Origin of the sequence: Amphritea sp., from assembly GCF_050300915.1 — a bacterium.
Taxonomy (GTDB): Bacteria; Pseudomonadota; Gammaproteobacteria; order Pseudomonadales; family Balneatricaceae; genus Amphritea.
Genome location: NZ_JBNKYN010000025.1, coordinates 1 through 55,703, shown reverse-complemented (window position 1 = coordinate 55,703; position 55,703 = coordinate 1). Strand labels below are relative to the sequence as shown.

Sequence of the window (55,703 nt, the reverse complement as noted above, 5' to 3'; positions counted from 1 at the left end):
GGCGGTTGATCATCTGGGGGCTGATGGCCTCTATCTGCACCTGAATCCGTTGCAGGAGGCAGTGCAGCCTGAGGGCGACACTAACTTTTCTGGCCTGCAGGAAAAAATTGCTAAGGTAGCCGCGGGTTTACAGCAGCCGGTGTTGCTGAAAGAGGTGGGGGCGGGGTTGTCACCACAGGATATTGAGGCAGGCATCGCCGCCGGTATCAAGTGGTTTGATCTGGCCGGTTGTGGCGGAACTTCATGGAGCCGCATTGAGCATCACCGCAGTGAAAACAGTGGCGATGATCTGGGCCTCTGCTTCCAGGATTGGGGTATTCCAACGCCGCAAGCGCTTAAACTGGCGCAACCGTATCAAAATAGTGCCGGTTTCATCGCCAGTGGCGGTCTCAGGGATGGGATTGATATGGTTAAATCTGTTATACTCGGCGCCTCGCTCTGCGGCATGGCCGCACCGTTCCTGAAACCGGCAATGGATTCCGCCGATTCAGTGGTCAGGGTAATAGAGCAACGCCGGCGTGAATTCACCACAGCTATGTTTCTGTTGGGAATGCCGGATGTGAACAGTTTATTTATGAATCGGGCTCTCATTCTGGGCGAGCGTTGAGGATTTTAAGTACGTATGTCCGTCGGTATTGATGAAATCAGCTTTTACACCTCCAACTATTATCTGGATCTGAAAAACCTGGCTAAAGTCCAGGAAATAGATGCTGACAAATATTATCAGGGTATCGGGCAGGAAAAGATGGGAATGCCCGCCCCGGATGAAGATGTGGTGACGATGGCGGCAAACGCGGCCCTGCCTCTGATTGAGCGGGTTGGCACCGATGCTATCAGCACCGTCATGTTTGCCACCGAGACCGGTATCGATCAGTCGAAGTCTGCGGGTGTTTATGTCCACCGTTTACTGGGCCTGACATCACGCTGTCGTGTAGTAGAGCTGAAGCAGGCTTGTTACAGTGCCACCGCCGCGATTCAGATGGCCTGTGCGCTGGTGGCCCGGCAGCCGGAAAAGAAAGTGTTGGTGATTGCCTCTGATGTGGCCCGTTATGATCTGGGTACCTCCGGTGAAGCTACGCAAGGCTGTGGCGCAGTTGCCATGCTGATCACGGCTAACCCTCGTTTGGTGGAACTCGCCCCTGAAGTCGGTAATCACACCGAAGATGTGATGGATTTCTGGCGCCCGAATTACCGTTCAACCGCACTGGTGGATGGTAAATACTCCACTAAAATCTATCTGCAATCGCTGAAACATGCCTGGGAACACTTCTGTGAAGTCAGTTCGCTGGCGTTCACCGATTTCCAACATTTCTGTTATCACCTGCCTTTCACCCGTATGGCACAGAAAGCGCATAAGCATCTGGCACGTATCAATCACAGTGGCCTGACGCCTGAACTACTGGATCTTCAGGTTGAGGATACGCTGCTGTATAACCGAATCATCGGTAACAGCTATACGGCATCAATGTATATCGGTCTGGCCTCGCTGCTGGAAAACTGTAAGCATAACCTGGCCGGTAAGCGTATCGGTTTTTTCAGTTATGGTTCTGGTTCAGTGGCTGAGTTTTTCTCCGGTAAAATCGTTGCCGGTTATGAAAAATGCCTGCACGGTGAGAAACATAAGCTGATGCTGGATGCCCGCAGTGAAGTCACGTACGAAGAGTATCTGGCGCTGTATAACGATACCGATCCGGTTGATGGCGGCGTGCACACTAAGTCCGAAGGCACCACCGGCCGATTCCGTCTGGCGGGGATCTCCCATCATAAGCGTGAATATATCGCCTGCTAAGGGCGCTTCAGTTAAAGGCTCTGTTTCATGAAGGCGTGTGCCCCCGGTAAGCTGATTCTCAGTGGAGAACACTCGGCAGTCTATGGGGCACCGGCCATCGCTCTGGCGGTTAACCGCTATATCCATTGTCACGGTTTGCCCGCTGCGGTTAACGGTTTGCGTCTAAGCCTGCCTGAAGCGGGCTGGCAGACGCAGATCAGCTGGCCTGAGCTGCGCCAACTCACTGCACGACTGAATCAGCGTTTCACTCAATTTGAACAGGGCCAGCTGAGTGCCGGGGAGATTCTCGAAGCACCCCATCAGCTTGCTTTGTATGCCCTCAGTCAGTGTCTGCAGGAGACCGATCCTGATAGCGGTTTAACCCTGGAGATCCGTTCGCAGCTACCCCTCGGCTCCGGGATGGGGTCGTCTGCGGCACTGGGCGCTGCGGTGACCGTTCTGGGCCAGACTCTTTTTGCGCAACCCTTGAATACGGCTGAACTGTTTCAGCGGGTACGCTTCTGCGAGCGTCTCTGTCATGGGCGTGGCGGACTGATTGATGCTGCTACCGTGAGTTATGGGGGGATGGTGCAGGTGCAGGACGGGCAGATAGCGCAGCTGCCGGTACAGTTGGGCAGTGGCTGGTTCTATATTCATACCGGCGCGCCAGCCGTGGGCACCGGCGACTGCGTTGACTATGTCCGCAGTCGTTTTGCGGCAACGGATATATGGCAGTCATTTACCAAGGTGACTCAACAACTGAGCAGCGTTATTGCTACGGGGGCTGATCCCCGCGAGCTGATCAGCGAAAATCATCGTTTGTTAACCCGGATCGGTGTGGTGCCAGACGTGGTACAGCGCTTTATCGCTGCGCTGGAACAACTTGGTGGGGCGGCCAAGGTGAGCGGTGCCGGTTCGGTGTCCGGTGATTCCGCCGGAGCCCTGATCGCTTATGCCCCCGCTATTGATCTGCACGCACTTTGTCAGCAATACGGCTATAGTTTTATGCGGATTGAAGAGGATAGTAAGGGAGCCCGTCTTGAAGATTAAGGTAACCGCCCCGGGCAGTCTGATGCTGATGGGCGAACACGCGGTGTTGTTTGGTCAGCGGGCACTGGCCTGCGCAGTGGATAAGCGCATCACCGTGACACTGACTCCGCGGCAAGACCGGAGCGTCATTATCGATTCTGAACTGGCACAGTACAGTGCCAGCCTGGATAGCCTTAAACCGGAGCCAGCGCTGAGTTTTGTGCTGACCGCCATCGAGCGTCAGGTGGCGAAGCTACCGGGTGGCTTTGAGCTGCTGATCCGCTCAGAGTTTTCCCATACCGTCGGTTTAGGCTCCTCGGCTGCGGTGACAGCGGCGGTGGTGACCGCATTACAGGCCTATTCAGGTAATGAGTGTAGCCCACAGGCTCTGTTCAGTGAATCGCTGGCGGTGGTGCATCAGGTGCAGGATGGCCGGGGTTCCGGTACTGATCTGGTGGCCGCTGTTTATGGTGGCGTGGTGGGGTATACGGTGGCAACGGTTGATGTTGCGCCACAGATTCGGGCGCTGCAGGGTATCCCCACGATCAGCCTGTTCTATGTTGGCTATAAGATGAAAACCCCGGACGTGTTGCAGCGGGTTGAGGGGTTTGCTGCTCAGGCTCCCGAGCTCTATGCTGAGCTCTATCGGCTGATGGGGCAGACCACCGAGCAGGCAGAGCGGGCCGTGGATAATTCGGACTGGCCGCAGTTTGGCCGCCTGATGAATATCTATCAGGGGCTGATGGATGCCCTGGGGGTAAATAACCGTGATCTGGCTGAGATTATCTATACGCTGCGCAGTTCACCGGACGTGCTGGGGGCGAAGATATCCGGTTCCGGTCTGGGCGACTGTGTGCTGGCCCTGGGTAACCCATCTGACTTTCAACTGTCTTATGAACAGATTCCGGTCACAGTATCTGCGGAGGGTGTAACCATTGAGTATATCTAAAGTCATCACTAAACAGCGAGTGATTGAGCACTATCTGCCAGCGGCTGTTCTACCGGTTGTCGACAGCACCGATACCCTGTTTGCCCCGAGTAATATCGCCCTGTGTAAATACTGGGGCAAGCGCGATGCCGAACTGAATCTGCCGATTAACAGCAGTTTGTCGATCTCGCTGGCGCATCTCGGCAGCCGGACAAAAATCTCCGTCAGCGATAGCGATGAGGTCTGGCTTAACGGCAGCCAGGTCGCAGCGGATGACAAGTTCGCCGCTAAAGTGATCGCCTTTGTTGATCTTTTCCGCCGTGGTGCAGACCACTGCATCAAAGTGGAAACCGAGAACAATATTCCCACCGCCGCGGGACTGGCCTCGTCGGCCTCAGGCTTTGCCGCACTGATGCTGGCGGTGGACCGGTTTTATGGTCTCAATCTCGAACCGCAGGTGCTGTCAGCCTTCGCCCGTATGGGTAGTGGCAGTGCCAGCCGTTCACTCTACGATGGCTTTGTCGAGTGGCAGATGGGCATTCGCGAAGATGGTATGGATAGTGTTGCACTGCCATTAGATTGTCGCTGGGATGACCTCAGAATCGGTCTGGTGAAGGTGAGCACCGCCGAGAAAGCGGTGGACTCCCGTTCCGGGATGAACCGCACCGTGGAGACTGCGCATCTGTATCAGAGCTGGCCCTTGCAGGCGGCCACCGATCTGGAGCGTCTGCACCGGGCGATCAGCGAGAAGAACTTTACCCAACTGGGCGAAACGGCGGAACAGAACGCCCTGTCGATGCACGCGACCATGATCGCCTCCTGGCCGCCGCTGCTGTACTGGCAACCGGATTCTGTCGCCGCCATGCAGACTATCTGGCAAGCGCGGGCTGACGGGGTCGAGGTGTATTTCACTATGGATGCCGGGCCGAACATCAAGCTATTGTTTACCGCCGATGCTGAAGCCGCGGTAAAGCAGCGTTTCCCGGACCTGGAAGTGGTTGCTCCATTTGCCTGAGCTTCCGGCGTTGAATAAGCCAGTGGATCAGTCGAGCGGCTTTATTCTCACCCGGCAGCAGTTTGATACCCCGGAAGGGATTAGTTTTCAGTTCTGGCTGAAATCCGGTGACCATGCTTTTCCGGTGACGGTGCCGGGTCAGGAAGGCGTGTTTTTTGTCCTTGAAGAGGATATTCCCCGGATTGAATCACTGCTGGAAACTCAGCTTACGAATTCCACCGCATCCAGCCCCGGGTGGCGCTTACAATCGCTCCCCCTTAAGGATCTGCAGCAACGTCCGGTGTATGGTCTCTACAGCCGCTCACTGGCGGTCTACCGGCAACTGACAGATCTGCTGCAAACCTACGCAATTCCGATGATCGAAGAGGATATTCGCCCGGTTGACCGGTTTCTGATGGAACGCTTTATTCAGGACAGTGCCCGGGTTCGCCGGAGTGAGCAGACAGTGAAGCTGCAACCGGCCGATCTTGAGCCACAACTGCGGATGCTCTCGGTGGATATCGAAACGACCATGCGTGCGGACCGGATCTTCTCCATCGGTCTCTACGCCGATCAGCTCAGCAAAGTGCTGATTGTTGGCGATGGCCCGAATGAACCCTGGCTGGAATATGTCAATGATGAGCGGGCACTGTTGCAGGCGTTTATCCGTGAGGTTGAACGTTATGACCCGGATATCTTTATCGGCTGGAATGTGGTTGGTTTCGATTTTCGGGTGCTGCAGGAACGGGCCAGGCGGCTGCAGGTGCAGCTTAATCTGGGGCGTGATGGCAGCCGTATTCAGGTGATTGAGTCGGCCAATGGCAAGTGGTTTTGCCGCATCGCCGGGCGGGTGGTGCTGGATGGTATCGATACCCTCAAAGGGGCGACCTGGCAGTTCGAAAGTTTCTCCCTGGAGTATGTCTCTAATCAGTTGCTGGAACGGGGCAAATTGCTCGGCCATCAGCAGGATGAGGGGATTAACCGGGGGGAGGAGATTCAGCAGGTCTACCGTGAAGACCCCCGCCGCCTGGCAGAATACAATTTGGAAGACTGCAAGCTGGTATGGGATATCTTTGAACATGCTCAGCTGCTGCACTATCTGATCGAGCGTAGTCGTCTGACCGGGTTGCCGCTGGATAAAGTCGGTGGTTCAGCCGCCTCGTTTGATAACCAGTATCTGCCCCGTTTGCATCGTAAAGGTTATGTGGCGCCGGTGTATGCCTCCGGGGAGTCGCAGATGGGGGCGCCCGGCGGCTATGTGATGGAATCCCGGCCGGGTTTGTATAATCAGGTGCTGGTGCTCGATTTCAAGAGTCTGTACCCCAGTATTATCCGCACCTTTATGGTTGACCCCTATGCGCTGGCGGAGGGCACCGGCACGGAATGTCCCCCGGAGGACCTGGTACCGGGTTTTAATCATGCGATATTCACCCGCAAAGAGGCGATTCTGCCGGAGATTATCGAACGTCTGTGGCAGGCGCGGGACCGGGCTAAAGCGGAACAAAATGCGCCGCTGTCCCAGGCGATTAAGATCATTATGAACAGCTTTTATGGGGTGCTCGGCTCTAATGTTTGTCGCTTCTTTGATCAGCGTCTGGCGGGTTCAATCACTCTGCGTGGCCATGAGATTCTCACCCGCACCCAGGCAAAGATTGAGCAGCAGTTTGGTTACAAGGTGATCTACGGCGATACCGATTCGGTGTTTGTCTGGCTGGGGGATGAGTTCCCGGTGGATAAAGCGCCGCAAGAGGGACGCAGGCTGGAACAGTTTCTCAATCAATGGTGGCAGGACGAGGTGCAGCAGCGTTTTGGTTTGCCCTGCCATCTGGAACTGGAATATGAAACCCACTACCGCCGTTTTCTGATGCCGACCATGCGCCACTCAGAAAAGGGCACCAAGAAGCGTTATGCCGGTATCCGTCACTTTGCGGATGGCAGCGAAGAACTGATTTTTAAAGGGCTGGAATCGGTCCGTTCCGACTGGACGCCACTGGCCCGCAGAGTTCAGCGGGAACTGTATCGGCTGATCTTCAGTGATGCCCCCTACACCGACTATCTGAAACAGACCGTTAATGATCTGAAAGCGGGTTTACTGGATAACGAGCTGGTCTATCGTAAGCGGTTGCGCCGGCCGTTAGATGAGTACCAGAAGAACCGTCCACCCCATGTGCAGGCGGCGCAGAAAGCCTACGATGAATTAAAGAAAAACAACCGTCAGGGCAATATCGCCTCCGGCATGCATATCGAATATCTGATTACTGTAAATGGCCCTGAGCCGGTGTCTTTTTCCACCTCGCCAATCGACTATCAACACTATCTCGACCGTCAGCTGGTGCCCATTGCCGACGGCATTCTGATGTTTCTCGATGACAGTCTTGATGGCATCTCGGCACCCCAGATCAGTCTGTTCTGATTGCGGCTATTTGTCGCTAACATCCTATAAGTAGCGGTGATATCTACAAGTTTCACCCTTAGTGTTTCATTAAAACTTCACTGTGATCTGCCGCTCAATCTCCGATAATAGCGACCGTTGAGATTCTTCAGAGAGTGCTCTGATGTCGCAGGAGTGAGTATGAGTCAGATAGAAAAAACCGTGCAGCCCTGGCTGTTAACCCCCGGACCGATCAACACCAGCCTGAGTGTTAAGCAGGCGATGCTGCATGACTGGGGCTCCTGGGACGGTGACTTTCGCGCGCTGACCAAAGCGGTTTGTGATCAGCTGGTGAGTTTTGTTGATGATCAGGATGCTTTTGTCTGCGTACCGGTGCAGGGCAGTGGCACCTTCGCTGTTGAGGCCACCCTGGGCACGCTGATCCCAAAACAGGGTAAAGCGCTGGTGCTGATTAACGGTGCTTATGGTCAGCGGATGACAAAAATTCTCGACTATATCGGCCGGGATTACGTCACCCTGGATAAGGGTGATTATGAGCCACCCCGTAGGGCAGAGGTTGCCGCCATACTGGAACAGGATAAAGGCATAACCCATGTATTGCTGGTTCATTGTGAAACCAGTTCGGGCATTCTCAACCCTGTGGCTGAGATCGCTGAAGTGGTTGCGCAGCACGGCCGGGGGCTGATTATCGACTCGATGAGTGCTTTTGGTGCTATTGATATCCATAGCAGCCGGGTTTGCTTTGATGCCATTATCTCCTCCGCGAATAAGTGTTTTGAAGGGGTGCCGGGGTTTGGTTTTGCGCTGATCCGTAAAACGGTGCTGCAGCACTGCGCCACCCATGCGCACTCCCTGAGTATGGATCTGTATGACCAGTGGCAGTACCTGGAGAACACCGGCCAGTGGCGCTTTACGCCACCGACGCACGTGGTGGCCGCCTTTATTCAGGCGCTGAAAGAGCATCAGCAGGAGGGTGGCGTTGCCGGTCGTTTTGCCCGCTATCAGCGTAATCAGCAACGGCTGGTGGCGGGGATGCGCCAGCTTGGATTTAAAACCCTGCTGGCGGATGAATGGTTATCCCCCATCATCGTCACCTTCTTTGCACCAGGGCATGCAAATTTCAGCTTTCAGCGTTTCTACGATCTGCTAAAAGCGCGGAACTACATTATCTATCCGGGCAAACTGACCCAGGCCGACAGTTTCCGGCTGGGCTGCATAGGCCAGCTGTTTGATGAGCAGATCGACGGTCTGCTGGAGGCAATGTCTGCGGTGCTTGATGAGATGCAGATAGCCGATGGCAATCCAAACCCTTAACTTGATGTTGGCGGGTCGAAATGACTGCCGGGAGAGAACAATGCACCGTTACGAAGGTCAATATAGCGGAACAGACGCAAGGTCTTTACAAGCGATTATTATGGACTGGGCAGGCACTACCGTCGATTTTGGTTCGATGGCACCGATTCGTGCGTTTCAGGGGCTGTTTGCCAGTCAGGGCGTGCCCATCTCTGAAGAGGAAGCCCGGGGGCCGATGGGCACCGAGAAGCGCGAGCATATCCGCCAGCTGTGTAACCATCCGCGCATCCGCGCAGCCTGGCTTGAGGCGAAGGGCGAGATACCGACGCAAGCCGATATTGACCGTATGTATAACGAGTTTGTGCCTCTGCAGATCGCCGCCATTGCCGAAACCGCAGTGCTGATTCCCGGGCTGACGGAGGTTGTCGCCTGGGCAAAAGCAAACGACGTGATGATCGGGGCCAATACCGGCTATGCCGATATTATGATCGAAGGCCTGCTGGCGCGTGCCGCTGCACAGGGCTATACCCCCCAGTCAAATGTCTGTGCGACACAGGTGCCTAAAGGCCGTCCCTATCCCTATATGGCGATGATGAATGCGATTGAACTGGGGGTGGAAAAACTTGCCGCCTGCGTCAAGATTGACGACACCCTTACCGGTATCGATGAAGGGCTGAACGCTGGTATGTGGACGGTAGGCGTAGCGATCAGCGGTAACGAAGTGGGTATGAGTCTGGCGCAGTGGAGTGCACTCACTGAAGATCAGCAGGATGTGCTGCGTACTAAAGCCTATGATCGTTTCAACCGTGCCGGTGCTCACTATGTGATCGACAGCATCGCCGATCTGATTCCGGTATTGGAAGAGATCGAAATGCGTCTGGCAGCGGGAGAGAAGCCCTGAAATCAGACACCTGTTAGAGGTTAATGGCAAGATAAAATGAGCGCTTATCAGGCGCTCTTTTTCGTTGAGTTCAGGGAGGTTTACCGAGCCACTAAAACAGCTCTAAACGTTTCGCCATCTCCTGCCAGCGTTTAATTCTGTGTTCACTTTTACCTGATCGGCGGGCGACGGCATCGACCAAGATGTTGGCGCTGAGAACCAGGCCCCAGGTGGATTCCAGAAACAGTCCCGATTTTGATTTCGAGTGGATTACATGGGCATTGTACTCGCTGGCCCAGTGGCAAAATTCATCACTGATAATCACAACCTGCATCCCTTTTTCTACTGCGATTTCGCATAGCAGTCGTCCTTCCGGCGCGTAAGGGACAACATCGAGGATAACCAGCGTGTCATAACCGGAATGGAGTCTGGGTTTCTCCTCCAGCCACTCGCCCAGCATACTGTCATGGGGGGACAGGTACTGGACACGGTCTCTGGCAAGAGATAATCGCCGGCTAAAGTCCTCAGCGGCACCACGGATAGATTGAAAGCCCGAGACATAAACCCGTGTGGCCGCACTGACACAGCGCACCAGACTTTCCCAGTTTGCCGTTTCAAACTGCTCATAGAGGCGCATCATCGCCTTCAGCTCAAGTTTCAGGTTGTCCTGATAGAAGGTATTAGCAGAGAGTCGCTCACTATCGGCAGCCTCCATTGGAATAAACTCTTTTTGCAGTTCTGCTTTCAGAGCCGAGATCCCCTGATAACCCGCACGTTTCAGAAAACGGCTGACGGTGATCTGGCTAACCGCCGCTTTTTCAGCAATGGATGCTCCGGTTTCGTAACTGATCTGATCGAGATTCAGCAAAATAAACTGCGCCACCCGCGCTTCAGATTTGGTTACATTAGGGATCAGCTCCTGAATTCTCTGGGCGGTTGAGGTCGCAATATGTTCTGGATTTGATGAAAACGTATTCTTCATTGTTATGCCAACCGTGTGAATGTTAACTATGCCTTCAGTTGGTGCGTTTTATCTGAGAGGCCACCAGGATAGTGCATTTTTCTGATCAATTTGTGAGCTGTTGTATCGATAAAAATAGTTAATTTAATGAAACTAAAGGAGTTTTCATTATGTTATAAATATAACACATTCTGATATTGAAAGAATAATACCACAAACTAGAATGAAATGACGGTGCTGATACAGGCCAGATCACTCATCTATTGACTCAGCTTAAAGGTAAGATAATGAACAACTCACTTTCTGTAACAGGTAGTCGAAGTGTCAGAAAAGCACTTGCCATTACCGGTATCGCACTCGCATCCGCTAGCTTTTCAAATGGGGTTTTGGCTGAAGAAACCCTCAATCTTTACAACTGGGGTGAATATATAAACCCTGAAGTGCTGACCCGCTTTACCGAAGAAACCGGGATTAAGGTAACTCTGGATACATACTCCTCCAACGAGGAACTGCTGGCGAAACTTCAGGCTGGGGCGACCGGCTATGACATTATCTTTCCGTCGGTGCATATGCAGGACATCATGGCGCAGCTGAACCTGTTAGAAAAAACAGATATTAACCAGTCGCCGGGTTTTAAAAATATCGATACCAGCTTTCTTACCGCAGAATCCGATCCCAACGGTGAGTATTGCCTGCCCTATGCATGGGGAAGTGTCGGTATTCTGTACAACAAAAAGCAGGTCCCTGAACTGACCTCCTGGGCTGACTTTTTTGCCCTGCCTGCCCAGGGTAATAATATCGCTATGCTTGAGGATATGCGCGAAGTTATCAGTGTCGGCCTGATCACTCACGGTAAAAGCGTTAACACCACCTCAAAGGATGACCTGAAAATTGCTCAGGACTACATCATCAGGCAAAAAGATAATATCTCTGCATTTACCTATGACAGCATCCCCATGGTCCAGTCCGGCGATATTGCTGCCGCGCAATGGTATGTGGGCGCGATGCTCTACGTATTTGAAAACCCGGATGATCTGGCGTTTGTTATTCCGAAAGAGGGCGCCACTATGTATCAGGAAAACATGTGTGTGCTGAAGACTGCACCGAACAAATCCAATGCAAAGAAGTTTCTTGAGTTCTTCACTCAGCCAGAAATCGCCGCTTTAAACACCAAGCAGCAAACTAACGGTACGATGAATAAAGCAGCGATCAAACTGCTGCCGGATTATCTGCGTAACAGCCCAAGTATTAACCCTCCGGCAGACGTGAAAGCCAAATTGCAGATGTTTAAAGAGCTGGGTAAAGGCATCAAGCTGTATGACCGCGTATGGACTAAGATTCGTACCTCCTGATCAAGGCGTCTCAGGCGGGTATCCCGCCACTTTAATTTTTCGAGGTTAGCGATGAATACCCAGGTCCAGATATCAGAATACGTAAAAATACACCGCGCACATCGGCAGTTTATTACGCCGGAAGGTGATGCGATACGAGCCTTGGATGGCATTGATCTGTCGATTGCGCAGAGTGAATTTATTACGCTTTTGGGGCCGTCCGGTTGCGGTAAAACCACACTCCTTAATATTGTTGCGGGTTTTGAAGAGCTGGATAGCGGCGATATTATGCTGGATGGTGAATCTATCATTCATAAGCCGCCGCATAAACGTCCGGTGAATACCGTCTTTCAGTCATATGCACTCTTTCCCCATATGACCGTGGGTGACAATGTGGGTTACGGTTTAGATATTGCCGGGGTTAATAAACGCGAGCGTAACCGCCGGGTTGCCGAAGCGCTGGAGATGGTTGGCTTAGCGGGTATTGAAAAACGCACCCCAATGCAGCTGTCGGGTGGTCAGCAACAACGGGTGGCACTGGCGCGGGCTATTATCAACCGGCCAAAGCTGTTATTGCTGGATGAACCCCTCTCTGCGCTGGATAAAAACCTGCGCCTGAAGATGCAGATAGAGCTGAAAAATCTTCAGGCGGAGCTGGGCATCTGCTTTATCTTTGTTACTCATGATCAGGAAGAAGCCCTGACCATGTCTGACCGGATTGTGGTCCTCAACGGTGGCAAGATCGAACAGGTGGGCACGCCTGATGAAGTGTACCACCGGCCCAAGACCCACTTTGTAACCACCTTTATCGGGGAGAGCAATGTCTTCAGTGGTCAGGTGATCAGTACAAGTGCTGCGGGTATACAGGTCGACTGTAACGGCTTTTCCCTGATCACTACCGACCGCTCCCTGACGGTAGGGGAATCTGTTGATCTGCTACTGCGCCCGGAACACCTGTCACTTACGCCCCCCGCCGATTCCGCTGACTATGCCTCATTCACGCTGGAACTGGATCAGATCGTCTTTGTCGGCACCGATTATCAGCTGCATGGCAAACTGCCTAACGGCATGGGGGTGTCAGCACTGGTCCGACGTACCAGCACACCGTTGGCAAAAGGTTCTGTCGTTAAACTGTATTTTCAACATGATGCCCTGCACACCATCCCTTCCAGCCGGAGGCATGTATGAGTGTGTTTAAACTAAGCCGAAAACAGCTGACGCTGTTTGCCCTGCTGTCACCGACGACGCTGTTTCTGCTGACATTTTTCATTGGGCCACTGCTGATCATGCTGATCTACAGTTTTCTGGAGCCCGGATTGTATGGTGGCGTAGAGTGGAACTTCTATCACTGGAACTATGGCCGGGTATTTGGCTGGGCCGATGGTTTTTATGAGGAGTTTGATGCGGTTTATCTGGAGATTCTGCTGCGTTCGATAGGGCTGGCTCTGGTGACGGTGATCTGTACCTTAGTTGTTTGCTATCCGGTGGCGTTCTGGGTGTCAACGCTTTCTTATAAGAAGAAAAATATCTGTATCTTTCTGATTACCCTGCCTTTCTTCGCCAGTATGGTGGTGCGGCTGTATGCCTGGGTGTTGATTCTGCGCAACTCCGGGTTTGCCAATCAGTTTCTTGAGACGCTGGGGCTGATATCAGAACCGCTGAACCTGATGTTTTCTGGCACCGCCGTGATCATCGGTATGGTATATGTGTTTATCCCCTTTATGTTTCTGCCAATCTACTCCAGCGTCGAAAAACTCGATAGAAATCTGCTGCAGGCGTCGCAGGACCTGGGAGCCTCACCGTTAACCACATTCCGCAAGATTATTCTGCCGATCACTCTGCCAGGGGTGGTTGCCGGATGTATTCTGGTGTTTATCCCAAGCCTGGGGAATTTTATTGTCCCAGATCTTCTGGGAGGCGCGAAAGTGCTGATGATCGGCAATATGGTGGAACAGCAGTTCCTCTATGCCCGCAACTGGCCGTTTGGTGCGACCCTCTCCATGGTGATCATACTTTTGATGCTGATTATTCTGTCCATCTATCTGTATAAATCCACCAGAAATCAGGCAGCGTTATAGGAGCATCTGATGAAGAAACAAACGGTTTTAGGGCGCCTGTTATCAACGTACAGTATCTTCTTTTTTATCTTTCTGTATGCCCCGGTCGCGCTGATTGTGATCTACTCGTTCAATTCAAACCCGATCAATATCATGATCTGGGATGGTTTTACCCTGGATTGGTATCGCAGTATTTTCGGTATGACCAATACGCTGTCAGAGTCTGCTATCTATGTGGAGTCTACCGATCAACTGCTCAGTTCGCTGAAAAACAGTCTGATTGTTGCCACTAGTGCCACCCTGGTGGCGACCCTGTTGGGCACCAGTGCAGCCATGGCGCTGGCACGGTTTCGCTTCAGACTGCAATCTTTCTATCGCATGTTACTGTTTGTGCCCATGGTGATGCCCGATATTGTGCTGGGTATTGCTCTGCTGATCTTCTTTGTCGGCGCCGGATTTACCCTGGGCAATGGCACTATCATCATCGGTCACTGCACTTTTTTAACCAGCTATGTCTTTATCGTGGTGAGCTCTCGTCTGGCAGGGATGAATCCTATCACCGAAGCCGCATCGGCTGATCTGGGAGCCAATGAGTGGCAGACATTTCGTCGCGTGACGCTGCCGCTGATTCTGCCCGGTGTAATCGGTGGGGCGTTGCTGAGTTTTATTATCTCGATGGATGATCTGGTGATTACCTACTTTATCAGCGGCGTTGATTCGACCACTTTGCCGGTGTTTATTCTGGGTATGATCCGGCGGGGTATTAAGCCGGAGATCAACGCCATTGCCACCTTAATGCTGATGTTCTCAGTCATTATTGCGTCGGCAGGAATCTACTTCAAATCTAAAAATGCCACACACTAAGGATTAGCAGGTTGTGATGATGACCAAACTACGAGCACGCGCTCTGGAATTGCCGTTTCCTGGCAGGACCGGGCCAAACAATGCCATCACCGATGTTCCTGGTGTATTAGTTGGCTATAAAACCCTGATTAACAATGATCCGGTATCTCCCGCCTGCACTGGCGTGACCGCTATTCTTCCCCGTGGACGGACCACCACTCCACAACCGGTCTGGGCAGGAATGTATGCACTCAATGGTAATGGCGAGATGACCGGCACACACTGGATTCAGGATGGTGGTTATTTTACCGGTCCGATAATGATTACTAACTCCCACGGCATAGGGATTACCCATCATGCGGCGGTTAAGTGGACCATTAAACAGTACGGTGAAGCCTGGAAGAATAATCACCTCTGGGCAATGCCGGTGGTTGCCGAAACCTTTGATGGTATTCTTAATGACATCAATGCCCTGCATGTCACCGAACAGGATGCCCTGGATGCCCTGGATGATGCCAAAGAGGGGGTGATCGCCGAAGGTAATGTCGGAGGTGGGGCCGGCATGATAGCCTATGATTTCAAAGGAGGCACCGGTACCTCATCGCGTATTGTTGAAGTTGATGGCTGTGGCTATACGGTTGCGGCACTGGTGCAGGCCAACCATGGAATTCGCCCCTGGTTGAATGTACTGGGGGCACCGGTAGGTAAGCTAATGACCGGCGATCGTATCCATGCAGTGCATGAGCAGGGGTCGATTATTGTCATACTGGCGACCGATGCGCCGATGCTGCCTCACCAGTTAAAACGGCTGGCCAAGCGGGCAGCGATCGGTATTGGTCGTAATGGCTCGCCGGGTGGTAATAATTCCGGAGATATCTTTCTCGCCTTCAGCACTGCTAATGTTAAAGATCTGCCTCAGTTGTCGGGGGCGATGGGTAGCATGGAGTGCCTTAACGATGAGGTGTTTGACGACTTTTATATGGCGGCCGTTGAAGTGGTTGAGGAGTCGGTCATCAATGCTATGGTGGCTGCAGAGGATACGCCAACGTTTAAAAAACCGGCCAATAAAATCTGCAAAGCGATTGATGCTGACAAGCTGGCCGCCATTGTTAAAAGTTTTCATGAAAGCAGCCAGCAGTGGAGTTCCTGAACAACGTCAGACAGGGGACTGAGCGTTATGTGAGCACAGCATTTTCGACCTTGTATACGCCTGCCATAACAGTGCTATTGGCAGTAACACTTCCCCGAGAAAAGTATATTGGGCAATCAGGTAACGGTCAGTGGCAAACGCGAAGAATGTGACCGTGTCGAGGCAGTAACCGATACCTGCAATAATCAGTAACAGGCCGATGATTTTTGGCAGGAAGCCGCAGCGGTATACCAGATAACCCATCGGCATTAACCACAGCCCCCAGAACAGATGGGCGATCATGATACCCTGCCGGTGTAGCTCCAGCAGGAACAGGGTGAGAGCATTCAGTTGCTGTGGGTTGAATACTCCGCGGAGCAGGTCGGATTCAGGTAGCAGCAGTGCGGTGATATGGCTCAGCTCATTGAACAGCGCAATGGGGATGGTGACCAGCGTGAATAGCACCATAAACCGGGCAGCGATCACGCCATAAGGACGCAGCAGATAATAGAGTGCGATCACCAGAAACAGCTGGGTAAGCTGAATCGCGAAAGCACAGAGAATACTCAGGCGTACTGTGGTTGCGTGAACTGCAAGACTGGCCAGGGTTGCGCTGCTATCGTCCGCAACTTCAATCCACTGGGGTATATAGAGTATGCCAAATACTCCCATCGGAATCAGCAGCAGATAGAGACAGCCTGCCAGACGTGCCAGTCGAATTTCATTGATAGTTTTCAAACCGTTGATCCTTTTCAGAACAGATATAAACCTCAAATAGTTTACTTAGTTATTTATGCAGGCTAAATTGGCAAAAAATGCCTGCTATGTATGCATATTTGTATGGATATTTGTATGGATAGCAGAGGGGGTCGTGTGGACTGGAAAGCGGTGAATTTTGACTGGAACAGGGCGCGGGCATTTCTGGTGACGGTAGAGGAGGGGTCTCTGTCTGCTGGTGCGCGGGCGCTGGGCCTGACTCAGCCAACGCTGGGGCGACAGGTGGCAGCGCTTGAGTCTGAGCTGGGCGTCACCCTGTTTGAACGGGTGGGGCAGGGGCTGAAACTGACGGAGGCCGGACAGGGGCTGGTAGCCCATGTGCAGGCGATGGGTGAGGCCGCCAGTCGCTTATCACTGGCCGCATCAGGACAGTCGCAAACCCTGGAGGGAACCGTGACCGTCGCCGTGAGTGAACTTGAAGCGGTATTTATGTTACCGCCGGTAATTGAACGTATTCGCACTGAGCTGCCCGGCATCACACTGGATCTGCAGGTGTCCCATGAGGTGGCTAATCTGAAACAGCGGGAGGCGGATATTGCCCTGCGTAGCTTTCGTCCTACGCAGCCCGATCTGATCGTGCGCAAACTGCGGCAAGACCCGATCTGGCTGTATGGTACAGCGAAATACCTGGCTCCCTATCAGGGCGTTACCTCTGCCCAGCTGTTAAATACTATTCAGATCATCGGCTTTGAACAAAATAACCGGTTGCAGGAATTGCTCAACAGCGGTAGCCATGGCTGGTCGTTATCCGCAGAGAACATCAGGGTTGTAACCCTTTCTCAATTGATGCAATGGGAGCTGGTTAAACGCCACCTGGGGTTAGGGCTGTTTCCTCAGCCTGTCGGCGACCAGGAACCCACGTTTGTGCGTGCATTTGAGTCGTTCGGCCCGCCGATGGTTTTGCCCCTGTGGCTGGTGTGTCACCGGGAGCTGCATACCAGTCTGCGCGTCAGAAAGGTGTTTGACCTGTTAGCCGGGATGCTGTCCGACTAACCTGTTTGAGACTTATCTCCGTGTGTTCAGTCTGGCTAAACACACTTTCCGGCTTTATTGATCTGTACCGTATAGATCACCGCGAAAAAGAGGGGCTTCTTCTGTGGGATAAAAAGCGTACTGAATTTCCCCTAAGGGCATGTAATGACAGTGTATTTTGCAATCGCACAAAATTATTTTTTCGGCATATCTTCTTTTAATTTAATTATTTAATAGAAAATTAATAGTATATCTTCAGATAATTGTTGCACTGCAACATAGCAGGCTGTACCATCACTTCATCAACTAAATTTCCAGATGGGTACACATCATGTTTAAGACTATTCCTGCTGCTGACTTCTCCGCTTTTGGCGCTCCAGTGCAGAAGCTGATCGAACTGAACACCGCAACCTTCACGAAAGCATTTGAAGCTCAGAAAGCTGCTCTTGAGAAACAGATTGCTCAGGCTCAGGCTGATTTCAAAGTTTTCTCTTCAATCAAAGACGTTGAAGCTTTTACTGCTTTTGTAACGACTAAATCAGAAGAAGCTAAAGCTAAGATTGAAGCACTGCAGACCGAAGCTCAGGTTGCTGCAGAAAGCACTAAAGCATATTTTGCTGAAGTTCAGTCTATCCTGACTGCTGCTAAAGAATCTGTGACTGCTGCGCCTGCTCCAGTTGCGAAAGCGCCTGCTAAAGACGCTGCATAATTTAAGTCGTATTCTAAAAAGCCCCCATCAGCAATGATGGGGGCTTTTTTGTGCCTGAATTATACCAGGACAGACTCAGAGAGATGGCATGTGTGCGTATGTACACAGCAGAAATGGCCATCAGCATTGCCGGAAGTACTCCATTAAGTCTGCTCCGTTCACGTATCCCCAGCGTCTCGGTTTTGACTGGATATCGGGTCGCTTTGGGACAAGCCTGTTGCCGATAGCGCAAGTACCATGGTGCAGCAGGGGTTACCTCCTTTTAAGTAATTGAATCACAGGATTTATGTCATAAAATGGTGCGCTCAGGCTTTCTTATCAGATCGCGACAATCTGTAGCGACTTTGGACAGGACTTTATGAATCAGGCAACCGTACAACTGTTAACCGATTATTATGCCGCCTTTAACCGTCAGGATATGGCTGCGTTTTTAGCCTTGCTCACCGATGATGTTATTCATGACATCAATCAGGGTGACCGGGAAGTGGGTAAAGCGGCTTTTTCACAGTTTATGCAGCGCATGAACGCCCATTACAAAGAGGAGATCGTTGATATCTCTATCACCACCAACGAAGCGGGTGACCGTGCGGCCGTCGAGTTCACCGTATTAGGCGAATACCTGTCGACTGATGAGGGACTGCCTGAAGCAAACGGACAGCGATACAATCTGCCTGCCGGTGCTTTCTTTGATATCCGCGCAGGGCAGGTTGCCAGGGTGACCAACTACTACAATCTGCAAGACTGGATTGCTCAGGTGGCGGGCTGATCAGCGATGCTGAGGTTTAAACGACTCTCTGGTGAAGGATTAACGCACTATATTCCTGAACTGGCGCAACTGCGCATCCGGGTTTTTCGTGACTGGCCCTATCTCTATGACGGTGATCTGGCCTACGAAGAGCGTTACCTGCAAACCTATATTCAGGCACCTGACAGTGTCATCGTGTTAGCCTTCGATGGTGACCGCGTTGTTGGTGCCTCCACCGGTATCCCGTTGCAGCATGAAACACAGGAAGTGAAGCAGCCCTTTATTGATGCTGGTTTTGATCTCGACAGGGTGTTTTATTGTGGTGAATCGGTGCTGCTCCCCGCTTATCGGGGGCAGGGGGCGGGGGTTGAGTTTTTTCAGCAGCGGGAGGCTCATGCCCGTGCAGTTGGCGGCTTTGACTTGTGCTGTTTTTGTGGCGTGCAGCGTCCCGATGACCATCCGGCCCGGCCCGCTGATTATCAGCCCCTTGATAGCTTCTGGCGTAAACGGGGTTACCGTAAACAGCCGGAGCTGAGCACCACATTCAGCTGGAAAGAGTTAGGCGAACCTTATGAATCGCCCAAGCCGATGACCTTCTGGATGAAACGGTTGTAAATCAGGTAAAGCACTTAGTCAGATGGTCTGGCCGATATGGGTGCAGTTAGATTTGGAAGCAGTGGATGAAAAACGTCAAAGTAGCGGTCTCTCAGTATGACATCGGTTTTTTTACCCAATGGGCAGATTATGGCGACAAGTTAACCCGCTGGGTAAAAACCGCCGCCGATAACCGGGCGAAACTGCTGCTGTTTCCGGAATATGGCAGCATGGAGCTACCATCGTTGCTGGGGAATACTGTCTATAAAGACCTTCATGGTCAGCTGGACGCGATGCAGCCTCTCTATTCGCAATGGCAGGCGTTACATATCGAGCTGGCACGGCAGTTTGATCTGATGATCTTAGCGGCCTCTTTCCCGCTGCAGCAACCGGATGGCTCGTTTCGCAACCGCGCTAACCTCTATGGCCCGGATGGCCTGATCGGTTATCAGGACAAACTGATCATGACCCGCTTCGAAAATGAACAGTGGCGGGTGGCGGCAGGCAGAAAAATCAACGTGATAGAGTCTGATATCGGCAAACTCGGTATCAATATCTGTTACGACTCAGAGTTCCCTATGATTGCCCGGCAGCAGGTTGAAGCCGGGGCTAATCTGATACTGGTGCCCAGTTGTACTGATACTGAAGCCGGTTTCCACCGGGTACGGATCGGCTGTCAGGCCCGCGCTCTGGAGAATCAGTGTTATGTGCTGCAATCCCCCACCTTTGGCCGGGCGGATTGGTCAGAGGCGGTCGACGTCAACACCGGCCGGGCCAGCATCTACACTCCGGTCGATTATGGTTTTCCCGATAACGGCATCCTGGTTGAAGGCTCGCCAGACCGGGCCGAGTGGGTCTATGCCGAGCTGGATCTGGAGTCAATTGCCCGGGTGCGGGCAGAGGGACAGGTGTTTAACTACCGGGACTGGGACAAACAGCAGGGGTTGATATCGAAATGAGCCAACAGACGTTTAACTGAGCGGGCGGGTTTACACTCAGAGCTGTCGGGCTTAGAGATAGCCCGGGTCAGTCCGCTTAAGCACCGTTTTTCTTGATTGAAAACAACTTATTAGCGTGAAAAAAAGCAGGCTATGAAGCTGACTGGTTTTATACTGTGAGAATGTCATAGAATGGTCATTCTCTCAGTTAGGCTGCGTTGGTGTATCTGTGAACAAGCCTCTTCGTTATTCCCGCATTGAATGGCGGCGGCGTGCTGCAATCATTGCGTTTGCTATTTTTGCCTTTGTCAGTTACATCGTGCTGATCTCCCTCAGCCTGTACCATGCCAGAGAGCGGGAGTTAGAAACGGTGCTGACTCAGCAGACGAGTCTGGCGAAGGTGTTAGTGAGTCAGGCTGATGCTACCCTCAAAAAGATCGATACAGTTCTGCTCTCCGTGCAGCAAAAACTCTCCGAAACGCCAGCAGACCTTCGCCCAGCCCCCTCCGTTATGAATCAGATACTGGCGTCTCACCTTGCGCTGATTGGTGAATCACAGAGTCTTCGTGTGGCGGATGCTCAGGGACGGTTTATCTACGATGCTAGTGGTGTTCTCCATTCCGCGACTATCAGTGATCGGGAATATTTTTTACATAATCGTGACGACCCTAACGGCGAATTGGTCATCTCTGAACCGTTGTTTGCCCGCATCACCCATAACTGGGTGGTCACTGTCAGTCGGCGTATCAATGATGACAGGGGGGAGTTTGCAGGGCTGATCCAGGCAGCTGTACGAGCCGAATTTTTCGAGAACTTTTATGCGTCTCTCAATCTGGGAAAACCGTACAGTGTGACTCTGGTTGATGAAAAGTTGCGCATGCTGGCGCGTTTCCCCGCGACACAGGAACAGTTGGGTAAACCTATCATGAGTCCACTGTTGCGTGATTTTATCGCCAGTGGTGCCAGCGATACCCAGTACACGACCATCTCTGTAGTGGATAATGTGGAACGCAGTTATATGGTGCGTAAGGTCGGCCCCTATCCGCTCTACCTGATTATCGGCCACACTAAGAGCGATCAGCTGTCAGCATGGTACCAGCAGCTAGGCTGGAGTATTGTCGGCATCGTCGTCCTGGGCGGTGTACTGTTAGGCTGGATTGTAGTCTGGCTGCGTAGTTACGACTCGGCACTGGCGCTGGCGGGACGCATGACCTCGGCTTACGAAATAACACTGCAACGCATGCGACATCTTGCCGGGCATGATCCACTGACGGACTTACCAAACCGGGCTCTTCTGGAAGAACGGATGGCGGCGGCACTGGCTGAGACAAAGGGCCGCCGGGCGGATCTGGTGCTGATGTTTATTGATCTGGACCACTTCAAGGATATTAATGACACCCTCGGTCATGGAGTGGGTGACAAGCTGTTGGTACAGGTGGCAGAACGTTTGCGGCAAAGTCTGACGGATCAGGACACTATCAGCCGTCAGGGAGGTGACGAATTTGCCGTTCTGTTGCGGGGGTATGCCAGCCTGACCCGGGTGGCAGAAGTGGCGCAACGACTGATCGATGAGCTTGATCCTCCCTTTGTGGTCAATGAGCACGAACTACGGGTTACGGCGAGTATCGGTATCAGTGTCTATCCACAGGATGGTCCCGATATTGTTACGCTGCTGAAGAACGCGGACACCGCCATGTATCAGGCCAAAGCAGAAGGGGGACGAGGCTTTCATTTCTTCACTGAGGAGATGAATGCCCGGGTGCTTAACCGCGTTACCCTGGATAAAAATCTGCACTCTGCGCTGTTGAATCAGGAGTTTATTTTACACTATCAGCCGCAGGTTGACGGAGCCAGCGGACAGATCACCGGCGTCGAAGCCTTAATCCGCTGGCACCATCCGCAACAGGGGGAGATATCCCCGGCCCAGTTTATCCCGGCGGCGGAAGAAAGCGGTATCATTAACGGCATTGGCGACTGGGTTTTAAACCAGGCCTGTCTTCAGGCACGGCGCTGGCTTGATCTCGGCATGCCTGAGCTGACCATGGCGGTGAATATTTCAGCGGTGCAGCTGCGCCAGCCCGATTTTGTTGCGAAGGTGATGGCCGCGCTTTGCCGACATGGCCTGCCAGCCGAATATCTGGAACTGGAAATAACAGAAAGCGCGCTGATCCGGGATACTCAGCGAATTGTCCGTATCCTTAATGAGTTGCGTAAACAGGGGGTGCGACTCTCGGTGGATGATTTTGGCACGGGTTACTCCAGTCTGGCTTACCTGAAAAATCTGCCCTTCGATAAGATCAAGATCGATCAGTCCTTTATTCGGGGGATTCCTGAGAGAGAGGACGATACCGCAATCACTGAAGTGATTATTGGTATTGCTAAAAGCCTGAAAATGGAACTGATTGCAGAGGGAGTGGAAACCAAAGAGCAGTATGATTTTCTGTTACAGCACCATTGCCAGCAGATGCAGGGCTACTTTTTTGGCAAACCGGTGCCTGCGGCAGAGATTGAGCAGCGTTTGCTACAGAGTGTCGAAGCAAACCCCGGCCAATAACCGCAGATTAACGAGGTTTATGCCGTTTCTGTGAAGGGCGGCACCTTCCGGTATCGGTCAGATAGGTAATGAACAAAATAGCTGCGGCTTTTCCCAAGAAACCGTTTTTATGGTATTTCTGCAGTTATGACTTTATCCCGTGAATTTTATCGCCATGGCCCCGTTGTCCGACAGGGGCAACCCGTTACCTTCCTTGATGTCAGAAAACGCTTTGATTTCAGAACCATCGGCATTGGTCGCTGGGTGACGCAGCCGGAACAGGAAAGGGCCGCCGGACTGTTTTATGATGCACTGGTGGATCTGATGAGCATCTTAAACAGTCCCGAGACGCTGATATCCCTGCGCGGAACCCTGTCTTTGCAGTATGGGATCGGTGGGCGTCCCGGTGTCGCGGCGCATTATCAGCCATCCATCCGGTGCTTCTCGCTGGCTAAAAATGCCGGGCCTGGCAGTATTGCCCATGAGTGGTTTCATGCGCTGGACCACTACCTCGGCGGTATGGCGTTTGCTGATGCCCCGACAGGGATGTTTGCGTCAACAGCCTGGCTGGCAGATGCGACGCCGGTGGTTCATCCCTTGAATGATGATTTGTACGCCTGCTTCAAAGCCATAATGTTAGATGAGAATGGTGAGTCTCCCAGTGAGCTGTTTGAGGCATCCGTTAAGATCGACAGGGAGATGAATCAGGTTTACTACAGCCAGGTTGAAGAACTGTGCGCCCGGTCTTTTGAAGCCTTTGTTCAGGATGCGGCTATTTCGAATAATTTTCTGGTCTCCGGGACGAAAGCCACAGCTGAAGCCCGGCACGGCCTTTATCCGCAAGGCGAGCAGCGACAGCGAATCAACGCTGCGTTTCAGCGTTACTTTCATCGCCTGGGGGCGGCATTGAATCGGGAGATACGCAGCAATGCTGACTAAGGAGCAGGGAAGCGTATTAGAGTTTTCGCTGAGCACAGATGTTGGTCATAGCAGCGACTGAATGATCTCAAATATCACCACAGAGGGCACAGAGGGCACAGAGAACACAGAGGAGGCTGAGGTGATTTATCGGAACCTCTTTATTTCTCAGTTGATAAAGATCACTAACCCTAAAACAATAACTGCGGTGATAGCCCACATTTTAAGAATGCGTGGGCTTTTAATAAGACTCACTATATCGTCTGAATTTCCTCCCCTGAGACCATACAGAATTTCTAAATACTGAGGGTTAATAACGTCAGATAAAAATGCACGATCACTCAATATCAAATGAAGCCCTTTTTCATGATGATCAACTAAACTGGATTGGACAGCATAGATTGTATTACCCGCAGCATCTTGACCAAGAGCGTTGACGACAGACTCTAGCCCTCTCATTCTGAGAAGAAGATTCATCTCTTCAATAAATTTTTTATCTTTCGATTCTACGATATTAAACATTGGAGTAAGTATAACCTTGATTTAGCCTCCCCTTACCACATCACAAGATACATTTGGTATGTCGTCATAAAGGGCGTAATAACCTGCTAGCAAAATAAGCACTCATTATCCAGCCTGAGCAAACATGATAAAACCTATAGCGTCGGGCAGGGTCACTTGCTGCAAAAAATCTGTCGCTTTTTCTCACTCTTCTTTACTTCCGCTAGGTGGGTTTGAGGCACGAATCCCAATAGCAGTAATCGGGATGTGCCTCAAACATCAACCTCTCTTTATCTTTTAGTCCATATTTTCTTTTAGAACTTAAAGTTAAGCGCCAGGCTCAGGCGTGTATCTTCACTATCATCGTTGGCGACCATCTGCACAACGCGGCCACTCAATGAGGTTTGTTCTGAAATCTGGCCATTGATGCCCAGCGTAATCTGACCATAACTGTCATCCTCGCTGACAGATGGCAGACTAAAGCGGTTGTTGGGCATACTGGTCAGCGCAACTGAGACCGGGTCTGGATCGTTACCGAAACTCTGTGTCCAGACTGCCGCAGCGAAAGGTTGCCAGCGCCCTTGTGTCGACTGCAATTGCCAGCCCAGACTGCCGGTGAATTGATTACGGGTCTGGCTGTCATATTTCATCGCCGTGGCGCTGCCGGTTGAGCTCTCTTCGGTGAATCCAGACAGATCCTGCAGTTGGTAGCCCAGTCGCGCAATGGGGCCATGACTCAGGGAGTCACTGCTAAACAGGTAGTTTACGCCCAGTTGCATACTGATCTGGGTTCCCTCGGTGCTGCCTTTAACGGTGCGTGTCGCTGGTCCAAGATCAACCTTACGACGGGTGTCGTAGTCACCTTTGGTGACGACAATACTGGTCTGCCACTGCCATTGGGAACGTTGCCAGCCACTGTACAGACTGAAGGATCGGGCTTGGGTCTCGACAGAGCCACCCGACAGGTCAACATCGTCACGGCTGACATGAAAACCAAAGCCGAAACTGTGATCGGCATTACGCTGGGTAATACCTGCCCCGACAGAGGCCCGGCTGCCCTCAAGTTCGGCGTTGCCCGTACCGCCCTCTCCGATAACCCACAGATCGGTACTGTCTTCTGCTTGCAGAAAAGATTGTGCCAGCCGCCCATCAATTGAATCAACCAGGGCAAGCTGTTGGTAGTGAACAGCACGCCCCAGACCTTCGGCAAAGGCCGGCGCGGTGAGAACACTCTGCACGTAATCACTGATAATCTGGTGGCCGCCACTGGTTGGATGCACACCATCCGCATAGAGGAATGTCTGGTCAGTTCCGCTAGCATACCCTCCCGCACCTTCAACACAGAGCAGTGATGACGTTGTTCCACACGCAGGCGTAGTAACATTGGTAAAACCATACATTGCGGGTTGTGCTGAAACCTCCTTAAGCAGTGTAAACATGTCGACCGGTATCACCTCGACACCACTCGCCTGCAGAGTAGCCAGTAAAACACTGTTATAACCCGCAGACAGAGCGGTCAGGCTGGCGGCACCGGCTGTCCCCTGAGACGCGCCAAAGGGGGTTGCGCCGATATCGGGCAGGGTTGGCACCAGCAGATAACGTGCCCCCGCCGCTTTCAGTGCGGCTAGTGCCTGTACCTGCTCGCCGGTGGTGGTCGTGATATAACTGGTGATGTCAGCCGGAAGCACGCCGCCGCCAGCGATCCAGAAGATATCATTGGCTCCACCCCAGAGTGTGTACAGGGCATTGGGATCAGCAACACCGCCATTAGCGCTCAGGTAATTTTGTACCTGGGTTGCAATTGGTGTTGCGCCACTGGCAGGCGCCGCTCCAATACCGGGGCTGCCGCTAATGCGGGCACCGCCCTCCGCATAGTTAGTGCCGCCCTGGTTGGCAGGGCTCAGCGTTACCCCATACTGACCGGCGAGCAGTTCAGACCAGACGGGGCCTGGGTTGGTGGTGAATTTAGCGGCCCCGCTATACGTCGGGTCGACCACCTGCAGAAGCGGTAGAAATGAGCCGGAGTCGGTGAGGCTATCGCCAAAATAATAGGTATTACTGAAATCCGCCGCCTGAATCTGAGACGCCATTAGCACTGTTATCAGGGAGGAAAGAACTGTTTTGTGAGTCATTTTGCATTCCATGCTTATTATTCTCTATGAGTAAGAACAGGATATCTGAACTTAAGCAAAACCACCTGCCATCGCAATGGCAAAAAACGCAAGAATGTGTGGCAAATCAAGTCACGTGCGAATGTTTGTCGTCAGATTCTGCTTCACCTCTGCATTATAAGGAATTAACATGATCATCAGCGTCGCTGACTTAGTAACTTACTGAGTAGTGGTGCTTAGTCGGCAATCGTTGCCGGTTATAACTTTGTGATTAAAATTCTCAGGGCGGGGTGTAATTCCCCACCGGTGGTAGACAGGGTGCTGCGTACAGACAGTCACCAGGTAAGCCCACGAGCGCTCGATTCGTCGAGGTCAGCAGATCTGGTCCAATGCCAGAGCCGACGGTGATAGTCCGGATGAGAGAGAATGAATAAACACATCAGATACCGGGTGGGCGTAATCACGTCTGCCCATTTTTGTTTGGTGTTGCTTTTAATCCCTCAAAAACAGCCCTGATTCTGGTTAAATTTTAGGAGCTAAACCATGAATCAGTTTTCTTTACTTACCGAATTCGGTAACCCTGTTCTGCGTGTTGAACGCGCCCTTGAAGCCCTTCGACATGGTCAGGGCGTGCTGCTTTTAGACGATGAAGACCGCGAGAATGAAGGGGATATCATTTATGCCGCAGAAAGTCTTACCTCCTCGCAGATGGCGCTGATGATCCGTGAAGGCAGTGGAATTGTCTGCCTGTGCCTGACGGATGCTCAGGCCGATCAACTGGAGTTGCCTCCGATGGTGACTGTCAACAATAGTCAGAATCAGACCGCTTTTACGGTGTCAATTGAAGCGCGGCAAGGGGTCACCACCGGCGTCTCGGCTCAGGACCGGGTGACCACCATCCAAACCGCTATTTGTGCCGACGCCAAACCCAGCGATCTTGCCCGTCCAGGGCATATCTTTCCCCTGCGTGCGCGTCCGGGGGGCGTTTTAACCCGCCGCGGTCATACTGAAGGCACGGTAGACCTGATGCAGATGGCAGGGTTAGCCCCGGCGGGGGTTCTCTGCGAACTGACCAACCCCGATGGTAGTATGGCCAAAACCCCTGAGATCGTTGCTTTTGCCCACCTTCATCAGATGCCGGTGCTGACCATCGAAGATATTGTCCAGTATCACCAGCAATACCAACAACAGCTGGCCTGACAGGCACCTGAATGGCAGAGGGTCTCCTCTGCCTGTTTCCTGCCCATCTCACCGGCATGACGCACCACTTTCAAAGGGTATTCCTGCCCGGATAGGGTTATCTTACTGCCTTTGACAGTTCCCTTGTTTGCGGTTTTTTACCCTCTGTATCCGGGTTGTCATCGATTCGGGATAATCTGGATTTGAGTCATAGACAGCGCAGCTGTAAGACGACTATGTTTATCAGTGAACAGTGGTTGCGGCGCAGGATGGAACGGAAGCCGGTTGTCAGTAGTCATACAGATTAGCTGAGGCTCCCCATGGGCTGCCAACATGCTGATACCCGCCGTCGGTCAGGTAGATAAATATCGGGCAGTGCGATGATCGTAATGCCTTGAGGATAGGGGCCGTTCAGATGCTGGATGGCCAGAAGAACAGGAGTTCAACATGTCATTGACATTAACAACAACGCCAGATCTGAAACCAGACAACGAAGCAGTTGCCGCGTCATCGCAAGCGCCGCAGGCAGAACCCTCTTTTATCGGTCCACATCATAAGTTGCCATCGTTTTCTGAGACGACCGATGATGTGCCGGAGATCGACCGCATCCTGCATGCGGTGCTGGGGAAGGTGTACGGAGTATCGCCGGTCGCTCTGGGTTTAACCTATATGGACTGGATCAGCCATCTGGCCCTCTCTCCCGGTAAACAGGCTTTGCTGGCTCAAAGTGCGGCCGAGAAGATGAAGTTTCTTGCCCGTTTTGCCGTATGTCAGGCTCTGGGGCCGGAGCTGGCAGAGAACCCATCGGAGAGCTGTGTTGAGCCATTGCCTCAGGACCAGCGCTTTGATGATGAGGCGTGGCAGCAGTGGCCTTATAATTTTTACCAGCAGGCGTTCCTGCAAGCCGAGCGCTGGTGGGATGAAGCCACTGCTGTTCGCGGGATGACACAGCACCACGCCGCCATCCGTCCGTTTATCGCCCGGCAGCTGCTGGATATGTGGTCACCACTCAACTTCCCTCTGACCAATCCGCGCATTCAGCAAGCGACGCAGGAGCAGGGGGGGCTTAATTTTTATCAGGGGGCCCGTAACTTTATCGAGGACTGGCAGCGTTCAGTCGAGAAAAAGCCTGCTGTTGGCATGGAAGCGTTTGAGGTCGGTCGCAATATCGCGGTGACGCCGGGCAAGGTAGTGTATCAGAACCACCTGATCGAGCTGATTCAGTATGCCCCGGCAACGGCGGATGTGTACGCTGAGCCGGTGCTGATTGTCCCCGCCTGGATTATGAAATATTACATCCTTGATCTTTCTCCGGAAAACTCGCTGGTGAAGTATCTGGTGGATCAGGGGCATACGGTATTTATGATCTCCTGGCGAAATCCCGGGGCTGAAGACCGTGAACTGGGCAATGGGGATTACCGTGAGCAGGGGATTATGGACTCGCTTGCGGCGATCAATGCCATCGTGCCGCAACAGAAGGTTCATGCTGTCGGTTACTGTCTTGGCGGCACACTGCTGTCCATCGCTGCCGCAGCAATGGCGCGGGAGGGCGATGACCGGCTGAAAAGCATCACCCTGTTTGCCGCCCAGGTCGACTTTGAGGAAGCGGGCGAGTTGCTGATGTTTATCGACGAAGATCAGCTTGCGTGGCTGGAAGACAGTATGTGGGACAAGGGCTATCTCGACCGCCATCAGATGGTCGGCGCGTTTCAGCTGCTGCGTTCCCGTGATCTGATCTGGTCGCGGATGATCGAGAACTATCTGCTCGGTAAGCGTACGCCACCGAACGATATGATGGCCTGGAACGCCGATGCCACCCGCATGCCTTATAAGATGCACAGCGAATATCTGCGCGATCTGTTTCTCAACAATGATCTGGCAGAGGGGCACTATATTGTCGACGGACGGCCCATTGCCCTCACCGATATCCGGGTGCCGGTGTTTGCTGTGGGGACGCAGCGAGACCATGTGGCTCCCTGGCGCTCGGTGTACAAAATCAAGCTGCTCACCGACACCGATGTCACCTTCCTGCTGACCAGTGGTGGTCATAATGCCGGTATTGTCAGTGAACCGGGGCATCCGCACCGCCATTATCAGATCGAAACCATGAAAAGCACGGATCAGTATGTTTCGCCTCAAGAGTGGAGCGAACGCACTCCCTCCCAGGAGGGATCATGGTGGCCGCAATGGCAGACCTGGCTGAGACAGCACTCCGAAGGCGAGATCAAACCGCCGCAAACCGGTGCACCGGATAAGGGTTATCCTGTGCTGCGTGATGCGCCGGGTGAATATGTCCTGATGCAGTAATCGCTCAGGCTTTATCTTAGCGGCTGATGGGGTCACTCAGACGCCGCTACCTTGCTTCTGCTGCCAGATAGCGAGTTTGCTTTTTCTGCCTACGACTGCCTTTCAGTAAGGGCGCTCAATGGCTTCTTTCAACGTAACTCATCATTCAGATGTATAACTAAAACTTTGCCTTACAACTGTTTCTATAGGGTTGTAATAAAAATATCTTTTATCTGTCCTCTGGGATTCACAATTCGTCCGTAAGCTTCTGACCCATGATATGCAATTCGGGTCTGGTTGAAGATATGTCGAACAAAGTGATACTGGTGGTGCTGGATGGTCTTGCCTATGAGACCGCGCAGCAGTGTATGGGATTTATTCAGGGGCTGGTGGAACTAAGCCAGACGACAGGACGAAAGGCGACGCTGTATAAACTGCAGTCTGAATTGCCGTCGATGTCACGGCCACTGTATGAAGCGATTCTCACCGGTGTCGCACCCGCCGAGAGCGGTATTGTTCACAACCATATTGTCCGCAACTCTGATCAGCAAAGTGTCTTTAGTCTGGCCCGTGGTGCCGGACTAACCACCGCAGCGGCGGCCTATCACTGGTTTAGTGAGCTGTATAACCGCTGCCCCTACGATGCGGTGCGTGACCGTTTTACCGATGATCCTGAACTGCTGATTCAGCACGGTATCTTCTACCATCAGGATCAATACCCGGATAGCCACCTCTATCTGGACGCTGAATGGCTGCGTCGTCAGCATGATCCCGATTTTCTCCTGGTACATCCGATGAATATCGACGATGCCGGTCACCGGGCCGGGTTAGATAGTGCTCACTATCGCAATACCGCCCGCCATTCTGATACTTATCTCTCTGAGCACCTGGTGCAGTGGATCGACGCGGGTTATCAGATTCTGATCACCGCCGATCACGGCATGAATATCGACAAAAGCCATGGCGGTACCCTGGCTGAGGAGCGTGACGTCCCCCTCTATGTGATCGGTGATGGCTTCTCCCATGATGCGGATGCCGCTCCCCGGCAGCTTGAACTGTGCGGCACGGTGTGTGAGCTGCTGGGAATTGAAGGCCATCAGAAGCCGGTGGCGGCTGCGCTGCTGAACAAAGAGCTTAATCAAGAGCTTAATCAAGAGCTTAATCAAGGGCTTAATCAAGGGCTGAACCGATGACCCTGGCGATCTTTGATCTGGATGAAACCCTGCTCGCCGGTGACAGCTGCACTCTGTTCTGCCAGTTTCTGGTGGATGAGGGGATCGCTGCGGCCGATTTTCTGCAACAGGATGCGCTGATGATGCAGCGCTATCATGCGCAGACGCTGGTATTGGCTGACTATATCCGTTTTCTGCTGGAGCCGGTGATGCATCTCTCCGTTGATGAGATTGATGCCTTGATGCCCGCGTTTGTGGCGCGTTATATCACCCCGCGAATCTATCCCGAAGCCCGGCAGTTGCTGGCCGATTATCAACAGCAGGGGCTGCGGCCGCTGATTATCTCTGCCACCTCCGAGTTTATTGTCAGGGCAGTGGCGGTGCAGCTGGGGGTCAGTGATCTGCTGGCGATTCAGCTGCACACCGAGAATAACGTTTATACCGGTGATGTCCGTGGTGTGCCGACTTTCCGCGAAGGCAAGGTGACCCGCCTGCATAGCTGGCTGGCGGAGCAGCAGGAGAGCCTCGACGGCGCGCTGTTTTACAGTGATTCCATTAATGATTTGCCGTTGCTGGAACAGGTTGCATTCCCGGTGGCCGCTAATCCCGATCAACCGCTGCTGGCGATTGCCAGTCAGCGCAACTGGCCAGTGCTGCAATGGAGTGCTCCGAAATGGACAGCTCCGAAATGGACAGCTCCGACATGGACCGCTCCGAAATCGACTGCCTCAGAGTTAAACCGATCTACCCCAACCCACGATCAACCCTTATCACGACAGGAGCAAAACCATGTCTAAACTTTTCATCGCAGGTGCTATGGCACTGATGGCGGGTAACGCACTGGCTGCATGCCCGGCGGTTACCGGACCCGACGCGGGTGGTGCCTATCCACATCTGTTTGAAAAAGCGGAATTTGAAAGCCAGCAGGGCTGCACCCTGAACTTCAGTGAAAACCCGGCGATCAGTCAACTCAATAGTCGCATAGCCGGTAACCCTGAACTGTTACCCCTGGCCCAGCGCCTGCCGCAGGAGCCATTAGTGATTGCCCCTTACCAGAGCATCGGTGTGTATGGCGGTGTGCTGGATGGCATCTCTAAAGCGACTGAGTCCGGCACCTCTGATCTGTTGTCTGTGCGCCATGTAAACCTGGTACGTTTCAGCGATGACCTGGCAACTGTCGTGCCTAACGTGGCGAAATCCTGGGAATGGAACCCTGACTTCACCGTACTGAAAGTGAACCTGCGCAAAGGCCATAAGTGGTCTGATGGTGTGCCGTTTACCGCCGCCGATATTGTCTTCTGGTACAACAACATGCTGATGGACAGTCATGTTATTGAGAAGCCAAAAGATCGCTTCCTGTCGGCTGGTAAGCCGGTGAAAGTTGAAGCCCTGGATGACACCACCGTGCAGTTCACCATGAATGAACCGGCGCCGGGTTATCTGGATAATTTTGCCCAGGACTATGCCCAGCCATTCCTGCCCAAGCATCTGTTGGAAAAATTCCACCCAACCTTTAACAAAGATGCCGATAAACTGGCGCAGTCACTGGGCTTCGACGACGGCTATGCGCTGGTTAACTTCTATTACGGTCAGTCTGACTGGAAAGATATCCCGACGCCGCTGCTGAGAGATAAAGCCGCCACTGAACGTCTGGTGAAAGCCGGCTACACCGCCGTTATGCCGACCCTTGAGTCGCATCTGGTGGTTGAAGATACCCTGGAAAAACGTCACCTGGTGGCTAACCCTTACTTCTTCCAGGTGGATACGGCGGGTAACCAACTGCCCTATATCAATGAGATTAACGAAGTCTTTATCGGCGATGAAGATATTCAGACCGCGAAGCTGATCTCCGGTGATGTCGACTATAAAGCCCAGGCGGTTAACCTGCCGCAGGCACCGGTGCTGCTGGAAAACAAAGAGCAGGGCAAATATACCGTGGCGCTGCGTCCGACCATCGCGCAGACCACCATCGCTTTCAACCTGACCGATAAAGATATCGAGAAGCGGGCGGTGTTTAACGACGTTAACTTCCGCCGGGCGATGTCGGTTGCCATGAACCGTAATCAGATCAATGAGATCGCCTATTTCGGACTGGGTACACCCACCCAGTACACCGGGTTTGACGCTGATACCACGCCGTTTATCACTGATAAACAGAAAAACAGCTGGATTCAGTTCGACCCGAAACTGGCCGGTGAACTGCTGGACAAAGCCGGTGTTGTGGATAAAGACGGTGATGGCCTGCGGGATCTGCCATCCGGTAAGAAATTTGAGCTGAACATCCAGTACGCCACTCAGGGTACCCCCACTGAAGTGGTTGAGATCGTGGCAAAAAGCTGGAGCGATGTGGGGGTGAAAACCACCATTAAGGAAGTGACCTCAGATGAGTACCGTAACTCTCAGACAGCCAACGACCTGAGTGTGCTGAGCTGGGTGATGGGCCGTCCGCTGGCCAATATCGCCAGCAACACCGAGACCCTGGTGCCGCCGTATGGCAGCTTCTTCGATCTGCGTACCGGTATGCTGTGGTCGCAGTATCTCGACACTAACGGTGCTGAAGGTGTTGCCCCGCCTGCGACTGTCGCTGAGATGAAGAAACTGGCGGATCGCTTCGTGACTCTGCAAGCGGGTACGGAAGAGTCTAACAAAGTGGGCAGCCAGATCGCTGACCGGGTGGTGGATGACCTGTTTATCATCGGTACGGTAAAAGCGGTTTCTCCCGTCTATTACAGCGATGCGCTGAAAAACTTTGAAGTGCCAAAGACCTCCTCGTATGAGTTCTATCGCATGTATCCCTACCTGCCAACTCAGTGGTATCTGGGCAAATAACCCTTAACTGCCTGTAAAAGGGAGAGGCCGTGTCTCTCCCTTTTAGTCGTTTATCGGTTAAACGCAGTTTATTCACCCAATCCTCAGCACTGGGAATTGGGTGAGTAAGCTGAAGCAAAACTCTGTCGAGAAATGTGTGTTTAAAAAGCGCTTATTGTTGAGGCCATCATGGTGATTATTCAATTTTTATCTGCTACCTGGCTGCTGTGGATTCTCCTCAGCGTCGGCGGGCTGCTGTGGTGGAGTGGCCGCGACAGTCAGTATTTTAATTATGTGTTCAATCGTTATCTGCTGGCGCTGGCCACCCTGCTGTTGGTAAGCGGCATCGTATTCTCGCTGATGGAGGTGTTGCCAGGGGACTGTGCCGAGAAGTATATCGCCTATAAAAACACCCAGGGCGAGACCATCACTCAGGCGGATATTCAGGCAGAACGGGTGCGTATGGGGCTGGATAAGTCACTGCCGGAACGCTGGGGCCGCTGGGTCACCAACCTGACCCTGCGCGGCGATCTGGGCTTTAGTTGTGCCAAGCGTCAGTCGGTGAATCTGGCACTGGGCGACCGTTTCTGGATGAGCTTTATGTTCTGTATTGCCGGGCTGGTATTCGCTTATCTGATCGCAGTGCCGTTTGGCATCCTGTCCGCGTTCACCATTAATAAATCCTGGACGGATAAAAACCCACAACACAGCAAAGCCGAACAGCTGCTCGGCACGGCGATTCTCAGCCTGCAAAAAGTGCTGGATCTGCTGTTGCGAATTATCAGTTATCTGGGCCTGGCGCTGCCTAACTTTCTGTTGGCGCTGACGATTATTCTGCTTTATGTGTTTGCTGGCGAGCCGATGCCTACCGGGCTGTTTTCCGACCAGTGGGCCAATGTGCCCTGGTTTGGCGCTGATGGTTTTAGCACCGGCAAACTGTATGACTTTCTCGGTCATATCTGGTTGCCGATCTTCGTTATCGGCTGGTCGGCCACTGCGTTGCAGCTGCAAACGGTGCGTGCGCTGGTGGTGGATGAGTCCAATAAGCTCTATGTCGATGCGGCCCGCGCCCGGGGCGTAGACGGGGTTGCTCTCTGGGCGGGTTATCCGGTGCGTCACTCCATCAGCCCACTGTTTAACTCCATCGGTTTTGACTTTCAGCGGGTGTTTAATGATCTGCCGATTGTAGCGGTGGTGATCGGCCTGACCGATTCGGCGGCCTTGCTGATCGAGGCGCTGTCTATGACCAACGATCAGGAACTGGCGGCCGGTATTCTGTTTCTGGTGGCGCTGGTGGTGATCAGTATGAACTTTATAACCGATGTGGTGTTGGCGGCAATCGATCCACGTGTACGTAAGAGTGTATTGGGGAACTGATGATGACTGCACTATTAGCCCGCTTCCGGCGTAAACAGAAGCCAGAAAATGATGAGTCTTACTACACCGCCGGACAATTGGCGCTGATTAAGGCGCGCTTTAAACGCAAAACCTCCGGGGTGGTAGCGGCCTGGATATTGGGTACGCTGGTGCTGATGGGGTTTTTTGCCGGATTCTTTTCCCCGGTTGATCCGACTATTCGCGGTGCCGATGCTGAGTACCGGCGCGGAGTGCCACAGCTGATCTACTTCTGGGATGATAACGGTTTCTCGCTGCGACCGTTCACCTACACCTATACCAAAGCGAAAAGCAAAATAGATCTGAAGGCGCTGGCCGGTGGCAGCCTGGATGCACTGGATGCGTTTACCTCCAGCGGTGCGCTGAACTCCTCCAGCCAGAACCAGTTTGAGGTGGATAAGCAGCAGCGCCGCTATATTCAGTTCTTTGTTAAAGGCTGGGAGTACAGTCTGATCGATCTGAGCGTGGGCGGTCTGAATCTGGACCTGCGCTGGGACCGGCATCTGTTCGGCGTTGAGCAGGGGCAGATCCACCTGATGGGCACCGATGAGGATGGTAAGGATGTCTTCAGTCGCACCCTGCACGCAGTCTGGGTGACCATCAGTATCGCCATTGTGGCGCTGGTGGTGAAGCTGTTTGCGTCGCTGTTTGTCGGTGGTGTCAGCGGTTATTTTGGTGGCCGGGTAGACACCATTATGATGAGTATCACCGAAGCAGTACGGGTGATTCCGCCGATACCGATCTACCTCGCCTGTGCCGTGGCGCTGGCGCAGCTCGATCTGACCCCGGTGCAGCGTTACTTTGCCATTGCCGTGGTGATTGGCTCACTGGATTTTGCCACTCTGGGGCGGCGGCTGCGCACCCATATTCTCACCGAACGTAATCAGGATTATGTGCTGGCAGCACAGTTGTGTGGCTCCAGCACCTGGCGGATTATCTGGCGTCATCTGATCCCCAGTTTTACCAGCTATATCATCGTCGACACCCTGATCAACTTCCCCTATGTGATTCTGGCGGAAACCAGCCTCAGCTTCCTGGGATTAGGGCTGACCGAGCCGGTCAACAGTCTGGGAGTGCTGCTGCAAAAAGCGCAGGACCCGGACATTCAGCAGAATATGGTCTGGCAGTTCTTTCCGGTGCTGGTGTTTGTGTTCCTGATTATGGCGTTTGTATTTGTCGGTGATGCCCTGCGCGATGCCGCTGATCCCTATTCGGAGAAAAAGTGATGACCGGAAGCAGAAATTTACTTGAGATTCGCGACCTGACTATCGATTTTAATACCGATGAGGGTCGGGTACGGGCGGTGGATAATCTCAATCTGAGCATCCGTCCCGGTGAAGTGATGGGGCTGGTGGGGGAGAGTGGCTCGGGCAAATCGATTACGGCAAAAAGCATTATGCGCCTGGCACCGGGTAATGCGGTGATTCAGCATCCCAGCCAGATCACTCTGAACCATCAGGGGCAGGATGTGAACATTCTGAAACTGCGCGGTCGTGATCTGCGGCTGGTGCGCGGTGATGCGGTGTCGATGATCTTTCAGGAGCCGATGGCCAGCTTTGCTCCGGCCATCCGCATCAGTGATCAGATTATTCAGACCATGCAGATCCATCTGGGCTATGACAAAGATCAGGCCCGTCGCGCCGGTATCGAACTGTTCGACCGGGTCGGTATTGTCGATCCGGCGAAACGCTTTGATCAGTATGTGTTTGAACTCTCTGGCGGCATGCGTCAGCGGGCGATGATCGCCATGGCGCTATCGACTCAGCCAAAACTGCTGATTGCCGATGAACCCACTACCGCACTGGATGTGACCATTCAGGCGCAGGTGCTGGACCTGATGATGGAACTGCGGGAACAGCTGGGGATGGCGATGCTGTTTATCACCCACGATCTCGGTGTGGTGTCCAAAATTGCCGATAATGTGACGGTGATGCAGCGGGGCGAAGTGGTCGAGGCGGGCGGTGCTGACCAGGTGTTGTTTCAGCCGCAACACCCCTATACCCGTCGTCTGCTGGATGCCTTGCCGCATCTGGAAAATCTGCCGGAAGCGCCGCAACATACGCCGGAGCCGCTGCTGTCGGTGAAGGATCTGTCGATCAGCTATCCGGTGTCGGGTAAGGGGCGCAAAACGGAGCTGTTTAGCGCGGTGAAGAATATCAGCCTGGATCTGCCGGAAGGGCAGATTATCGGTTTGGTGGGCGAGAGTGGCTCCGGCAAGACCTCGCTGGGTAAGGCGATGCTGGGGGCAGCACCGATCAGCAGCGGTCATGTTGAATACCATCACACCAAAAAGAAAGTGAAGTTTGGCGCCGGCAAAGCGATTAAACGCAAACGGCTGGCGCGCACCGCGCAACTGGTGTTTCAGGACCCTTATAGTTCGCTGAATCCGCGGATGACGGTGCGCGATATTATCGCGGAACCGCTGGAAGCGATGAAACTGACGAAAAACCGCGCCGAGACCGATCAGCGGGTGATCGAGGTGGCGAAACGCTGCCATATTGAGGTGGAGCACCTGCGCCGCTTCCCCCATGCGTTTTCCGGTGGTCAGCGACAGCGCATCAGCATCGCCCGGGCGCTGGTGTGCAACCCCAAATTTATTGTTGCGGATGAATCGGTTGCGGCGCTGGATGTGTCGATTCAGGCGGAAATTCTGAATCTGTTGAAACAGCTGAAAGATGAGCTGGGGCTGACCATCCTGTTTATCTCCCATGACCTGAGTGTGATCGCCAACCTGTGTGACTGGGTATGTGTGATGCGCTATGGCGAGCTGGTGGAGCAGGGCACGGTGCGGCAGATCTTCCTTGACCCGCAACAGGATTATACCCAGAAACTGATCGCCTCTATTCCGCTGCTGAACTCGCCCGAGGGGCGACCACCGCGCAGTCCTGATCTGTTGCAGATTGCAGAGTCGTTCGACGAGCAGTTTGATGACCCGTTTGATGTTCTGAGTGACGGACAAGCGGTTAATAGTTTCGTGCAGGAGAGAGTTTGATATGGACTACTCTATGGCCGAGATCCGCGCCTTTAACGCGACGCTGCAGGCGGGCAATTTTACCCGGGCAGCCGATCTGCTGCAGGTGAGCCAGCCCGCCATTACGGCCCAGATCCGCAAGCTGGAATCGCGTTTTACGGCACCACTGCTGGAACGGTTGAGTAAAGGGGTCCGGGCAACCGATCTGGGATATCAGCTGTATCAGATCACCCGTCAGTATCATGATCTGGAAGCGGCGATTGAGGTGCTGTCTAATCCAACACTCAGCCCCGGGAAGATGACCCTGCAGGTTGCCAATGCCTCTTCGATCATCTTTATGCCGCTGATTGCGGAGTTTAGTCGCCGGTTTCCGCTGACGACCCTGAAAATAAAGTCGGTGACCACTTCCGAGTGCCGGGCACTGGTGCTGAATCGTGATGTCGATATTGGTCTGTTCCCGCTGCTGGATGAGAACAGCGAGCTGTCCCGGCTGGCATTTTCCTCGCACCGGCTGGTGGCGGTGCTGCGGCCGGATCATCCGTTGGCACAGAAGAGTTCGCTGTCGGTGAGCGAACTGGCGGCTGAACCGCTGATTGTCTACAAACCGGAAGCCTGTACCCAACAGTTACTGGAAGAACTGTTTGGCCGTCATCAGCTGACGGTATCCGGCAATGTGGTCGTCGATGGTCGCCTGGATATGTCCGAAGCGGTGGGCCATGGATTGGGGGTGGGGTTTGCGTTGGAACAGGATATTCGTCCTGATCCCCGTTTAACTGTGTTGCCGATTATCGAGGCGACAGATGAGGTGATTGAGCATGTGGTGTGGATGAAAAATCGCCGCAGCCTCCCTGGAATACGTGACTTTATTCAGTTGGCATTAGAGCAGCGTTGTGGCGCATTGTCGGAGGTGAGTGAGTTATAAAAAGTCCAGTTTTTGTTTGATTTATTATTCAAGTTTCCAGACTGCTGCCGATATCCTTTACATCGCGTAGGAGTATTACGATGGAAATAACCGCAGCTTCCGCTTCAGCATATCAGCAGGCTTCGTTACAGAACGACGTTGCCCTGGCTGTTGCTGGCAAAGTAAAAGACAATATTGAACTGCAAGGGGCAATGGCTCTGCAACTGCTGGAAAGTGCAGCGATCACTGCCGTCGATCCGACGTCCTCACTGGGGCAGAATATCGACATCATGGCGTGAGCAGAGGTTTTACGTCGCGGTGCATTAGCCGCGCCTGACACTTAATAAAAACCGCCGACACTGGCGGTTTTTTATCGTTCTACCCTCTGTTTGCTGCTGTTAACCGCTGCGTCAGATTTCATAGTCAGAGGGTATCAATGCTGGGAATGAAGATTCTATCTGTTGGATAACTGCAGGCAGTTGTTCTGCTGTGACCGGCTTGCTGAGCAGGAAACCCTGAATATTGGCACAGTTAAGCTCATGCAGATATTGCAGTTGTTCGAGTGTTTCTACCCCTTCAGCGATCAGCTCCAGATTAAGACTAGTAGACATCGCAATTATCGCGCTGACCAGTGACGCATCCTCCTTGTTATCGGGCAGGTCGCGGACAAAGGCGCGGTCTATTTTTAGTTTGTCGATAGGAAACTGCTTGAGATAGCTGAGTGATGAATAACCGGTGCCAAAGTCATCAATCGCCAGCTGAGCCCCCAGCGCTTTAAACTGGTTAAGCCAGGTCACCGCTTCATCAGAGCTGTCGAGAAACATGCTTTCGGTGATCTCAAATACCAGTTTGCCCGGGTCCGCCCCTGCCTGCCTGATAATCTTTTCTGCCACCTGGGCATTGAATCCCAGATGACGCTGATTGCTGGAGACATTCACCGACATCCGCAGATCATCAATCCCCTGTTCGTGCCACTGCTGTAGTTGTTCACAACTGCGTTGCAATACCCATAGCCCGATCGGCTGTATCAGGCCGGTTTCCTCGGCCAGTGGAATAAACTCCCCCGGCCCCGTGAGGCCTTTGTCGGGTTGATGCCAGCGAATCAGTGCTTCCACTGCGATCACTTTACGCTGATTCAGGTTGCAGATTGGCTGGTAATAGAGCTCAAACTCATTGCGTTCCAATGCCAGTCGCAGGGCTTGTTCAATGTCGGTCTTATTCTTCACATGTTCACGCATCTCGGCGTTGAAGAACTGGTATTGATTACGGCCTTTGTCTTTCGCCAGGTACATCGCCATATCCGCATTACGCAGCATTGACTCACCACTGCTGGCATCAGTTGGATAGCAGGAGATACCAACACTGGCACCGATATACAGTGATCGCCCCGCCAGTTGGAACGGCGGAATGAGCACCTCAATCACCCGTTGTGCGGTTTGCGCTGCATCTTTGGGGGCAGCGATATCCTCCAGGACGATCACGAACTCATCACCACCGAAACGGGTCAGCAGGTCGGTATCGCGGATCACTGATGCCAGCCGCAGGCTAACCTGTTGTAACATCTCATCCCCGACCGAATGCCCGAGGGTATCGTTTACCGCTTTGAAACGGTCGAGATCGATAAACAGCAGGGCACAGCTATGGCCGTTGTGATCGCACAGTTGCTGGATGCGTGAGAGTTCCCGCTTGAGCATAATCCGGTTGGGCAGCGAGGTGAGGGCATCAAAGTTGGCCTGTTGACGAATTTTTTCTTCATCATTTTTCCGCTGGGTCATATCTGAGAACACGGCAACATACTGTTCTAACTGTCCGTCACTGTTTCTCACCGCCGCGATGGATAGCCACTGGGGGTACACCGATCCGTCACGGCGTTTATTCCACACCTCGCCAGACCAGCTACCCTCCTGTTCCAGTGTCAGCCACATCTCCTGATAAAATGTTTCTTTCTGTTTACCCGACTGAAATATCTGTGGTTTTTTTCCAATCACCTCTTCGGCCGTATAACCGGTAATGCGGGTGAACGCCGGGTTTACTGAGATGATCTGGGCGTCCGGCGTGGTGATGATGATGCCTTCATTCGTGGTTTCAAATACCGCAGCATTCATCCGTAGTTGCTCTTCGGTAGAGCGCCGCTCAGTAATATCTTCCTTGACGGCGACAAAGTGTGTGATCTCTCCCCGCAGGTCTCTTACCGCTGAAATGGTTGCCGATTCCCAGTATAACTGGCCATTCTTACGCCGGTTGAGAAAGGTGCCCTGCCAGGCCTTACCCGCGAGCATCTGTTGCCACATATCCTGATAGTTAACGGGCGATATATCGCCGGAACTGAACACACTGGGGCGTTTGCCGGTGACTTCCTCCAGCGTATAACCGCTGACCTGTTCTGCCTTCGGGTTGATATATTCAATGACACCGTTGGTGTCGGTAATTACCACGGCAGCCGGGCTCTGTTCCAGAGCGCGGGAGAGTTTACGCAGCTCCTGCTGGCCGCGACGGGCTTCGGTAATATCCACCCGCACCCAGACTTCACCGCCTTCGTTGGTGGGGCTATTGCTGCAAAGGTAGTAGTTACCATTGTCGATCTGCTGAACCAGTCGCAGGTCGGAGTTGTTGTCTTGCAGATATTTACACTTTGCGTCAATCGCTTGCTGCAGGGTTTCTTTATGAACGCCGGGTTTTAGCAGCTCACCGATCCAGGGGTAGTAGCTGCAAAAATTGCGATTGCTGAGGATGAGCCGGTTATCAGCATCAAACAGGGCAAAGGCCTCGCGGATGTTATCCACCCCATCTTTCAGGCGTAAGCGAACCTGTTCGGTCTGTTGGTGGGAGCGGATTAAGCGCAGGTATAGAAAGGTGAGCAACAGTATCAGTACCGTGGTTAACCCGATCAGCACCGAGTTGAAATACTCCGTTTGCTGGGCGACTTTAGTGCGGTAGTTCTGATAGCTGCTATAGAGCTGGTTGAACGCTGTTTTGTTCGGAATCTGTTTATATTCTGCCAGGAGCTGCGTCAGTTGGGTCTGAGCAATCAGGTTTGCGTGGATATGAAATATCAGATCGGTAACGCTGTCTGCACGGCTGTCAGCGAGTGCACTCAGCTGGTTTTTAATTTCCAGAGCGTCCAGGTCACTACGAAAAATATGGTATTGATACAATAGGTTAACGATCTGTTCGGCTCTGGGCAGACTGCTGCTCTGGCTTTCCTCAATCCGTTTGAGCAGCATGGGCATATAGTTCAAACCGTTACGGATAGTCGCTGCCAGAGTTTTAATCCGCTCTGTCAGCCGGGCTCGCTGATCCAGAGTCAGACGATACTGTTTAAGTTTGGCCCCCAGTTCGGCGGGCAGCTCTATAAAGAGCCTGGCTGTTTCCGGGTCGGTTTCCTGCATTTTCAGCTGTTTGGTAAGCTTGACGATCTCATCATAGTTTTGTTGTTGCATCGAGCTGATTAACAGAACTTCCAGATCAAGGGCGTTATCCAGCACCTGCAGTTGTAACAGAACCTCTGAGCGTTTCTGGCCGGACTGATACTTCTCGTCATGCAGCAGATAAAACAGGCAGGCGAGCAGTATGATTGCAACTATTGAGGTGAGGTAGAGCCGTGCTTTGAACCAGATCATCGGTTCAGCTCCGGGTGCTCGCCGGCCAGAGATTCGATAAAGGCACTGATGGCGGCGATATGCTCATCCGGAATCTCCCGCCCTAGCTGAAAGCGCCCCATAATCCTGATGGCATCTTCCAGCCTGTTGACTGAGCCATCATGAAAATAAGGCGGGGTGCGTGAGGCCAGGCGCAGACTGGGAACCTTAAACAGGTAGCGGTCAGCGGCATCGCTGGTGGCGGTATAACGGCCCAGATCAGTATCGCTCAGAGGGGTTCCCCGTTCGCTGAAATAAACTGAAATGTCTTTGACTGCACCGAAATGGGCGTACATATTCCCCCCCACATTGGTGCCCTGATGGCAACTGATGCAACCATAGGATTTAAACAGCCGGTAGCCTTGTTTCTGTGTCTCGCTCAGGGCCGCTGCATCACCCTTCAACCAGCGATCAAATGGTGCATTCAGGGTTAATAACGAGCGTTCAAACTCGGTGATCGCATTGCGGATGTTATCTCCATTGATACCATCGCTATAGAGGTTGTCAAAGCGCTGCCTGATGGCCGCGTCCTGAGTTAAACGGCCGACGATCTCCTGCCAGTTGCTGTTCATCTCAACAGGGTTGTGTACCGGGCCATTCACCTGCTCTGACAGATCCGCAGCCCGGCCGTTCCAGAACTGGACAAAGTTAAGGCTGCTGTTATACACCGTAGGAGTATTGGCGCTACCCAGAGCGCCCTCTATACCGACGGACACGGGGGTGTCATCCGCTCCGCCGTTTTCCAGATTATGGCAACTGGCACAACTGATACTGTTGTCAGAGGATAGGCGAGGGTCATTAAACAGCGCTCTGCCCAGGCTGACTTTGTCCTGATTCAAGCCACTGGCAGGTTTGATCGGGATAATCGGCTCGGAACTCAGGTCTATGGCTAAGACCGGTGTACACAGCAGTAAAAGGGATAACACTGCTGAACGGCTGGTCATCTGTTGACGGGCCTCTTGTGCCCGATTGCACTGCTTAGTCGCCTGCACAAAGGCATTCCTGCGGTCTGAATTGGGTTATCGGTAATATGGCATTATTAGTACCGTATTTTTGGATATTTAACCATGATATCAGTACACAGACCGGTGTTTATGTATGATTTTTATGATGCGGGAGGGGCAGTGGTGTGGGATTTGTTACTGTGACCTGTTTTTTGGAACCCGTTCCTGGGCCGAAGAGGGTGAGGTGCTGACCGCTATCACGATCAGCCCCCTGGGTTTCAGTTAGTCATTAATCAGCAGAATAATCAGTTTTTTCGGGCCGTGTGCGCCCATCTGCAGCTTTTGTTCTATATCCGCACTGCGGGAGGGGCCGGTGATCATATTCACTGTACGTGGCATCGAGTCAGCGAACTTATCCCGCAGCTTTTTCCAGGCCTCTTCGTAAACGCCGACAATGGCTGAGCGAAATAGCACTACCAGATGATTGTCTGGCAGAAAGTTCAGGGTGGTCGGGCTTTGCTCGCCGGAGTGCAGCATCAGTGTTCCGGTTTCCGCGATACCGGCAAAGCTGAGCGTCAGGCTGGCGATATCACCCGCCTGCGCCACCCGCTCGATGCGGCTGATCTGCTGTTGCTCTAACGGGCTCCAGTCCAGTTGGCTAAGCTCGGTGTTGCTGGCGCTGATGAGCTGATTAAAGTGATGACCGGAGAGCCAGTCGGCACACGCCTGCGGAACCTGTTCGAGGCTGTCCAGCTCGATCAGTTCGGCTACCGCTTCGGTTGCCATCGCTTTAAACAGTTCAACCTGTTCAGTAAACGGCAGCTGCGCCCGGCCTGGAATCAGGTTGTTGGCTTTGGCCGCTAAGCGGTTGGCTACGGTTTGCTGGCGTTGGCTGTCATCCTGACTGCGGTTCAGTCCGCGACGGATATTGCTTAAAATGTCTGCACGGCTCATGGCTGTTCTCCCGCTTTTTGTTGCTCTTTCCAGGCCTGCATAAAGGTTTTGCCTTGGGGGGCGGGCATGTCACGCCAGTCGGTCCAGCCTCCGGCGAGGGGCAGTTTCTTTATCCGGCCATTTTTCCCGGCCCAGGTTTTCATCAGCCAGCTGGCCATACGGGTATAGGGTTTATACAGCGCCGGGCGCTTAGCCAGGAATGCCCAGCCCGCCAGACCATACCGTGCGGCCTTGGGTTGCAGGTGTTTCTCAAACTCATCTTCACGCCAGTGACGCATCAGTTTTGGCAGTGGGATTTTGACCGGACAGACCGATTCACACTTACCGCAGAAGGTAGAGGCATTGGGCAGCATGCCGCCCTTTTCGATACCGATCATCTGTGGCGTCAGTACCGACCCCATCGGGCCGGGGTAGACCCAGCCATAACTGTGACCGCCAACGGCACCATAAACCGGGCAGTGGTTCATGCAGGCAGAGCAGCGAATACAGCGCAGCATATCCTGAAATTCAGTGCCGACCATCTCACTGCGGCCGTTATCGACCAGTACTACATGGAAGTTTTCCGGGCCATCCTGATCGCCCTCCCGGCGGGGGCCGCTGGACAGGGTGTTGTACACCGAAAACTCCTGCCCCGTTGCTGACCGGGCCAGCAGACGTAGAAACAGGGTCATATCTTCCAGTGTCGGTACAACCTTTTCGATAGAGGTGACCACGATATGGGTTTTCGGCAGGGTCTGGGTGAGGTCACCGTTGCCCTCGTTGGTGACAATAATGGTGGAGCCGGTTTCCGCAACACAGAAATTGGCACCGGTAATACCGACATCGGCGGCGACAAATTTTTCCCGCAATACTTCCCGGGCTTCCTGCATCAGCACCGCCGGGTCCATTGATTTCGGCCGGTGGTGACTGGCATGGAACGCTTCAGAGACATCCTCCAGATTCAGGTGAATCGCCGGTGCAATAATATGGCTGGGGTGATCATGACGAAGCTGCAGGATATATTCACCGAGGTCGGTTTCGACCGGCTGAATGCCGTTGGCTTCGAGAAAATCGTTCAGGCCGATCTCCTCCGTTACCATCGATTTACCTTTGGTGACGGTCTTAGCGTCAACCTGTTGGCAGATATCGAGGATGATCTGGTTGGCATCGTCCGTGGTGCGCGCCCAGTGAACATGGCCGCCATTTTCGATCACTTTGGCTTCGAACTGCTCCAGATAGAGATCCAGATGTTCCATAATATGGTTTTTCAGATCACGGCCCTGATTTCTCAGTTCTTCAAACTCGGGCATCCGGCTGACAGCGATGGCGCGTTTTTCCGGAAAACCGGCTTTCAGATTGCCCAGTGCCTTTTGCAGGTTGGCGTCATGCAGCGCATCGTGGGCACGCTGTTTAAAGAACGGGGTATTAATTTGCATCGTCTCGCTCCTTAAAGCTGTTGGGCCAGGTCGTAATCGGCTTCGCCAATGGCGGGAATATCGGTCATGCCAGCCAGCACTTCGACAACGTGACGGGCTTCAACGGCTTTGCCTTCGCGCTTCAGTTTACCGGCCATATTCAGCAGGCAGCCCAGATCGCCCCCCAGCACTGTGTGGGCGCCAGTATTGCTGATGTAATCCGTTTTGTTGGACACCATACGGTTGGATATTTCCGGGTATTTGACACAGAAGGTGCCACCGAATCCACAGCAGGTCTCCGCCTCTTCCATCTCTTCGAGCTCAACCCCTTCAACCTGACTGAGCAGTTGGCGCGGTTGCTGTTTGATACCTAGCTGGCGCAAGCCGGAGCAGGAGTCGTGATAGGTGACCTTGTGATTAAACTGCAACTGTTTCAGTTGTTCTTGCAGGTTATCCATACCGATCACATCGAACAGAAATGAGGTGATCTCAAAGCTGCGGTTTTTCAGCTCCAGGGCGCGTTGGTAATAACGGTCTGCAGGATCGAACACTTCCGGGTAGTAGTGCAGCATACCGATACAGGAACCTGAAGGCCCGACGACATACTCATAACCATCAAAGGCGTCGATGGTCTGACGGGCGATCTCTGCTGTGGTTTTTTTATCACCTGAATTAAAGGCAGGTTGTCCGCAGCAGGTTTGCCGTTCAGGGACTTCAACCTGGCAACCGGCCTGTTCCAGTAGTTTTACGGTGGCGAACGCAACGGAGGGGCGAAACATATCCGCCAGGCAGGTTACAAACAGGCCGACACGGGGGCCGGAAGATCTATTGGGCATGTGCTTTACCGTAATTATCGTTATGAGCCAGGGGCTGATTTATATTTCTTATTAGCAGTGCTTAGTCAGTAGTGCTTAGCCTGTCGTGCTTATTAATTGCATTTTGCAGCGGTGCTAGCGCTTTGATGCTATGCAAGATAGTTAATCAATGGCAGGAAAGAAATGTTACACTGGCAACTGGTCTGACCAAGCAGCGTGAGTTTTTATCTGATGAGTGAAAATCTGAGCGAAAGTCTGTTGTGGCAGCTGAAAGAAGGTCTGTTCAACGGCGAGCTATTGCCCGGTGCAGAACTGCAGTCCCAACGACGTATGGCTGAATCCCAGGGAGTGTCCCGCTCGACGGTGCGTGAGGCGGTGGGACAACTGGAAGCTGAAGGGTATGTTGAGGTTCGTCACGGAGGCAAAACCCGGGTAAAGAACCTGTTGGAGCCATACTTTAATATGTCGGTGGGGCAGGGGGTGGCGCTGGGGGATAATCCTGAATTTCAGCGTCAGGTGCTGGATGTCAGGGCGATGCTGGAAGGTGAGGCTGCATTCTATGCCGCAACCCGTGCCACCGATGCACAACTACAGGCACTGGATGATGAATATCGGCAGATGCAACAACGTGGGCAGCGCGAAACCACCCTGGAAAAAGCTAAGGAGGATCTGCGGTTTCATATGATGATTGCCGAATCATCCCACCATCTGCTGGTGATATCCTTTAGTCAGCTCTTTTATACCCGTTTCTTTAATGCGATCTATGGCGTGCTGACCTGCACCCTGAAAAAGTATGGTCGTTATCCTGATGGTATCCGTGCTCAGCACAGTGCGATTCATCAGGCGATTATGGCCCGTAATGCCGGGGAGGCCCGCGCCGCTGCGGTTGAACATATCCTCTACACCCGGCGTCATCTGGATGACTGAACCGAGCCCCTTGATTTGCCCCGCAGATAGCCTGTCATGAAGGTGTATTGAAATAGCTTTATATTTCCCCTTCCGGTAGAATATGCGGTCGTTGTGCAGCTACCTGGTTTGTAGCCGCGCTTGAATTTTATAGTCTGGCCTGTGGTACTGGTCAGTACTTAACAGATAGTAGGAATAGACAATGCCTGTAATTACCCTTCCCGATGGCAGCAAACGCGAGTTTGCCAATGCCGTTACTGTATTTGATGTTGCCGCTGATATTGGCGCAGGTCTGGCCAAAGTCGCTCTGGCTGGCCGGGTAAATGGTGAGCTGGTGGATACCTCCCACGCCATTACCGAAGATGCTGATCTGGCCATTATTACGCCCCGTGATGAAGCGGGCCTGGAAGTGATTCGTCACTCCTGTGCTCACCTGATGGCGATGGCAGTACAGCAACTGTTTCCGACTGCTCAGGTTACCATTGGTCCGGTGATCGATGATGGCTTCTATTATGACTTTGCCTACGAGCGTCCGTTTACCCCTGACGATCTGCAGAAGATCGAAGCGAAGATGAAAGAGCTGGTAAAAGCCAACTATCCGGTGTCCCGTTCGCTGATGAGCCGTGATGAAGCGGTGGCGCTGTTCGAGGGTAAGGGGGAGAAGTATAAAGTTGAGCTGCTGGAAGCGATTCCGGCGGATCAGGACCTGTCATTCTACTCTCAGGGTGATTTTATCGACCTGTGTCGCGGCCCTCATGTGCCGTCTACCGGTCATATTAAAGTCATTCAAGCTGATGAAGCTGGCCGGTGCCTACTGGCGTGGTGACTCTAACAACGAGATGTTGCAGCGCATCTATGGTACTGCCTGGGGCGATAAAAATGACCTCAAAGAGTACCTGCACCGTCTGGAAGAGGCGGAAAAGCGCGATCACCGTAAGCTGGGTAAGCAGCTGAATCTGTTCCACCTGCAGGAAGAAGCACCGGGGATGGTGTTCTGGCATCCCGATGGCTGGACCCTGTATCAGGGGATCGAACAGTACATGCGCAAGAAATTGCGTAAGCATGGCTATGATGAGATTAAAACACCACAGGTGGTTGAACGTACCCTGTGGGAGAAGTCCGGGCACTGGGATAAATTCTCTGAAGAGATGTTTACCACTCACTCCGAGAACCGTGACTTTGCGATTAAACCGATGAACTGCCCCTGCCATGTGCAGGTGTTTAATCAGGGGCTGCGTTCCTACCGTGATCTGCCGCTGCGACTGGCTGAGTTCGGCTGCTGTCACCGGAATGAACCGTCCGGGGCGTTGCACGGGATTATGCGGGTGCGTGGTTTTGTTCAGGATGATGCGCATATCTTCTGTACCGAGAAGCAGATTCAATCTGAGGTCGCTGACTTTATAGATTTTCTGCACGAAGTGTACAGGGACTTCGGGTTTAATGAAGTGATCTATCGGCTTTCCACTCGCCCTGAAAACAGAGTCGGCAGTGATGAAGTGTGGGATAAGGCGGAGAAGGCTCTGGGCGATGCCCTGGATGCAGCCGGACTGGATTGGGATGAGCTACCTGGCGAAGGCGCTTTTTACGGGCCTAAAGTTGAGTTCTCTCTTAAAGACTGCCTGGGACGTGTATGGCAGTGCGGTACGATTCAGGTCGACTTCTCTATGCCGGGACGTCTGGGTGCACAGTTTGTTAATGAGTCGGGTGATCGCGAAACCCCGGTTATGCTTCATCGTGCAATTCTGGGGTCGTTTGAACGCTTTATCGGTATTCTGATTGAGAACTTTGCCGGCGCATTGCCGACCTGGTTAGCACCAAAACAGGTCGCGATTCTGAATATTACCGATAAACAGGCGGATTATTGCCGCGAACTTGAAGAAAAACTTACAGATCTTGGATTCTTTGCCTCTGCAGACTTGAGAAATGAGAAGATCGGCTTTAAAATCCGCGAGCACACAATTCACAAAGTTCCATATCTGCTGGTCGTAGGCGATAAGGAAGTAGAAACCGGCGCTGTGGCAGTTCGTACCCGCACCGGTGAAGATCTCGGCACATTGTCGATTGAAGAGTTTTGCGAGCATCTGAAGCAGGATGTTGCTCAGAAAGGCCGCAAAGAATAATTAATAGATTGGAGATACAGCTATCAAGCGAGATAACAGAAGAGGGCGTAATGAGCGGAATAAGCCGCCTATAAATGAGAATATCAGCGCCCGCGAGTGTCGGTTGATTGGTCCAGATGGAACACAGATAGGTGTAGTGCCTATTAAAGACGCCCTAGAGGCGGCACAAGAAGTTGGCCTTGACCTGGTCCAGATTTCTGATTCTGATCCTATCGTCTGTAAGGTGATGGATTACGGTAAGTTCCTTTACGAGAAGAAGAAAGAAGCGAATGCTGCGAAGAAGAAGCAAACGCAGATGCAGGTTAAGGAAATCAAATTCCGTCCTAATACGGAAGTAGGGGATTACCAGGTAAAACTACGCAACCTGGTACGTTTCCTTGAAGGTGGCGATAAGGTCAAGGTAACCTTACGGTTCCGTGGCCGTGAAATGGCACACCAGGAGTTAGGTATGCAGCTGTTAAACCGGATTGAAAAGGATCTGGAAGAGCTGGGTGCCGTTGAGCAGCGTCCGAAAATGGAAGGCCGCCAATTGATCATGGTCATAGCTCCGAAAAAGAAAAAGTAGTCTGACGTAAGCGTAAAACCCGTGCTGACTCACTGTGAGCCAAGTACGGGTTTTGTTGTTTATCCGGACGAAAGATAATTAACGAATGCGTGGGGATTTAGTAATGCCTAAAATGAAATCTTGCAGCGGTGCTGCGAAACGTTTTAAAAAGACTGCTAAAGGCTTTAAGCACAAACAGTCTTACACAAGCCACATCCTGACTAAGAAAACGACTAAGCGTAAGCGTCAGTTGCGTCCAATGCTGCAAGTTGCAGCTGCTGATCAGAAACTGATCCGCCGCATGCTGCCTTACATCTAAGTCGTAGTAACCACAAATTCTAAGTTAGGAAGAAAGAAATATGGCACGTGTAAAACGTGGTGTTATCGCACACCGTCGTCACAAGAAGATCCTGAAAAAAGCTAAAGGTTACTACGGCGCTCGTAGCCGTGTGTTCCGTGTAGCTAAACAGGCTGTAATTAAAGCAGGTCAGTATGCATACCGCGACCGTCGTCAGCGTAAGCGTCAGTTCCGCGCGCTGTGGATTGCTCGTATCAACGCAGCTGCCCGCATCAATGGTCTGTCCTACAGCCGCTTTATTGCTGGCCTGAAGAAAGCATCTATCGAAATCGATCGTAAGGTGCTGGCTGATCTGGCTGTTCACGAAGCAAATGTTTTTGCTGCTATCGTTGAAAAAGCTAAAGCTGCACTGTAAGACACCTTTACCTATAACAGGGTAATAACTGATCGTTTAATAGGGGAAGGGTGCAAACTCTTCCCCTATTTTTATCTGGAGCGGTAAATGGAAAACATTGGAATCCTGCTTGAGCAAGGCAAGCAGGCGGCAGAGCAGGCAACAAGCGCACAGGATCTCGATCAGGTGCGGGTTCAGTATCTGGGTAAGAAAGGTCATCTTACCCAGCTATTGAAAAGTCTGGGTTCACTGAGTGCCGAAGAACGCCCACAGGCGGGCGCGAAGATTAACGAAGCGAAACAGGCGCTGCAGGATGTGCTCAATGCACGTAAAGCAAACCTGGAATCTGCGGCACTGGAAGCAAAGCTGGCGGAAGAGACTATCGATGTCTCATTGCCGGGGCGTGGTCAGTCACTGGGCGGACTGCATCCGGTGACAAAAACCCTGCAGCGGATTGAGGAGTTCTTTGCCCGGGTGGGTTATTCCGTTGCGGAAGGTCCTGAGATCGAAGATGATTATCACAACTTTGAAGCGCTGAATATTCCTTCGCATCACCCGGCACGGGCGATGCACGATACCTTCTATTTCAATGCCAACACCCTGTTGCGCACCCACACCTCTGGTGTTCAGGTACGTACCATGGAGAGCCAGCAACCACCGATCCGGATTATCTGTCCGGGCCGTGTCTATCGCTGTGACTATGACCAGACCCACTCACCGATGTTCCATCAGGTGGAAGGGCTGATCGTTGATAAAGATATCAGCTTTGCTGACCTCAAGGGTACGCTGGAACAGTTCCTGCGTGAGTTCTTTGAGGAAGATGTCAAAGTACGTTTTCGTCCCTCTTACTTCCCGTTTACTGAACCTTCGATTGAAGTGGATATCGACCGTGGTGATGGTAAATGGCTGGAAGTGCTGGGGTGCGGCATCGTACATCCGAAAGTGTTTGAGTATTCCGGTATCGATCCCGAGCAGTACACCGGTTTTGCCTTCGGTATGGGGGTAGAGCGTCTGGCGATGCTACGGTATGGCGTTAATGACCTGCGCCTGTTCTTTGAAAACGATCTGCGTTTCCTTAGCCAGTTTAACTAATCAAACAGTTTGGCTGACCAGAAACGGATAACGTCGTTTAAAAGTAGTTAAGAATTTTCGGAAAACAGAATTATGAAATTCAGTGAAAAGTGGTTACGTGAACTGGTAGACCCTGCCACAGATACTCAGGGCATCGCGGATCAGATCACCATGGCCGGTCTTGAGGTTGATGAGATTGTACCGGTTGCTGGCCAGTTCAGCGGCGTGGTGGTGGGCGAGATTCTCTCTGCCGAGCCCCATCCCAATGCGGATAAACTGCAGGTATGTCAGGTCACCGATGGCAATGAAACCTTTCAGGTGGTTTGCGGTGCACCCAACGCCCGTGGTGGCCTGAAGACCGCCTTTGCTAAAGTCGGTGCCGTGCTGAGTGCGCCGGATGGCAGTGAATTTAAGATTAAGAAAGCCAAGCTGCGTCAGGTTGAATCTCACGGCATGCTCTGTGCCGATGATGAGCTGGGTATCTCGGATGATCATGCAGGCATTATGGAGTTGGCGGCCGATGCGCCCGTCGGCAGCTGTTTACGCGAATATCTGCAGCTTGATGATGCGATCATCGATGTAGATCTGACCCCTAACCGTGGCGACTGTCTGTCGATTACCGGTTTGGCCCGTGAAGTGGGCGTACTGAATAAAACGTCGGTAAGCTATGTGGAAGCTGACGTTGTGGTACCGACTATTGATGATGCCTTCCCGATCACTCTGGAGGATCCGGAAGGCTGTCCCCGTTATCTGGGGCGGGTGATCCGTAACGTGAATATGGCGGCTGAGACGCCGCTGTGGATGGTTGAAAAGCTGCGCCGTTGTGGTATTCGCTCGATTGATCCGGTGGTTGATGTCACCAACTACGTGTTGCTGGAACTGGGTCAGCCGATGCATGCCTTTGATCTGAACACCCTCAGTGGCGGTATTGTGGTGCGTAAGGCAACGGCCGGTGAAAAACTGACACTGCTGGATGGCAGCGAAGTTCAGCTGAACGACAACACTCTGGTGATTGCTGATCAGGAGAAAGCGGTCGCGATGGCCGGTATTTTCGGTGGTGAAGCGACCGGCGTAACGGCTGACACGAAAGATATCTTCCTTGAATGCGCCTATTTTAACCCGATTACCATTGCGGGCCGGGCTCGTTCCTATGGTCTGCATACCGATGCGTCTCACCGTTACGAGCGCGGCGTAGACTGGCAGTTACAGAGCAAAGCCACAGAGCGGGCAACCCGGTTGCTGTTAGATATCGTTGGTGGTGAAGCGGGTCCGGTGGTTGAAGCCGTGGCCCAAGAGAGTCTGCCTGCTGCGGCAACCGTGACTCTGCGTCAGAGTAAAGTGAATCAGGTGCTGGCATTTGCCATGCCGACAGCGGAGATCGAAGAGATTCTGACCCGTCTGGGGATGACACTGGAGCGCAGTGGCGACGACGAGTGGAACGTTAAGGTTCCCTCTTACCGTTTTGATATCAGTATCGAAATCGATCTGATCGAAGAGCTGGCACGGGTTTATGGCTACAACAACCTGCCGGTTAAAGTGCCGACTGCCGAACTGAATATGATCGCTAATGATGAGTCTAAAGTGACCATCAGAAGCGTTCGTTCACAGCTGGTTGGCCGGGGCTATCAGGAAGCGGTAACTTACAGCTTTATCGAGAAAGGCCTGGCGGCGCAGTTTGACGATAAGCATGAAGCGAAGGCGCTGGCAAATCCGATCTCTGCAGAGATGGCGGTAATGCGCACGACAATCTGGCCAGGGCTGGTTAAGGTGCTGCAATACAACCAGAATCGTCAACAGTCCCGTGTGCGTCTGTTTGAGAATGGTCAGCGTTTCCTGCCGCAAGGCGATCAGCTGATTCAGGAAAACGTGGTTGCCGGTCTGATCTGCGGTCCGCGTCAGTCTGAAGGCTGGAGTGCTGATTCCGCCTCTGTCGACTTCTATGACCTGAAAGGTGATGTTGAGTCACTGTTAGCCTTAGGTGGCTGTGCCGATCAGTTCAGCTTTGTGGCTGAACGCCATGTGGCACTGCATCCGGGGCAGTCCGCAGCGATTAAGCGCAATGGCGAAACCGTTGGCTATATGGGAGCGTTGCATCCTGAACTGGTTAAGAGTTTAGGTCTGAGCGGTCCTGTGTTCCTGTTTGAGATTATTCAGGCTGTCCTGCTGGACGGTGGCATGCCACGCTTCACCAGTTTGTCTAAGTTCCCGGAGAGCCGTCGTGACCTGGCGTTGCTGGTGGACGAGTCCGTTGCTTTCGCTGATATTCGTGCAATAGCACAGCAGCAGGGGGGAGAATTCCTCACCGCAGTGACGCTGTTTGACGTTTATCAGGGTAAAGGTGTCGAACCTGGTCAAAAAAGCATCGCTCTGGGCTTGACCTGGCAGCATCCTTCGCGCACTCTTAACGATGAAGAGATCAACGAAGTCATTGATTTTGTTGTGTCTGCACTGAAAAATACGTTTGGTGCTACATTAAGAGTTTAATCGACAGGGGTGATTCTGATGGGCTCTTTGACTAAAGCAGATATGGCTGAGCGCCTGTATGAAGATCTGGGGCTGAATAAACGGGAAGCAAAAGAGATGGTGGAAGCCTTCTTTGATGAGATCCGTATGAGCCTGGCTGAGAATGAACAGGTAAAGCTATCGGGTTTTGGCAACTTTGACCTGCGTGATAAACGTGAGCGTCCGGGGCGCAACCCTAAAACCGGAGAAGAGGTGCCGATCTCTGCGCGCAGAGTGGTGACCTTCCGTCCGGGGCAGAAACTGAAAGAACGTGTTGAGGCTTATGAAGGAGACTGATCTGGTCTCGGATGATCTGCCTGCTATACCCACAAAGCGCTACTTCACCATCGGTGAAGTAGCGCGTTTGTGTCAGCTCAAACCCCATGTACTGAGGTATTGGGAACAGGAGTTTGAGCAGATCAAACCGGTAAAGCGCAGCGGTCGCCGCTACTATCAGCGCCAGGATGTGCTGATTATTCGCCAGATCCAGGGGCTTCTCCATGAACAGGGCTATACCATCAGTGGTGCCCGGCAATGGCTGAGTGGTGACCAGGCGGTTGATGACACGGCCCGTTACAAGCAGTTGATTCGACAAACGATTACCGAGCTTGAAGATATTCGTAAGCTGCTGAAATCAGTGAAATAAAGTTGTAAGAAACTTCACAATAGCCCTTTTCAGAAGCCCATGGTTGGCGTAATATAGCCACCTCTTATCGAGACCTCGGTCTCACAGTGTCGGGATGTAGCGCAGCCTGGTAGCGCACTTGCATGGGGTGCAAGGGGTCGTGGGTTCAAATCCCGCTATCCCGACCAATTTATTTAGCTTAAAAGCCTGCTTACTGCGGGCTTTTTTGTGCCTGTTTTTTTCTCATTAAGTCGAGTTTTTCAAAGTCTGCTCTGTTCGATAGGCCAGGCCATTGATGCGGATATGGTGGCGAAGCTGCTCAATAAATCGAGTGGGTTTGTTGGGTATCTTGTGTTTAATGTCATCCATAACTGATTCTTTTT

At 52.7% G+C, this 55,703-nt stretch carries 48 protein-coding genes, 1 tRNA gene, 1 pseudogene and 1 riboswitch; of the genes and pseudogenes, 41 read left to right on the top strand and 9 right to left on the bottom strand.

Annotated features, from left to right (window positions below; all coding sequences use genetic code 11):
- The 8 genes from ACQY8X_RS08905 to phnX form a co-directional block, all read left to right on the top strand.
- Positions 1-607, top strand: a 607-nt coding sequence (locus ACQY8X_RS08905) for an alpha-hydroxy-acid oxidizing protein (RefSeq protein ID WP_428034792.1), incomplete at its 5' end; no start/stop codon positions are given.
- A 15-nt stretch (positions 608-622) separates the two neighbouring features.
- Positions 623-1,789 carry a hydroxymethylglutaryl-CoA synthase gene (locus ACQY8X_RS08900; protein ID WP_428034791.1) on the top strand — a complete coding sequence of 389 codons (1,167 nt, stop codon included), beginning with the start codon at positions 623-625 and terminating at the stop codon, positions 1,787-1,789.
- A gap of 27 nt (positions 1,790-1,816) precedes the next feature.
- Positions 1,817-2,818 carry a mevalonate kinase family protein gene (locus ACQY8X_RS08895; RefSeq protein WP_428034790.1) on the top strand — a complete coding sequence of 334 codons (1,002 nt, stop codon included), beginning with the start codon at positions 1,817-1,819 and terminating at the stop codon, positions 2,816-2,818.
- Positions 2,808-3,746: a mevalonate kinase gene (gene mvk, locus ACQY8X_RS08890; protein WP_428034789.1), complete on the top strand. Its 939-nt coding sequence runs from the start codon at positions 2,808-2,810 to the stop codon at positions 3,744-3,746. The genes ACQY8X_RS08895 and mvk overlap by 11 nt, the downstream gene beginning before the upstream one ends.
- Entirely contained in the window at positions 3,733-4,740 is a 1,008-nt protein-coding gene (mvaD, locus tag ACQY8X_RS08885) for a diphosphomevalonate decarboxylase (RefSeq protein WP_428034788.1), read from the top strand. The genes mvk and mvaD overlap by 14 nt, the downstream gene beginning before the upstream one ends.
- Positions 4,733-7,132, top strand: coding sequence for a DNA polymerase II (locus ACQY8X_RS08880; RefSeq protein ID WP_428034787.1), 2,400 nt, complete (start codon positions 4,733-4,735; stop codon positions 7,130-7,132). The genes mvaD and ACQY8X_RS08880 overlap by 8 nt, the downstream gene beginning before the upstream one ends.
- Before the next feature lie 159 nt (positions 7,133-7,291).
- A complete protein-coding gene (locus ACQY8X_RS08875; protein WP_428034786.1) occupies positions 7,292-8,425 on the top strand; it encodes a 2-aminoethylphosphonate--pyruvate transaminase in 1,134 nt (377 codons plus the stop codon).
- Positions 8,426-8,465: 40 nt separating this feature from the next.
- A complete protein-coding gene (gene phnX / locus ACQY8X_RS08870; protein ID WP_428034785.1) occupies positions 8,466-9,305 on the top strand; it encodes a phosphonoacetaldehyde hydrolase in 840 nt (279 codons plus the stop codon).
- A 91-nt stretch (positions 9,306-9,396) separates the two neighbouring features.
- Here phnX and ACQY8X_RS08865 read toward each other — a convergent pair whose 3' ends face one another.
- Positions 9,397-10,266: a MurR/RpiR family transcriptional regulator gene (locus ACQY8X_RS08865; RefSeq protein ID WP_428034784.1), complete on the bottom strand. Its 870-nt coding sequence runs from the start codon at positions 10,264-10,266 to the stop codon at positions 9,397-9,399.
- 266 nt (positions 10,267-10,532) lie between these two features.
- On the opposite strand from ACQY8X_RS08865, the gene ACQY8X_RS08860 reads away from it, so the two are divergent.
- Genes ACQY8X_RS08860 through ACQY8X_RS08840 form a run of 5 tightly spaced genes read left to right on the top strand, consistent with a single transcriptional unit; the run spans position 10,533 to position 15,626 of the window.
- Positions 10,533-11,597: a polyamine ABC transporter substrate-binding protein gene (locus ACQY8X_RS08860; RefSeq protein WP_428034783.1), complete on the top strand. Its 1,065-nt coding sequence runs from the start codon at positions 10,533-10,535 to the stop codon at positions 11,595-11,597.
- 51 nt (positions 11,598-11,648) lie between these two features.
- Positions 11,649-12,764, top strand: coding sequence for an ABC transporter ATP-binding protein (locus tag ACQY8X_RS08855; protein ID WP_428034782.1), 1,116 nt, complete (start codon positions 11,649-11,651; stop codon positions 12,762-12,764).
- Positions 12,761-13,654 (top strand): ABC transporter permease, encoded by an 894-nt coding sequence (locus ACQY8X_RS08850; protein ID WP_428034781.1) that lies wholly within the window; start codon positions 12,761-12,763, stop codon positions 13,652-13,654. Before ACQY8X_RS08855 ends, ACQY8X_RS08850 begins: the two co-directional genes overlap by 4 nt.
- 9 nt (positions 13,655-13,663) lie before the next feature.
- On the top strand, positions 13,664-14,497 hold the full coding sequence (locus ACQY8X_RS08845; RefSeq protein ID WP_428034780.1) for an ABC transporter permease: 834 nt from the start codon (positions 13,664-13,666) through the stop codon (positions 14,495-14,497).
- A 16-nt stretch (positions 14,498-14,513) separates the two neighbouring features.
- Positions 14,514-15,626, top strand: a complete 1,113-nt coding sequence (locus ACQY8X_RS08840) for a P1 family peptidase (protein ID WP_428034779.1) — start codon at positions 14,514-14,516, stop codon at positions 15,624-15,626.
- A gap of 6 nt (positions 15,627-15,632) precedes the next feature.
- Here ACQY8X_RS08840 and ACQY8X_RS08835 read toward each other — a convergent pair whose 3' ends face one another.
- Positions 15,633-16,343: a DUF4386 domain-containing protein gene (locus ACQY8X_RS08835; RefSeq protein ID WP_428034778.1), complete on the bottom strand. Its 711-nt coding sequence runs from the start codon at positions 16,341-16,343 to the stop codon at positions 15,633-15,635.
- Positions 16,344-16,457: 114 nt separating this feature from the next.
- On the opposite strand from ACQY8X_RS08835, the gene ACQY8X_RS08830 reads away from it, so the two are divergent.
- The 7 genes from ACQY8X_RS08830 (at position 16,458) to ACQY8X_RS08800 (ending at position 23,812) form a co-directional block, all read left to right on the top strand.
- Entirely contained in the window at positions 16,458-17,375 is a 918-nt protein-coding gene (locus ACQY8X_RS08830; protein WP_428034777.1) for a LysR family transcriptional regulator, read from the top strand.
- A gap of 310 nt (positions 17,376-17,685) precedes the next feature.
- Positions 17,686-18,063 (top strand): hypothetical protein, encoded by a 378-nt coding sequence (locus ACQY8X_RS08825; RefSeq protein WP_428034776.1) that lies wholly within the window; start codon positions 17,686-17,688, stop codon positions 18,061-18,063.
- Between the two features lie 358 nt (positions 18,064-18,421).
- Positions 18,422-18,829, top strand: coding sequence for a ketosteroid isomerase-related protein (locus ACQY8X_RS08820; protein ID WP_428034775.1), 408 nt, complete (start codon positions 18,422-18,424; stop codon positions 18,827-18,829).
- A 6-nt stretch (positions 18,830-18,835) separates the two neighbouring features.
- Complete coding sequence (locus ACQY8X_RS08815; RefSeq protein ID WP_428034774.1) at positions 18,836-19,423, top strand: GNAT family N-acetyltransferase; 588 nt, start codon at positions 18,836-18,838, stop codon at positions 19,421-19,423.
- Positions 19,424-19,488: 65 nt separating this feature from the next.
- On the top strand, positions 19,489-20,361 hold the full coding sequence (locus ACQY8X_RS08810) for a carbon-nitrogen hydrolase family protein (RefSeq protein ID WP_428034773.1): 873 nt from the start codon (positions 19,489-19,491) through the stop codon (positions 20,359-20,361).
- Between the two features lie 208 nt (positions 20,362-20,569).
- Positions 20,570-22,894, top strand: coding sequence for a putative bifunctional diguanylate cyclase/phosphodiesterase (locus ACQY8X_RS08805; protein ID WP_428034772.1), 2,325 nt, complete (start codon positions 20,570-20,572; stop codon positions 22,892-22,894).
- 126 nt (positions 22,895-23,020) lie between these two features.
- Entirely contained in the window at positions 23,021-23,812 is a 792-nt protein-coding gene (locus tag ACQY8X_RS08800) for a CLCA_X family protein (RefSeq protein WP_428034771.1), read from the top strand.
- 147 nt (positions 23,813-23,959) lie between these two features.
- Here the strand turns inward: ACQY8X_RS08800 and ACQY8X_RS08795 are convergent, their stop codons facing one another.
- Entirely contained in the window at positions 23,960-24,313 is a 354-nt protein-coding gene (locus tag ACQY8X_RS08795) for a hypothetical protein (protein WP_428034770.1), read from the bottom strand.
- A gap of 293 nt (positions 24,314-24,606) precedes the next feature.
- Complete coding sequence (locus ACQY8X_RS08790; RefSeq protein WP_428034769.1) at positions 24,607-26,424, bottom strand: autotransporter domain-containing protein; 1,818 nt, start codon at positions 26,422-26,424, stop codon at positions 24,607-24,609.
- A 251-nt stretch (positions 26,425-26,675) separates the two neighbouring features.
- Positions 26,676-26,835, top strand: a riboswitch (FMN riboswitch).
- A 111-nt stretch (positions 26,836-26,946) separates the two neighbouring features.
- Here ACQY8X_RS08790 and ribB point away from each other — a divergent pair.
- From ribB to ACQY8X_RS08740, 10 genes are all read left to right on the top strand, one after another.
- Positions 26,947-27,603, top strand: a complete 657-nt coding sequence (ribB, locus tag ACQY8X_RS08785) for a 3,4-dihydroxy-2-butanone-4-phosphate synthase (protein ID WP_428034768.1) — start codon at positions 26,947-26,949, stop codon at positions 27,601-27,603.
- A gap of 426 nt (positions 27,604-28,029) precedes the next feature.
- On the top strand, positions 28,030-29,889 hold the full coding sequence (locus ACQY8X_RS08780) for a PHA/PHB synthase family protein (protein ID WP_428034767.1): 1,860 nt from the start codon (positions 28,030-28,032) through the stop codon (positions 29,887-29,889).
- A gap of 284 nt (positions 29,890-30,173) precedes the next feature.
- On the top strand, positions 30,174-31,061 hold the full coding sequence (locus ACQY8X_RS08775) for an alkaline phosphatase family protein (RefSeq protein WP_428034766.1): 888 nt from the start codon (positions 30,174-30,176) through the stop codon (positions 31,059-31,061).
- Complete coding sequence (locus ACQY8X_RS08770) at positions 31,058-31,837, top strand: HAD family hydrolase (protein ID WP_428034765.1); 780 nt, start codon at positions 31,058-31,060, stop codon at positions 31,835-31,837. Before ACQY8X_RS08775 ends, ACQY8X_RS08770 begins: the two co-directional genes overlap by 4 nt.
- On the top strand, positions 31,830-33,869 hold the full coding sequence (locus ACQY8X_RS08765; protein ID WP_428034764.1) for an ABC transporter substrate-binding protein: 2,040 nt from the start codon (positions 31,830-31,832) through the stop codon (positions 33,867-33,869). Before ACQY8X_RS08770 ends, ACQY8X_RS08765 begins: the two co-directional genes overlap by 8 nt.
- Before the next feature lie 168 nt (positions 33,870-34,037).
- Positions 34,038-35,225: an ABC transporter permease gene (locus tag ACQY8X_RS08760; RefSeq protein ID WP_428034763.1), complete on the top strand. Its 1,188-nt coding sequence runs from the start codon at positions 34,038-34,040 to the stop codon at positions 35,223-35,225.
- Positions 35,225-36,469: an ABC transporter permease gene (locus ACQY8X_RS08755; RefSeq protein WP_428034762.1), complete on the top strand. Its 1,245-nt coding sequence runs from the start codon at positions 35,225-35,227 to the stop codon at positions 36,467-36,469. Before ACQY8X_RS08760 ends, ACQY8X_RS08755 begins: the two co-directional genes overlap by 1 nt.
- Positions 36,469-38,235: a dipeptide ABC transporter ATP-binding protein gene (locus ACQY8X_RS08750; RefSeq protein ID WP_428034761.1), complete on the top strand. Its 1,767-nt coding sequence runs from the start codon at positions 36,469-36,471 to the stop codon at positions 38,233-38,235. The genes ACQY8X_RS08755 and ACQY8X_RS08750 overlap by 1 nt, the downstream gene beginning before the upstream one ends.
- 1 nt (position 38,236) lies before the next feature.
- Entirely contained in the window at positions 38,237-39,136 is a 900-nt protein-coding gene (locus ACQY8X_RS08745; RefSeq protein ID WP_428034760.1) for a LysR family transcriptional regulator, read from the top strand.
- Between the two features lie 80 nt (positions 39,137-39,216).
- Positions 39,217-39,414: a putative motility protein gene (locus ACQY8X_RS08740; protein ID WP_428034759.1), complete on the top strand. Its 198-nt coding sequence runs from the start codon at positions 39,217-39,219 to the stop codon at positions 39,412-39,414.
- A gap of 111 nt (positions 39,415-39,525) precedes the next feature.
- Here ACQY8X_RS08740 and ACQY8X_RS08735 read toward each other — a convergent pair whose 3' ends face one another.
- Both ACQY8X_RS08735 and ACQY8X_RS08730 read right to left on the bottom strand, forming a co-directional pair.
- A complete protein-coding gene (locus ACQY8X_RS08735; RefSeq protein WP_428034758.1) occupies positions 39,526-42,735 on the bottom strand; it encodes an EAL domain-containing protein in 3,210 nt (1,069 codons plus the stop codon).
- Positions 42,732-43,745 carry a cytochrome-c peroxidase gene (locus tag ACQY8X_RS08730; protein WP_428034757.1) on the bottom strand — a complete coding sequence of 338 codons (1,014 nt, stop codon included), beginning with the start codon at positions 43,743-43,745 and terminating at the stop codon, positions 42,732-42,734. The genes ACQY8X_RS08735 and ACQY8X_RS08730 overlap by 4 nt, the downstream gene beginning before the upstream one ends.
- A 106-nt stretch (positions 43,746-43,851) precedes the next feature.
- Between ACQY8X_RS08730 and ACQY8X_RS08725 the strand changes: the two genes are divergently transcribed.
- Positions 43,852-43,983, top strand: a complete 132-nt coding sequence (locus ACQY8X_RS08725; RefSeq protein ID WP_428034756.1) for a hypothetical protein — start codon at positions 43,852-43,854, stop codon at positions 43,981-43,983.
- On the opposite strand, the gene ACQY8X_RS08720 is transcribed toward ACQY8X_RS08725, so the two are convergent.
- The 3 genes from ACQY8X_RS08720 to ACQY8X_RS08710 are packed head-to-tail and all read right to left on the bottom strand — an operon-like array spanning position 43,980 to position 46,881.
- The gene (locus ACQY8X_RS08720) at positions 43,980-44,651 is read right to left on the bottom strand and encodes a LutC/YkgG family protein (protein ID WP_428034755.1); all 672 of its coding nucleotides are present in this window, start codon (positions 44,649-44,651) and stop codon (positions 43,980-43,982) included. The genes ACQY8X_RS08725 and ACQY8X_RS08720 overlap by 4 nt on opposite strands.
- Positions 44,648-46,066, bottom strand: a complete 1,419-nt coding sequence (locus tag ACQY8X_RS08715) for a LutB/LldF family L-lactate oxidation iron-sulfur protein (protein WP_428034754.1) — start codon at positions 46,064-46,066, stop codon at positions 44,648-44,650. The genes ACQY8X_RS08720 and ACQY8X_RS08715 overlap by 4 nt, the downstream gene beginning before the upstream one ends.
- Before the next feature lie 11 nt (positions 46,067-46,077).
- Positions 46,078-46,881, bottom strand: a complete 804-nt coding sequence (locus tag ACQY8X_RS08710) for a (Fe-S)-binding protein (RefSeq protein ID WP_428034753.1) — start codon at positions 46,879-46,881, stop codon at positions 46,078-46,080.
- Positions 46,882-47,091: 210 nt separating this feature from the next.
- Here ACQY8X_RS08710 and ACQY8X_RS08705 point away from each other — a divergent pair, with 210 nt between their 5' ends.
- From ACQY8X_RS08705 to ACQY8X_RS08660, 10 genes and pseudogenes are all read left to right on the top strand, one after another.
- Entirely contained in the window at positions 47,092-47,787 is a 696-nt protein-coding gene (locus ACQY8X_RS08705; RefSeq protein ID WP_428034752.1) for a FadR/GntR family transcriptional regulator, read from the top strand.
- A 181-nt stretch (positions 47,788-47,968) separates the two neighbouring features.
- Positions 47,969-49,886, top strand: a pseudogene (gene thrS / locus ACQY8X_RS08700) (threonine--tRNA ligase).
- A gap of 7 nt (positions 49,887-49,893) precedes the next feature.
- The gene (gene infC, locus ACQY8X_RS08695; RefSeq protein WP_428034793.1) at positions 49,894-50,451 is read left to right on the top strand and encodes a translation initiation factor IF-3; all 558 of its coding nucleotides are present in this window, start codon (positions 49,894-49,896) and stop codon (positions 50,449-50,451) included.
- A gap of 103 nt (positions 50,452-50,554) precedes the next feature.
- Positions 50,555-50,749 (top strand): 50S ribosomal protein L35, encoded by a 195-nt coding sequence (rpmI, locus tag ACQY8X_RS08690; protein ID WP_091357366.1) that lies wholly within the window; start codon positions 50,555-50,557, stop codon positions 50,747-50,749.
- A 40-nt stretch (positions 50,750-50,789) separates the two neighbouring features.
- Entirely contained in the window at positions 50,790-51,143 is a 354-nt protein-coding gene (gene rplT, locus ACQY8X_RS08685) for a 50S ribosomal protein L20 (RefSeq protein WP_091357364.1), read from the top strand.
- 87 nt (positions 51,144-51,230) lie between these two features.
- A complete protein-coding gene (pheS, locus tag ACQY8X_RS08680) occupies positions 51,231-52,214 on the top strand; it encodes a phenylalanine--tRNA ligase subunit alpha (RefSeq protein ID WP_428034751.1) in 984 nt (327 codons plus the stop codon).
- 72 nt (positions 52,215-52,286) lie between these two features.
- The gene (gene pheT / locus ACQY8X_RS08675) at positions 52,287-54,677 is read left to right on the top strand and encodes a phenylalanine--tRNA ligase subunit beta (RefSeq protein ID WP_428034750.1); all 2,391 of its coding nucleotides are present in this window, start codon (positions 52,287-52,289) and stop codon (positions 54,675-54,677) included.
- Between the two features lie 18 nt (positions 54,678-54,695).
- Positions 54,696-54,992: an integration host factor subunit alpha gene (gene ihfA, locus ACQY8X_RS08670; protein WP_091357359.1), complete on the top strand. Its 297-nt coding sequence runs from the start codon at positions 54,696-54,698 to the stop codon at positions 54,990-54,992.
- Positions 54,979-55,341: a MerR family transcriptional regulator gene (locus tag ACQY8X_RS08665; RefSeq protein ID WP_428034749.1), complete on the top strand. Its 363-nt coding sequence runs from the start codon at positions 54,979-54,981 to the stop codon at positions 55,339-55,341. The genes ihfA and ACQY8X_RS08665 overlap by 14 nt, the downstream gene beginning before the upstream one ends.
- A 90-nt stretch (positions 55,342-55,431) precedes the next feature.
- Positions 55,432-55,508, top strand: a tRNA-Pro gene (locus ACQY8X_RS08660).
- Positions 55,509-55,703 lie beyond the last annotated feature (195 nt).

Excerpts from the sequence above, each read along its gene's own strand:
- ACQY8X_RS08900 (WP_428034791.1), top strand. The coding sequence starts at position 623 with ATGTCCGTCGGTATTGATGAAATCAGCTTTTACACCTCCAACTATTAT.
- ACQY8X_RS08895 (WP_428034790.1), top strand. The coding sequence starts at position 1,817 with ATGAAGGCGTGTGCCCCCGGTAAGCTGATTCTCAGTGGAGAACACTCG.
- ACQY8X_RS08875 (WP_428034786.1), top strand. The coding sequence starts at position 7,292 with ATGAGTCAGATAGAAAAAACCGTGCAGCCCTGGCTGTTAACCCCCGGA.
- phnX (WP_428034785.1), top strand. The coding sequence starts at position 8,466 with ATGCACCGTTACGAAGGTCAATATAGCGGAACAGACGCAAGGTCTTTA.
- ACQY8X_RS08865 (WP_428034784.1), bottom strand. The coding sequence starts at position 10,266 with ATGAAGAATACGTTTTCATCAAATCCAGAACATATTGCGACCTCAACC.
- ACQY8X_RS08860 (WP_428034783.1), top strand. The coding sequence starts at position 10,533 with ATGAACAACTCACTTTCTGTAACAGGTAGTCGAAGTGTCAGAAAAGCA.
- ACQY8X_RS08855 (WP_428034782.1), top strand. The coding sequence starts at position 11,649 with ATGAATACCCAGGTCCAGATATCAGAATACGTAAAAATACACCGCGCA.
- ACQY8X_RS08850 (WP_428034781.1), top strand. The coding sequence starts at position 12,761 with ATGAGTGTGTTTAAACTAAGCCGAAAACAGCTGACGCTGTTTGCCCTG.
- ACQY8X_RS08845 (WP_428034780.1), top strand. The coding sequence starts at position 13,664 with ATGAAGAAACAAACGGTTTTAGGGCGCCTGTTATCAACGTACAGTATC.
- ACQY8X_RS08840 (WP_428034779.1), top strand. The coding sequence starts at position 14,514 with ATGATGACCAAACTACGAGCACGCGCTCTGGAATTGCCGTTTCCTGGC.
- ACQY8X_RS08830 (WP_428034777.1), top strand. The coding sequence starts at position 16,458 with ATGGATAGCAGAGGGGGTCGTGTGGACTGGAAAGCGGTGAATTTTGAC.
- ACQY8X_RS08825 (WP_428034776.1), top strand. The coding sequence starts at position 17,686 with ATGTTTAAGACTATTCCTGCTGCTGACTTCTCCGCTTTTGGCGCTCCA.
- ACQY8X_RS08820 (WP_428034775.1), top strand. The coding sequence starts at position 18,422 with ATGAATCAGGCAACCGTACAACTGTTAACCGATTATTATGCCGCCTTT.
- ACQY8X_RS08815 (WP_428034774.1), top strand. The coding sequence starts at position 18,836 with ATGCTGAGGTTTAAACGACTCTCTGGTGAAGGATTAACGCACTATATT.
- ACQY8X_RS08810 (WP_428034773.1), top strand. The coding sequence starts at position 19,489 with ATGAAAAACGTCAAAGTAGCGGTCTCTCAGTATGACATCGGTTTTTTT.
- ACQY8X_RS08800 (WP_428034771.1), top strand. The coding sequence starts at position 23,021 with ATGACTTTATCCCGTGAATTTTATCGCCATGGCCCCGTTGTCCGACAG.
- ACQY8X_RS08795 (WP_428034770.1), bottom strand. The coding sequence starts at position 24,313 with ATGTTTAATATCGTAGAATCGAAAGATAAAAAATTTATTGAAGAGATG.
- ACQY8X_RS08790 (WP_428034769.1), bottom strand. The coding sequence starts at position 26,424 with ATGACTCACAAAACAGTTCTTTCCTCCCTGATAACAGTGCTAATGGCG.
- ribB (WP_428034768.1), top strand. The coding sequence starts at position 26,947 with ATGAATCAGTTTTCTTTACTTACCGAATTCGGTAACCCTGTTCTGCGT.
- ACQY8X_RS08780 (WP_428034767.1), top strand. The coding sequence starts at position 28,030 with ATGTCATTGACATTAACAACAACGCCAGATCTGAAACCAGACAACGAA.
- ACQY8X_RS08775 (WP_428034766.1), top strand. The coding sequence starts at position 30,174 with ATGTCGAACAAAGTGATACTGGTGGTGCTGGATGGTCTTGCCTATGAG.
- ACQY8X_RS08770 (WP_428034765.1), top strand. The coding sequence starts at position 31,058 with ATGACCCTGGCGATCTTTGATCTGGATGAAACCCTGCTCGCCGGTGAC.
- ACQY8X_RS08765 (WP_428034764.1), top strand. The coding sequence starts at position 31,830 with ATGTCTAAACTTTTCATCGCAGGTGCTATGGCACTGATGGCGGGTAAC.
- ACQY8X_RS08760 (WP_428034763.1), top strand. The coding sequence starts at position 34,038 with ATGGTGATTATTCAATTTTTATCTGCTACCTGGCTGCTGTGGATTCTC.
- ACQY8X_RS08755 (WP_428034762.1), top strand. The coding sequence starts at position 35,225 with ATGATGACTGCACTATTAGCCCGCTTCCGGCGTAAACAGAAGCCAGAA.
- ACQY8X_RS08750 (WP_428034761.1), top strand. The coding sequence starts at position 36,469 with ATGACCGGAAGCAGAAATTTACTTGAGATTCGCGACCTGACTATCGAT.
- ACQY8X_RS08745 (WP_428034760.1), top strand. The coding sequence starts at position 38,237 with ATGGACTACTCTATGGCCGAGATCCGCGCCTTTAACGCGACGCTGCAG.
- ACQY8X_RS08740 (WP_428034759.1), top strand. The coding sequence starts at position 39,217 with ATGGAAATAACCGCAGCTTCCGCTTCAGCATATCAGCAGGCTTCGTTA.
- ACQY8X_RS08735 (WP_428034758.1), bottom strand. The coding sequence starts at position 42,735 with ATGATCTGGTTCAAAGCACGGCTCTACCTCACCTCAATAGTTGCAATC.
- ACQY8X_RS08725 (WP_428034756.1), top strand. The coding sequence starts at position 43,852 with ATGATTTTTATGATGCGGGAGGGGCAGTGGTGTGGGATTTGTTACTGT.
- ACQY8X_RS08720 (WP_428034755.1), bottom strand. The coding sequence starts at position 44,651 with ATGAGCCGTGCAGACATTTTAAGCAATATCCGTCGCGGACTGAACCGC.
- ACQY8X_RS08715 (WP_428034754.1), bottom strand. The coding sequence starts at position 46,066 with ATGCAAATTAATACCCCGTTCTTTAAACAGCGTGCCCACGATGCGCTG.
- ACQY8X_RS08710 (WP_428034753.1), bottom strand. The coding sequence starts at position 46,881 with ATGCCCAATAGATCTTCCGGCCCCCGTGTCGGCCTGTTTGTAACCTGC.
- ACQY8X_RS08705 (WP_428034752.1), top strand. The coding sequence starts at position 47,092 with ATGAGTGAAAATCTGAGCGAAAGTCTGTTGTGGCAGCTGAAAGAAGGT.
- rpmI (WP_091357366.1), top strand. The coding sequence starts at position 50,555 with ATGCCTAAAATGAAATCTTGCAGCGGTGCTGCGAAACGTTTTAAAAAG.
- rplT (WP_091357364.1), top strand. The coding sequence starts at position 50,790 with ATGGCACGTGTAAAACGTGGTGTTATCGCACACCGTCGTCACAAGAAG.
- pheS (WP_428034751.1), top strand. The coding sequence starts at position 51,231 with ATGGAAAACATTGGAATCCTGCTTGAGCAAGGCAAGCAGGCGGCAGAG.
- pheT (WP_428034750.1), top strand. The coding sequence starts at position 52,287 with ATGAAATTCAGTGAAAAGTGGTTACGTGAACTGGTAGACCCTGCCACA.
- ihfA (WP_091357359.1), top strand. The coding sequence starts at position 54,696 with ATGGGCTCTTTGACTAAAGCAGATATGGCTGAGCGCCTGTATGAAGAT.
- ACQY8X_RS08665 (WP_428034749.1), top strand. The coding sequence starts at position 54,979 with ATGAAGGAGACTGATCTGGTCTCGGATGATCTGCCTGCTATACCCACA.